This is a genomic window from Aquimarina litoralis, assembly GCF_039523995.1.
Classification (GTDB): domain Bacteria; phylum Bacteroidota; class Bacteroidia; order Flavobacteriales; family Flavobacteriaceae; genus Aquimarina; species Aquimarina litoralis.
In genome coordinates, this window is sequence record NZ_BAAAGE010000001.1 from 115,344 (window position 1) to 173,014 (window position 57,671).

At 33.9% G+C, this 57,671-nt stretch carries 34 protein-coding genes and 1 tRNA gene (1 of these 35 only partly in view); 12 read left to right on the top strand and 23 right to left on the bottom strand.

The annotated features are described in order from the left end of the window. On the bottom strand, positions 1-872 hold the 5' portion of the coding sequence (locus tag ABD077_RS00365; protein ID WP_343911956.1) for a helix-turn-helix domain-containing protein. It extends 610 nt beyond the left edge of the window; 872 of the gene's 1,482 nt are visible here — the first part of the coding sequence; it begins with the start codon at positions 870-872; the stop codon falls past the left edge of the window. Between the two features lie 119 nt (positions 873-991). Here ABD077_RS00365 and aceB point away from each other — a divergent pair, with 119 nt between their 5' ends. Beyond that, complete coding sequence (gene aceB, locus ABD077_RS00370) at positions 992-2,590, top strand: malate synthase A (protein WP_343909388.1); 1,599 nt, start codon at positions 992-994, stop codon at positions 2,588-2,590. Between the two features lie 157 nt (positions 2,591-2,747). Here aceB and ABD077_RS00375 read toward each other — a convergent pair whose 3' ends face one another. From ABD077_RS00375 to ABD077_RS00410, 8 genes are all read right to left on the bottom strand, one after another. Continuing rightward, a complete protein-coding gene (locus ABD077_RS00375) occupies positions 2,748-3,506 on the bottom strand; it encodes a M15 family metallopeptidase (RefSeq protein ID WP_343909390.1) in 759 nt (252 codons plus the stop codon). Between the two features lie 232 nt (positions 3,507-3,738). Next, the gene (locus tag ABD077_RS00380) at positions 3,739-5,466 is read right to left on the bottom strand and encodes an efflux RND transporter periplasmic adaptor subunit (RefSeq protein ID WP_343909392.1); all 1,728 of its coding nucleotides are present in this window, start codon (positions 5,464-5,466) and stop codon (positions 3,739-3,741) included. Positions 5,467-5,468: 2 nt separating this feature from the next. After that, entirely contained in the window at positions 5,469-6,167 is a 699-nt protein-coding gene (locus tag ABD077_RS00385; RefSeq protein ID WP_343909394.1) for a PepSY domain-containing protein, read from the bottom strand. Between the two features lie 4 nt (positions 6,168-6,171). After that, complete coding sequence (locus tag ABD077_RS00390; RefSeq protein ID WP_343909396.1) at positions 6,172-6,882, bottom strand: heavy-metal-associated domain-containing protein; 711 nt, start codon at positions 6,880-6,882, stop codon at positions 6,172-6,174. 74 nt (positions 6,883-6,956) lie between these two features. Next, complete coding sequence (locus ABD077_RS00395) at positions 6,957-7,529, bottom strand: DUF3347 domain-containing protein (protein WP_343909398.1); 573 nt, start codon at positions 7,527-7,529, stop codon at positions 6,957-6,959. A gap of 27 nt (positions 7,530-7,556) precedes the next feature. Next, positions 7,557-8,822, bottom strand: a complete 1,266-nt coding sequence (locus ABD077_RS00400) for a TolC family protein (protein ID WP_343909400.1) — start codon at positions 8,820-8,822, stop codon at positions 7,557-7,559. Positions 8,823-8,832: 10 nt separating this feature from the next. Continuing rightward, positions 8,833-12,528: an efflux RND transporter permease subunit gene (locus ABD077_RS00405; protein WP_343909402.1), complete on the bottom strand. Its 3,696-nt coding sequence runs from the start codon at positions 12,526-12,528 to the stop codon at positions 8,833-8,835. A gap of 107 nt (positions 12,529-12,635) precedes the next feature. Next, entirely contained in the window at positions 12,636-13,052 is a 417-nt protein-coding gene (locus tag ABD077_RS00410) for an HYC_CC_PP family protein (RefSeq protein ID WP_343909404.1), read from the bottom strand. 140 nt (positions 13,053-13,192) lie between these two features. Between ABD077_RS00410 and ABD077_RS00415 the strand changes: the two genes are divergently transcribed. The 9 genes from ABD077_RS00415 (at position 13,193) to galE (ending at position 31,279) form a co-directional block, all read left to right on the top strand. Continuing rightward, the gene (locus ABD077_RS00415; protein WP_299605761.1) at positions 13,193-13,648 is read left to right on the top strand and encodes a GAF domain-containing protein; all 456 of its coding nucleotides are present in this window, start codon (positions 13,193-13,195) and stop codon (positions 13,646-13,648) included. A 166-nt stretch (positions 13,649-13,814) separates the two neighbouring features. Continuing rightward, positions 13,815-14,831 carry a GntR family transcriptional regulator gene (locus ABD077_RS00420; RefSeq protein WP_343909408.1) on the top strand — a complete coding sequence of 339 codons (1,017 nt, stop codon included), beginning with the start codon at positions 13,815-13,817 and terminating at the stop codon, positions 14,829-14,831. A 287-nt stretch (positions 14,832-15,118) separates the two neighbouring features. Next, positions 15,119-18,190 carry a SusC/RagA family TonB-linked outer membrane protein gene (locus ABD077_RS00425; RefSeq protein WP_343909410.1) on the top strand — a complete coding sequence of 1,024 codons (3,072 nt, stop codon included), beginning with the start codon at positions 15,119-15,121 and terminating at the stop codon, positions 18,188-18,190. 20 nt (positions 18,191-18,210) lie between these two features. Further along, entirely contained in the window at positions 18,211-19,800 is a 1,590-nt protein-coding gene (locus ABD077_RS00430) for a RagB/SusD family nutrient uptake outer membrane protein (RefSeq protein WP_343909412.1), read from the top strand. Positions 19,801-19,906: 106 nt separating this feature from the next. Next, positions 19,907-23,290 (top strand): VCBS repeat-containing protein, encoded by a 3,384-nt coding sequence (locus tag ABD077_RS00435; protein ID WP_343909414.1) that lies wholly within the window; start codon positions 19,907-19,909, stop codon positions 23,288-23,290. A 7-nt stretch (positions 23,291-23,297) separates the two neighbouring features. Next, positions 23,298-25,058 (top strand): glycoside hydrolase family 36 protein, encoded by a 1,761-nt coding sequence (locus tag ABD077_RS00440; RefSeq protein WP_343909416.1) that lies wholly within the window; start codon positions 23,298-23,300, stop codon positions 25,056-25,058. 230 nt (positions 25,059-25,288) lie between these two features. After that, positions 25,289-28,468 (top strand): glycerol kinase GlpK, encoded by a 3,180-nt coding sequence (gene glpK / locus ABD077_RS00445; RefSeq protein ID WP_343909418.1) that lies wholly within the window; start codon positions 25,289-25,291, stop codon positions 28,466-28,468. 51 nt (positions 28,469-28,519) lie between these two features. Continuing rightward, complete coding sequence (locus ABD077_RS00450) at positions 28,520-30,166, top strand: solute:sodium symporter family transporter (RefSeq protein ID WP_343909420.1); 1,647 nt, start codon at positions 28,520-28,522, stop codon at positions 30,164-30,166. Positions 30,167-30,262: 96 nt separating this feature from the next. After that, positions 30,263-31,279, top strand: coding sequence for a UDP-glucose 4-epimerase GalE (galE, locus tag ABD077_RS00455; protein WP_343909421.1), 1,017 nt, complete (start codon positions 30,263-30,265; stop codon positions 31,277-31,279). Between the two features lie 82 nt (positions 31,280-31,361). Here galE and ABD077_RS00460 read toward each other — a convergent pair whose 3' ends face one another. From ABD077_RS00460 to ABD077_RS00490, 7 genes are all read right to left on the bottom strand, one after another. Then, on the bottom strand, positions 31,362-33,434 hold the full coding sequence (locus ABD077_RS00460; protein ID WP_343909423.1) for a peptidylprolyl isomerase: 2,073 nt from the start codon (positions 33,432-33,434) through the stop codon (positions 31,362-31,364). A 277-nt stretch (positions 33,435-33,711) separates the two neighbouring features. Then, positions 33,712-34,980: a hemolysin family protein gene (locus ABD077_RS00465; protein WP_343909425.1), complete on the bottom strand. Its 1,269-nt coding sequence runs from the start codon at positions 34,978-34,980 to the stop codon at positions 33,712-33,714. Next, positions 34,980-35,180, bottom strand: coding sequence for a hypothetical protein (locus ABD077_RS00470; protein WP_343909427.1), 201 nt, complete (start codon positions 35,178-35,180; stop codon positions 34,980-34,982). The genes ABD077_RS00465 and ABD077_RS00470 overlap by 1 nt, the downstream gene beginning before the upstream one ends. Positions 35,181-35,189: 9 nt before the next feature. Further along, positions 35,190-35,747, bottom strand: a complete 558-nt coding sequence (gene lptC, locus ABD077_RS00475; RefSeq protein WP_343909429.1) for an LPS export ABC transporter periplasmic protein LptC — start codon at positions 35,745-35,747, stop codon at positions 35,190-35,192. Beyond that, a complete protein-coding gene (locus ABD077_RS00480; RefSeq protein WP_343909431.1) occupies positions 35,747-37,120 on the bottom strand; it encodes a tetratricopeptide repeat protein in 1,374 nt (457 codons plus the stop codon). The genes lptC and ABD077_RS00480 overlap by 1 nt, the downstream gene beginning before the upstream one ends. Before the next feature lie 16 nt (positions 37,121-37,136). Further along, a complete protein-coding gene (gene bamG / locus ABD077_RS00485) occupies positions 37,137-38,384 on the bottom strand; it encodes a BamG family beta-barrel-assembly machinery protein (RefSeq protein WP_343909433.1) in 1,248 nt (415 codons plus the stop codon). Further along, positions 38,381-39,112 carry a type III pantothenate kinase gene (locus ABD077_RS00490; RefSeq protein ID WP_343909435.1) on the bottom strand — a complete coding sequence of 244 codons (732 nt, stop codon included), beginning with the start codon at positions 39,110-39,112 and terminating at the stop codon, positions 38,381-38,383. The genes bamG and ABD077_RS00490 overlap by 4 nt, the downstream gene beginning before the upstream one ends. A 206-nt stretch (positions 39,113-39,318) precedes the next feature. Between ABD077_RS00490 and ABD077_RS00495 the strand changes: the two genes are divergently transcribed. Both ABD077_RS00495 and ABD077_RS00500 read left to right on the top strand, forming a co-directional pair. Next, positions 39,319-39,391: transfer RNA gene (locus tag ABD077_RS00495), tRNA-Phe, on the top strand. Between the two features lie 139 nt (positions 39,392-39,530). Then, positions 39,531-40,421, top strand: a complete 891-nt coding sequence (locus ABD077_RS00500; RefSeq protein WP_343909437.1) for a phosphatase PAP2 family protein — start codon at positions 39,531-39,533, stop codon at positions 40,419-40,421. A 44-nt stretch (positions 40,422-40,465) separates the two neighbouring features. Here the strand turns inward: ABD077_RS00500 and ABD077_RS00505 are convergent, their stop codons facing one another. The 7 genes from ABD077_RS00505 to ABD077_RS00535 all read right to left on the bottom strand — a co-directional run bounded on the left by ABD077_RS00505 (position 40,466) and on the right by ABD077_RS00535 (position 57,406). Then, positions 40,466-41,368 carry a GyrI-like domain-containing protein gene (locus ABD077_RS00505; protein WP_343909439.1) on the bottom strand — a complete coding sequence of 301 codons (903 nt, stop codon included), beginning with the start codon at positions 41,366-41,368 and terminating at the stop codon, positions 40,466-40,468. A gap of 1 nt (position 41,369) precedes the next feature. Further along, on the bottom strand, positions 41,370-42,767 hold the full coding sequence (locus ABD077_RS00510) for a vanadium-dependent haloperoxidase (protein WP_425545850.1): 1,398 nt from the start codon (positions 42,765-42,767) through the stop codon (positions 41,370-41,372). Continuing rightward, positions 42,754-46,017: a VCBS repeat-containing protein gene (locus tag ABD077_RS00515; RefSeq protein WP_343909441.1), complete on the bottom strand. Its 3,264-nt coding sequence runs from the start codon at positions 46,015-46,017 to the stop codon at positions 42,754-42,756. Before ABD077_RS00515 ends, ABD077_RS00510 begins: the two co-directional genes overlap by 14 nt. 22 nt (positions 46,018-46,039) lie before the next feature. Then, complete coding sequence (locus tag ABD077_RS00520; RefSeq protein ID WP_343909443.1) at positions 46,040-49,348, bottom strand: VCBS repeat-containing protein; 3,309 nt, start codon at positions 49,346-49,348, stop codon at positions 46,040-46,042. A gap of 1 nt (position 49,349) precedes the next feature. Further along, positions 49,350-52,568 (bottom strand): VCBS repeat-containing protein, encoded by a 3,219-nt coding sequence (locus tag ABD077_RS00525; RefSeq protein ID WP_343909445.1) that lies wholly within the window; start codon positions 52,566-52,568, stop codon positions 49,350-49,352. A 185-nt stretch (positions 52,569-52,753) separates the two neighbouring features. Continuing rightward, a complete protein-coding gene (locus ABD077_RS00530) occupies positions 52,754-54,292 on the bottom strand; it encodes a RagB/SusD family nutrient uptake outer membrane protein (RefSeq protein WP_343909446.1) in 1,539 nt (512 codons plus the stop codon). Between the two features lie 9 nt (positions 54,293-54,301). Continuing rightward, on the bottom strand, positions 54,302-57,406 hold the full coding sequence (locus tag ABD077_RS00535; RefSeq protein WP_343909447.1) for a SusC/RagA family TonB-linked outer membrane protein: 3,105 nt from the start codon (positions 57,404-57,406) through the stop codon (positions 54,302-54,304). Between the last annotated feature and the right edge of the window lie 265 nt (positions 57,407-57,671).

Genomic DNA, 57,671 nt, shown 5'->3' on the forward strand with positions numbered 1-57,671 from the left:
CCAAACAATTCCTTCAGATGCTCCTTGAGATGATTTCTCGGAATAATAAGTGCTCCAGCAAAATAAGATGCATAGAAATTATGTAACACCTCTTCGAAATTATCATAACGTATCCATGAGAAAGTGTAAGGTCTTTCGGTAATTTTCATATACTGATACCCCAATTCTTTTGCATAAATAAATGTTTTTTGAGGTTCATCTACTCTATCTGATAATAACAATGTTTTCGTTGTAGGCACAAATACCGATCTCAAGTTATCCAACTCTTCCTGTTTCGGTATTCCTTTTGTATTTATGGTATATCCATATTCTTCTATCAGGATTTCTTCTAATTCTGCTGCTCCAATGTTACCAGATAAATCCAACTGATATGAATTTGCAAAACGCACTGCTGTATCCTCTAGATCCTTGAAAAAGTTATTATGTGCTTCTTGATAAGATCTTAGAGAAGCTAGGTAAAACCCCTCTCTACTCATATTATAATGTTGTGCTATTTCTATAATAGTACTAATAAAAGCATTTACTTTTGAGGGTGCATTGGCGATAATATCGATAAGATCACTTTGCTGAATACCAAATAATTCAAGTGGTATTTCATCCAAAATTCCGGATTGCAAAATCTCTCCAATCGGCGCAAGATTTTTATCCAACTTTAGAGAAACCAAACTATCATAAGGCACCTCTAAAGTTTCGGCTAGTTTTATAATTTTATCCGTTTTCGGATATTTTTTTCCTTTTTCTATTTCATTCAAATACGATTTAGACAATCCACTTAATTTAGATAAACCAAAAAGTGACAAATCCTTATCTGTTCGTATCTGCTTGATTTTCAGACCAAAAATAAGTCTGATATATTCTTCTGCTATTGCCATAAAACCAAAAGTAGGAATTTCTGCGAAAATTTTCAAAAACAAAAAATTCACATTTAGCGAACGTTCGCTTGTTTTATAAAAAACTTTTTTTTAATATTGTTCACTCAAACGATATAGTTATGGAAACTCAAACAAACCTAAGTCAGAAAATTAGCTTTACGAAAGAGGTGAAAAATTATCATCCAGAAATTCTAACGGATGGTGCTTTAACTTTTCTAGAGGCTTTGCATAATCGTTTTGACGAAAGACGATTAGAACTTTTAAGAAACAGAGAACAGCAACAACAGTTGTTTGATTTAGAAACTTATCCAGCTTTTCCGGAGAACACGAAAGAGATCCGTAATAGCGAGTGGTGCGCTGCTCCTATTCCAGCTGATCTTCAGGATCGTAGGGTAGAAATTACTGGTCCAGTGGACAGAAAAATGGTCATCAATGCTTTAAACTCAGGTGCCAAAACATTTATGGCAGATTTTGAAGACAGTAATGCACCCTTATGGGAAAACTGCTTACAAGGTCAAAAAAACCTGAAGGACGCCGTCAACAAAACTATTTCGTTTTACAATCCTAAAAAAGACAAAACCTATCAACTTAATGAAGAGATTGCTACCTTAATTGTACGTCCACGAGGTTTACACCTTAATGAAAAACACTTGTTAATTGAAGGTAAAGAAATTAGTGCTTCTATATTCGACTTTGCTCTTTATGTATTTCATAATAATGAGCGATTAAAAGAAAATGGTACTGCGCCTTACTATTACATTCCAAAATTGGAACATTTTACAGAAGCAATTTGGTGGAATGATGTAATTGATTTCACAGAAGAATACTTAGGATTAGAGCATGCTACGATTAAAGTAACTGTGTTAGTAGAAACGATTACCGCAAGTTTTCAACTAGATGAAATTATTTATGCATTAAAAGAGCATATCGTAGGACTTAACTGCGGTAGATGGGATTATATATTCAGTTATATCAAAAAATTGAGAAATCATAAAGATTTTGTAGTTCCAGATAGAGCTCAGGTTACGATGACCAGTCCATTTATGGATGCATATAGCAAAAGAGTGATCCAAAGGTGTCACAAAAGAAATATACTAGCTATTGGTGGTATGGCGGCTCAAATTCCGATCAAAAATGACGAAGAGCGAAACAATCAGGCTTTTGCAAAAGTGAAAGTAGATAAAGAACGTGAAGTAAAGAATGGTCATGACGGAACTTGGGTAGCACATCCTGGACTAGTTCCTTTAGCTATGCAGGTTTTTGATATGCACATGCCTGAAGCTAATCAACTAGATGTAAAAAGAAATGATGTAATTGTTACCGAAGAGAACCTTTTAGAAATCCCACAAGGAACGATCACCGAGAGAGGAATCCGAGAAAATATCAATGTTGGTATTCATTATATCGCTACCTGGTTAGGAGGAAATGGTGCTGTAGCATTGTACGACTTAATGGAAGATGCTGCAACAGCAGAAATCAGTAGAACGCAGATCTGGCAATGGCTTAAAAATGAGGTGAAACTAGACAATGGTTTACGATTGAACTCCAACATGTTCCATATGCTTTTTGAAGATGAACTAAAAACTGTGGAGAAACAAGCTGGAACAGATCTTTTTAATGGTAAAAATTATCAAAATGCAGTTCAGATTTTTTATAAACTAGTAACTGATGAGAGATTTGAAGAATTCTTGACCACACAAGCCTATAGATACTTATAGATAGATGATATGTTTCTGACCGTAAACTAATTTCAACTATTATTTGAAAGAGTTGGCTAACAAACACAGAAACTGAACAATTCTAATTTTTTCCGATTTTATAATTGTGCTCGTATGACATCCGCTTTATGCGGATGTTGTTGTTAGCAGTTATGTCCTAACCACACTTCCATTTAAAATCAGCAATCTTAAACTTTTTGTTTTTAAAATTATAGTGCCACCATTCGGTTCGTATGGTAGAAAAACCATGCTTTTCCATAGTTTCTTTTAGCAACTTACGATTGGCAAGGATTTCATCTGACAAAGCTTTATAAGAATGATGTGCTTCTTTCCCAAAATGATCAAAATCAGTACCCATGTCTAATTGATTTCCTTGTAAATCCGTTAATGTAATATCTACCGCAGCTCCTTTATTATGAATTGATCCTCCTTTGGGGTCTGCCACATAACCTGGATTAGGAAATATTTCCCACATTTTCTTTTGTACACTATGAGGGCGATAGCAATCAAAAAGCTTGATTCTATATCCTTTTTCCATAAAATCCTTATTGGCATTAATCAATGCTTTTGCTACAACTCCTCTTACAAAACATTTAGCACAAGAATACACCGCCTTTTTAAGAAAGTTATCCTCTGTAGCATATTTCATATCCAATACAAAAAAGTTAGAAAGCTCTTCTATATTTACAAATTCATCATCTTTAAACTGTACTTTAGACTTCTCTGAACTTCCGAATCGATCCAAAGAATCTTGCCAAACTTTCATATGTTGTTCGACTCTCTCTGCTCGTAACTGAATAGCTTTAGATTTTTCCAGCAATGCTAGTGTACTCGCACTAGTCACTGTTTGTACAGGTGTTTCCTTACATGAAAATAGTAAGGATAAAAATGTAATAAAAAGTAGTTTTTTAATCATATTCCCAATCTTTTCTGATCACATTTATTTGCTTGAGTATCACATAAAAAATCATTGCACATTTAATGCTTTTTCTTTAAAAACATAATGCACAATTAGTAATAACTGTAATCTCTTAAAAAACGTAATCCAATATTTCCCTAATTTAAAGATACGTCGTTTTGCTTAACCATTAAAATAAAATTGTATTATTTTACAAATCAAAGCTTTAAACATAATAATTCTAAGTAAGCTACAAGCGCTCTAAAGTATTGATTACACTACCGCAAGCAAGCATTGCATCACCAAAATAAGGGTTTCTAACTTCCTTTTCTTTACTTAACCATATAGCTCCTTTATTATCATTAGCCATAGGACATTTTTGTATGTAGATTGTTTCAGAAGTGTTTCCGATTTTATGGATTAGCAGATTTAAATTTTTATTCAGATCTTTAAAATGAGCTCTTTGATTTATTAGCTCTTCTTTATCAGAAATACCTTGTAAATGCTTTTTAAGGTTTTGTAAATACGCTAACTCTTCCTGTGGTAATTCTGAAATATTTAGATTCTTTAATTGCGATAACATTTTCTCCGAAAAAGTAGCAGATAGATTCGCGTCACTAGCCACCAGCGCATCTTTGAGACTAAAATAAGACAACAATGCTTGATTGAACAATTTTCTGAAGTCAACAGATATTGCAACTTTTTCAAAATCTACATCTTTTGCAGAATCACTTTGATTGCCTCCTAATTTCATCATTGACTTTTTTCCTTGTAATTGTGCCGCAGCATCTACAGTAAAGGTTCCATTAGTAACTATTTCCTCTCCTTTCTGTAATCCAGACAAGATCTGGTAAGAATCACTATTCGAGTTCCCTAATACTACTTCTCTCATTTCAAAAACTGGTGTTATACCCTTCTTTTTTACATATACTAATGACCGCTTTCCGGTCCAAAGCACTGCACTTTTAGGCACTACTATATTCTCTTTTTCTAGGTCATTATCAGAGACTGAAATAACTCCCTCAATAAACATTCCTGGTTTAAACAAAGCATCTTTATTAGTTAATACAGCTCTAGCACTAACCGTTCTAGAAATTTTATTAAGAATTGGATCTATAAAGGAAATTTTCGCTTTTATCTTAGTATCCGGATATGCAGTGGTCATTATATTGATCTCTTGTCCTTTTTGTATTATAGAGATCTGATTTTCATACACGTCAAAATTTGCCCATACCGTATTCAAATTTGAAATCTTATATAATACTTGTCCTCTTTCTATATGATTGCCTTCCTCGACCATTTTTTCAGAAACTATCCCTGAAACTTGCGCATGCAAGGGGAACATTTCCATAATATTACCAGAAGATTCTATTTGATTAATCTGGTTCTCAGATAGTTTTCTAAGTTTTAATTTATTTCTTACTGCTTTATACAATTCAGGTTGCTGTTCTTTAAGCTTTGCCGCAGTTAATAATTCTTGCTGTGCAGCCACTAGTTCTGGAGAATAAATTAGAGCAATTCTTTGTCCTTTAGCTATTTTCTCTCCGATTGCGTTTACCAAAAGTTTTTCGATCCTACCCGTAAAATGAGTAACCTGCACTGTAGTCTCTTCTTCATTTTCTTCAATCTTACCAGATAGTCTTATCTCTTGGGAGTTCGTACTTCCATCTCCAACGATAGATGTTTGAATGTTAGCTAATGCCATAGCATTTTCTGTCATTCTAAATTGATTTATATCTAAATCAGCTGTCATATTTGTAGTAGGAATTAAATCCATTCCACATATTGGACAATCCCCAGACTCTGATTGTTTAATCTGGGGGTGCATAGAACACGTCCAAATTTGATCAACAACTTCAGTATTTTCATCATGAGCATGATCCGAGTTCGATTGGGAGGAGCTTCCAAAAAGTAGATATCCAATTCCAACACCAACAAATAATACTACTATCAAATAAATGGCACTTTTCTTCTCCATAATTACTTTTTTATCATTCTTCTAATCGTACTGGACGAGACATACCACAATACAAAGCCACTTATTACTGTGATAAGTCCTAATAGAGAAAAGATTCGTAATACCACTGTATTAAAATCATCTCTCCCTTCGTAATCCATGGTATGGGTCATCCATAAAAAATCAAACCATCTCCAAGATTGATGTCGTACTCGCTGAAATGACCCATCTAAAGCTGCAACATACGCTTTTACATTTTCGGGATGATCATAATTAATCACATAAGCTGGTAAAGACCTGCCTCTATATTCATGATGCTTATCGACTTCAGTTATATAATCGATCGAGATTACTTGTAAATCGTCTCGCATTTGCATTTCTGCAACTTTTAAGGCTTCTTCTTCAGAAATTTCTGGCTTTATAGATCCAGAGGATGCATCTACCAGAATACTATCATTAACCCAATAATATGGTTTATTAGCAATCGTTCTCAGTTCTAATGCAGAAACTTCCATTCTAGAAGTGATGATATCCAATCCTTTTAAATTGCTATGGACTATCTTTTCCTGCTCTTTTTTAAAATGATCTCCATGTATTTCATCAATATCCGTCCAACTGAAATACAATCCACTTATCGTCCACATCAAAAACTGGATTCCAAGAAACAATCCTAAATAACGATGTGCTTTTCTAATCCAAATTGCTGTTTTTCTTTTAACCATATACTTAACTATTAAAAAGCATTATAAATGCCATAACAAGCATGATAGCATTTTCTATAAATGTAGCTTTCGTCATTGGTAACTTTAATGCTGTTCCTAAACAGGCACATTGAATGCTTTTTTTATCCATCAATACTTTTGTTACTCCAAATGTGGTAATACCTAAAACTACTATCGTAACTAATAAAGCTATCGGGATATTAAATCGCATTAAGAACATCAGCCCTAAACCAATTTCGATAAAGGGATATATCCAAGCGTAAGAGGAAAGCTTATTTGCGAGCGGATCATACATCGCAAAAGATTTAGCAAACCCTGACAGATCCAATAGCTTAAAAAAGCTAAAAACAATGTAGAACAATCCCATGAAATCCATCATAAAATTATCGGTATCCCATTGTTTATAATTCAGTAATACTGATGCCATTGTTATATACCCCAGAATTAAGAAAAGAGGAAATAACTGTCTAGTTTTATTTTCAGTGGCGGCAACATGATAAGCATTTGACTTATCTTCTTTCTTTTCTGTTATGGTGTACTTTTTAGGCATCTCTTTTAATACTGCATCAATACCCAAAGGCTTATGCACAACTAAAGATGCTTCTTTTGTTTCAAGATTTACGCGGGCTTCTTTTACCTCAGCTATCGAATTCAGTATTTGTTCTACCTGAGTTCGACATCCGTTACAAGTCATCCCTTCTATGTGATACTTCACTTTCACACGTTTAAATTTTAGTAATCGTTTAAAAATCTATCCTCCTAACTCCGCAAAAAAGCATTGTATAGTTTTTACTGTATGGTTGTATCTACTTTACCACAAGTAAGCATCTCATTCCCGTAATAAGGATTACGAACCTCATCAGAATTAGACAACCAATACCCTCCATTTCCTTCGAAAGCCATCGGGCAAAACTGCTTATACACTTTTCCAGAGGTAATAGTCGCTCCATTTATTATTTTTTCAGTTTCTTCTGTTAACGTAACAAAAAAATCTCTCTGCTTTTTGATCTCTTTCGTAAGAGAAATAAGCTTTGTAGTTGCCTTCAATTGTTTATTTTCATCTGAATCGTCCAACAACTCTTCCAATTTTTTAGCTTCTTTTTGTACTAATTTTGCTTTAGAGTTGACTAATTGTTTTTTTACCAAAAGATATTGGTTATATAATTTGGTAATTTTTTCATCGCTAAAAACCACTTCGCTTTTTGATGATGTAAGATCCAGGTCTTTATCTTCTTTTTCACTTACTTCTTCGGTTACCGGAGTATCATCAATATTTTTTGTTGATTCCTTTTTATCTTTTGCACAGGACATCATTAGTCCGATTATTAGGAGCACTAATACTTTATACGTTATTCTATTCATGACTATATCTTTTATTATGGGTTTGTTTTATCTTAAGTAATTTAAAATTGCTGTTTGTTTAAAATATTGAGCTATTGCTTTTACTTTCTCATTTTCGAAATTTAATAGCATTTGCTGTACATCCAGTATTTCTTCAAAATCTAACTGGGTAGTTTCATAACCTGATACAATAATTTGCTCGGCTTGTTTTGCTTGTTCGATATTTTTTTGCTGAGTATCATAATTAATTCGAGCTGTAATTCTATTATTTATTGCTTTTTCCATCATATTTTCTAAACTATTTTGCGAAGCTTCTCTTTTTTGATACACCTCTTCTTTTTGAAGTTCGTATTGTTTAGATCTAGAAGAATGTTTTTTGGAAAAAATAGGTATCGAGAGTGATAAAGAAGGCATTACTATATCTTTCCCATTATCCGAAAAATCAATATTTGGTCTTTCTTCAACTATAACATAATCCAAACCAACACCAATTGATGGTAAGGCTTCTTTCGTATTCACATCTTCTTTTTTATCTAACAAATCGTTCAAAAAATCGTAGGTCATTAATTCTGGATGAAATGTAATATCATCTAACATCATGGTTGGTTCTTCATCCGGAATAAACAGATTGTCAGGCACAATCAGCGGATCAAAACCATCTCTATGCAAAAGTTGATTCATAACGGTTTCCGAAGTAAGAATTTCACCCTTTAAAATTTCCTTTTCGTTTTGAAGATTATTTTTTGCAATATTTAGTTTTAATACATCTACGGTTGAAGCTCTATTGTTTTCAACTTCCTTAAGCGCAATCTTTATGTAGGTATCCAGCAATTCTTCTTGTTTAGTCAATACATTTTGTCTTGCTTTTAGTTCATATAAATTGTAATACGCTTGTTCTACTTGTAAGGTAATTTTTCTAATCGCAATTTCTAGTTCATTTTTAGAAACCTCACTCTCTAAAGATGCTGTTTCTTTTCTTGCCTTGATAGTACCAAACCAAGGTAAGCGTTGTTGTGCACTAAACTTTGCTTTTTGTGCACCTGTTCTAGTTTCTGGCTCACTAACAAAATACCCTGTTCCGATAGTTGTATTTGGTAGTCCTCCTACCTCATTGACTCTTTCTTCACTAACTTTTAAGGCATTCCGAAAGGCTTTTAACTCGGGATTATTTTCTTTTGCTTCTTTTATATAATCTTGTAGCGTTTGCGATTTTACCCCTTGAAAGAATAAAAACAACAAACCACAACTTATAAGTGTTTTGAGAGTTATCCAAGGAATCATATTTTGAAAAAAAGTTATCTTTCTTAAATTCATTTTATTCTTTTTATGCGTCTTTCTCAATTCTATTTTCTTTTTTTAATACAAATTCTTGTTGCCAACTGAATAAGATCGGAACTACAAACAAAGTAATCAAAGCGATAAACATTCCACCAAAACTTGGAATCGCCATTGGTATCATAATATCACTTCCTCTTCCTGTTGATGTTAGTATTGGAAGCAACGCCAAAATGGTAGTTGCTGTAGTCATTAAACAAGGTCGTATTCGTTTTTCACCAGCCTGTATTACAGACTCATGAATTGCTTTGATAGTTACAGGGTGATTTTTCTTAAAAGTCTGTGTTAGATATGTTGCCATAATAACTCCGTCATCGGTAGCAATTCCAAACAATGCAATAAAACCAACCCATACAGCTACACTTAGGTTTATCTTCTGTATTTGAAACAAAGATCTTAGATTATCACCAAATATATCAATATCCAAAAACCAACCTTGACCATATAACCAAATCATTAAAAAACCTCCTGCAAAAGATACGATCACCCCCATAAACACCATCAGAGAAGTTGTTATAGACCTAAACTGAAAATACAAGATCAAGAAAATACTAAGTAAGGTTAAAGGAACAATAATAGAAAGTGATTTTTCCGAACGTAGTTGATTTTCATAAGTTCCAGTAAACTTATAATTGATTCCTTTTGATTTTATTAATTCACCACTATTTATCTTCTCTTGTAACACTTTTTTTGCATTTTGTATGACATCTATTTCTGCATACTCAGCTACTTTATCAAACAACACATAACTGACTAAAAAAGTATCTTCACTTTTGATAGCCTCAGGGCCTTTTCCGTATCTAATTGTTACTAGTTCGCTTAAAGGAACTGAAGTGCCTTGCCGAATAGGAATATATATATTCTTTAAATCCTCTGGATTAGCTCGTAGTTCTCTAGGGTATCTAACTCTAATATCATATCGTTCTCTACCTTCTACTGTTTGTGAGACTTTTTTACCTCCTAAAGCAACTTCCAGCTCTTTTTGAACCTTTTCTACAGATATTCCATACTTTGCTATACGATTTCTATCGAGCTCTATCAAAAGATAAGGTTTACCAACTACTCTATCAGCAAAAACTGTCTCCGTTTTAATTCCCTTTACCTCTTTTAAAACAGTTTCTAATTGCAATCCAAAACTCTCTATTAATTTTTGATCTTGCCCTTGTATTTTTATTCCCATCGGTGATCGCATTCCTGTTTGAAGCATCACTAACCTGGTTTCTATAGGCTGTAATTTTGGAGCAGAAGTAACTCCTGGTAATTTGGTCACTTTGGTGATCTCTTCCCAAATATCATCGGGGGATTTTATATGGACTCTCCAATTTCTATAAAATGCTCCATCCTTATCAGGAATTAGTTGTTCTTTTGTTGCATTGGGACTAGCAACAAAACTTCCATTTTTTAATTCGAAAAGTCCGTCATTATTTATTTTAAACCTTTGTGGTTTTCCTTCTGCATTTATAGCAAACTCAGGTTTATAGATGATAACATTCTCATACATCGATAAGGGAGCTGGATCAAGTGCAGAGTTTACTCTTCCTGCCTTACCAACTACTGTTGCTATCTCCGGAATGTTTGCTACTGCCATATCTAATTGTTGCAGCACTCTTTTATTTTCATCGGCTCCAGCATGCGGCAATGAAGTAGGCATTAATAGAAACGTTCCTTCATTAAGCGAAGGCATGAACTCTTTACCTAAAGATTGAAAAATAATAACTCCACAAATTACAATCGTTATCGGCAGCGACATAAATAATAACTTATTACGAAGTGCCCAGTTCAACATACGAACATAATACTTCTGAAACAGAAAGAAACTCCCTATTAGACCTGCACATAGGAACACAACAAAAATCAAATTCCAAAAAACACTTTTATCAATTCCAAGAGGTCTCCAATGTATAGCTAACAGAAAAGCAACCGTTATCCCAGAAACAATGATATAGATGTTATTTGTTGTTTTTTTAGAAATCTTATCTGTGGTGTAAAGTATTTGAACAAGGCCAAAGACAATAAGTACTATACCCAAATACAAATTATTAAAAACACTTATTAAACCTAGTATAATAAGAACAAATTGAATTAGATAATTTATTCCTTTTGTTATGGAACGTTTTTTAAACAAAAACGCTGCAAAAGGAGGTATTAAGAACAATGCAATTACAATCGAAGCAATTAGCGCCATGGTTTTGGTAAAAGCCAATGGTCTGAAAAGTTTTCCTTCTGCCCCTATCAACATAAAAACAGGCACAAAGCTTATAATCGTTGTTAATACAGCTGTTAAAATTGCACTTGACACCTCTGTAGTGGCATTATAAACAACTGTATTAATGGGTAATTCGTCCTTATTCCTCTTAATATGTCTAATAATATTTTCTGAAAGTATGACTCCAACGTCAACCATAGTACCAATTGCAATTGCTATACCTGATAGGGCTACAATATTAGCATCTATCTTACAAATTTTCATCATGATAAAAACTATTAAAACTGCCACAGGTAATAAGGTCGAAATCAAAATGGAGGCACGTAAGTTCATTAGCATCATCAACACTACGAGTATCGTAATAAGTACCTCCAGCGTTAAGGCATCTTTTAATGTCCATAACGTCTCTTTTATCAATTCAGATCTGTCATAAAAAGGCACAAGGGTTAACTGAGAGGTTCTCCCATCTTTTAGTGTTTTTGACGGTAATCCAGAACTTAGTTCTTGTATTTTGTTCTTTACATTACTTATTACTTCCATTGGATTAGCACCATATCTTGCTACTACCACACCTCCAACAACCTCTGCTCCTTCCTTATCTAAAATACCGCGTCTTGAAGCTGGTCCAAGTGAAATCTTTGCAATGTCTTTTATACGGATAGACACATAATCTTTAGAACGCACTACCGCATTTTCTAAATCATTTATTGACTTAATATATCCTAAGCCTCGGACAAAATATTCTGCTTGATTAATTTCCAACGTTTGTGCTCCTATATCACGATTGCTTTCTTTAACCGCGTTCACAACCTCTTGTAATTCTATGGAATATTGTTTTAGCAATTCAGGATTTACATCAATTTGATATTCCTGCACATACCCACCTATGGAAGCTACTTCTGCAACGCCAGAAGACGAGGATAAAGCATATTTAACATAATAGTCCTGAATACTTCTTAATTCCTGCAGATCCCAACCACCTGTTACGTTACCGTCTGCATCTCTTCCTTCTAACGTATACCAAAATATCTGCCCTAAACCTGTAGCATCAGGCCCCAAAGAAGGTTGAACTCCAAAAGGTAACAAGCCATTAGGTAAAGAGTTTAGTTTTTCCAAAATGCGACTACGACTCCAATAAAACTCCACATCCTCTTCAAAAATGATATATACATAAGATACTCCAAACATAGAAGAGCTACGAATGGTTTTAACACCAGGAACTCCTAATAAAGCACTTGTTAAAGGGTATGTTATTTGATCCTCTATATCTTGTGGGGATCTTCCTTTCCATTCTGTAAAAACGATTTGTTGATTCTCCCCTATATCAGGAATTGCGTCTACCGAAATGGGATCGCTTGGTAAAACGCCTAAATCCGAAGAAAAAGGAGAATATACCAACCCAAAGCCTACAAAAATAAATAGGAGTAATAACGCTATAAATTTATTTTCTATAAAAAACTTAATGCATTTGTTAAGCATACATATAAAATTTAGTCTATTATCAGTTTTATTTGCTTGCTATAAAACAACCAAAGATTCGTATCAAACAAAACCTAGTTTTGTCCAACAAACAACAATAGCCTAAATCAAATTAAAAAAGTCTCGAATAAGATTTGTACATCCTTATACCTTTCGGGAGGAGAATACTCTTTTGGAATATATGCTTTTTCCTTATGCAAAAGGAAAAGATCTGCAAAAGAATAAAAGAAAGAAGTTATAAATAATTGATCAGAAAACTCTAATTGATCAAATGATACTTTGAGTTCATCCTGACCTTCTAAAACTACAATTTCATCTTTACAACATGATTTTTTTTTCACATGATCACCCGGTGAATCTTCATGGTCCATCATATCCATACCACAATCTTTAGCTTTTGAATATACCGCTACGTCCACTAAGAAACGACCACAATAGTGTTTCTCTACAATAAAAGAAAATGTAGAAATAAGCACTAAAGATGCTAATAAAAGAGATGATATTTCCTGAAAAAATTGTTTCATTGATAAAACAAAAATACATAATATTTAAAGAATTGCTGTTTTTTTACATTTCCCTTAGAAACTTTTAACAAAACAATACCATTCTAAAAATCTGTCAATCTTAAATATTTTAAATATTTTAGCCGGAAAAATTGTAAGGAATGCCATTTGAAAAATTAAAGCCAGAAGTTGTTAATATACTTGATAATTCAGAAAAAAATGTAACCGATCGCCTTCATGAAGTTTGTAAATTACTGAATGATCATATTGATTATTATGATTGGGTTGGTTTCTATTTTAGAAATGGTGATAAGGAGGAATTAAAGCTTCGCACCTATGTTGGTGAGCCAACAGATCATGAAATAATACCTTTTGGAAAAGGAATCTGTGGACAAGTAGCAGTATCGAATGAGAATTTTGTTGTCCCCGATGTTCAAGCTCAAGATAATTATATTGCTTGTAGCTTTACAGTGAAATCGGAGATCGTAATTCCGTTGTTTAAGGATGGTGAAAATATTGGTCAAATAGATATCGATTCGGAAACTCCAGATCCATTTACAGAAAAAGATGAAAGATTTCTTGAGTTTGTAAATCAAGAGGTTGCTAAAATTTTATAATAGTAGTTTTTACTTTCTAGATACATAAACTTCAATAGTCAATTCTTCTTGCAAGTCAGAAGTGATGAAGCTTAGATGCCTATAACGAAAACTAATCCATTAAGTAAAATTTTTGGAATCTATGAATTAAGTTTAATTTTATACGTATCAGAAGCTTACTATAATTATGTCTCCATTACTTCAAAAAATATACGACCTACAAGATATCAATAGCCTATCAAAACACGAGCAAATCGTTAACGGTATTATAGACGCAATTGATGCTGGGGTATTGAAAGTAGGAGATAAACTTCCTTCTATTAATGAAATGGTTTCAGAAGTAGGATATGCACGAAAAACTTTTGTGAAAGCCTATACTGAGCTAAAGGAAAGAGGGCTTGTAGAATCCAAAAATCTAAAAGGTTATTATATTATTAGTGAAGAAACGAATGTTACCTTAAAAGTAGCATTGATTTTATTTGCATTTCATAGTTTTCAAGAAGATTTTTACAATACCTTTAGAAAAGAACTTGGTAAGAAATACCATATTGATGTCTTCTTTCATCATAATAATCTTAGTTTATTTAAAACAATCTTAGACAATATATCTCGTAAATACGGAATGTATGTAATCGCCCCGATACAAGAAGAAGAAGTTCCTGCCATGCTAAAGCAGATTCCACCAGATCGATTATTAATTGTGGATCGTTACTTAAAAATGCCTAAAGACTATTCTTATGTTTCGCAGGAATTTGAAGATATTACCTATCAAAAATTAGAAGAACTTACTCCACAGATAAAAAAGTACGACAGATTTGTGTTATTCTTCAAAAAAAATTCTGACTTCCCTCCAGAGATTTTAGCAGCTTTTAATAGATATGTTGATAATTATCAAATCAATGGAATTGTATTAGATAGTTATGAACCGAATACACTTAAGAAAAGTACTGCCTACTTTTCTATCAGTGATACTCAACTCTGGAAGGTTTTAAAAGATGCTCGAAAAATGGAGTATCGAATTGGAGCAGATATTGGTATTCTGGCTCATGATGATAATATTGTGAAAGAAATTGCCTTTGGAGGTATCACTACGATCTCCACCGATTTTACGTTAATGGCCAAAAAAGCTGCTCATTTTGTAAAAGAAGGTAATCCTATCAAAGAAATTACACCGACCTATTTAAGACAAAGAAACTCTTTATAGATACATAATCTATTTTGGTTTTACCTTCCTTTTCGAACCATACTACAAAGGGAATATACCTCTCTTTTAAATTTAGCATATCTTATTAAACACCAACTTAAACTATTTCATATATCTAATTTTTCACATGTTTAATTGCGAATAATTCAAAATATAGCGCAATAAAATTTTGATATAAAAATAAATATCCTACTTTTGTATAGTAGCATAGAGTATCATAGCATAATATATTCTTTACTCAAATTTTGTCGAAAAGACAGAAAATCATTAACAAACACACAAATCATATGAGGCAAAAAATATGTAATCGTATAATGATGTTGCTGCTTGGATTAAGTACTACCTTAATATATGCGCAACAAACTGTTTCTGGAACAGTAACAGAACCTAACGGTCCTTTGCCGGGAGCAAATATCTTGGTAAAAGGAACCACCAATGGAACAACTTCAGATTTTGACGGAAAATACACTTTAGACAATGTAGCTCCTGATGCTATACTTATCTTCAGCTATGTTGGTTTTATCGCTCGGGAAATTCCTGTAAATGGTCAAACCACAATAGATGCTCTATTACAAGAAGATGCTGCGGCATTGGATGAAGTAGTTATTGTTGGATACGGGTCACAATCCAAAAGAGATGTTACAGGAGCAATATCTCAGATTAAATCAGAAGACATTAACCAAGTAGTAACAGCGAACCCAACTGCCGCTTTGCAGGGAAAACTTGCGGGAGTGCAGGTTGAAACTGCCGGTGGTGCTCCTGGTAGTCCAGCCAATGTATTTGTTAGAGGTGTAAGCTCATTAACCAATTCTTTTCCGCTCTATGTTGTTGATGGTACTATTACAGACAATATCAACTATCTAAACTCTAAGGATATTGTCAATCTTCAAGTATTAAAAGACGCAACTTCTGCAGCAATCTATGGATCCAGAGCTGCTAATGGAGTTATTATCGTAACTACCAATAGAGGGAAACAAAATGCCAGCCCAACAGTAAACATAGATGTAAGAAGTGGTGTTAACACGCAATCTAAAAGATTAGACCTACTAAATGGCCCAGAATATATTGCTTTTCTAAATCAACGAAGAATTAACGATGGTCAACCAGGTGACATCGCGGATCCAGGTATCAATACAGATTTTCAAGATCTAACCATCAATATGGGAACCATTCAAGATTTTGGTTTCAATATCTCTGGAGGCGGTGAGAATTCTAAGTACTTTTTTAGTGCCAATTATTATGATGAAGAAGGACTTCTTATAAGCGAGGAGTTTAATCGAAAGAACGCTCGCTTAAATAGTGAATTCAAATTAGGTCAACTAAAAATCCAAGAATCATTTGGTTTTTCTGAAAACCGATTCACCCGAAATAATGCCTTCGGAAATCAAGGAGGAACAGTTCCTATAATTCGTCCTTTTGCTCCAGAAAACGATGGAGGTTTTGAAGCGATTAGTGATCCTGTATTTGGAATTGGAGGAACTAATAAATTTGCCAATGCTCAATTAGTTAACGATCAAAATATAGAACGCAATTTCTTAGGTAACATAAATATTTCCTATGAAATCATAGAAGGACTTACTGCAAAACTTAATTTCGGTACTGAGTATACAAGTTTTTATCGAAACACTTTCCAACCTACATTTTTTCAGAGTAATATAGATAGTGAAGTTAATGCAAATCCCCTCAATGACCTTACCGAAGTGCGAGGAGAACGCTATGCCACTAACGTAGAACCAACACTGAATTACAAAAAAAGTATTGGTGATCATAACTTTGACCTTCTTGCTGGAGGTGCTCGCCAAGATATTACAACAAACACACTGGCAATTTATGCAGAAGGACTACCAAGTAACAATATCACCAATATCGCACAGTTTACTGATAATATTATAAATTCAGGTGGTGGGCGTTTTGATAATAAATTGTTCTCCGTTTTTGGACGTGTTAACTACAATTACAAACAAAAGTATTTACTTACGGCTATCGTAAGACGTGATGAAACTTCTTTATTTGCAGATGGTTTTAATACTGGAACCTTCCCTTCCTTCTCTGCAGGATGGGTGGTAAGTGATGAAAATTTCTTTAATCAAGAAGGGCTGTTTAATTACCTAAAAGTAAGAGCTGGATATGGAGAATTAGGGTCTCAAAATGTTGATCCTTTTTCTAATCAATCCGTAGTAGAACCCAATTCTCCTATTACAGTTGGTGGCGCTGCAGGACAAATTCCAGGATTTGCTATTACTAGTTTGGTCGATCCTACACTAAGTTTTGAAACTTCAACTACTATCAATTTCGGTATTGATACCTCATTATTAAACAATGCTTTAAAATTAAGTTTAGATTACTTCAATAGGGATAATGAAGATGTTATACAAGCAGTGGCTATTCCTGACTCCAACGGATCCGTGAATCCTGTATTCCAGAACGCATCTTCTATTAATAATAAAGGTTTCGAATTCGAAGCTGCGTATAATTATGACACCGGAGGTGATTTAACTTTTAATGTAGGCTTTAATATTTCTGCTATTGATAATGAGTTAACTGATTCTCCAAACCCTATTGTTGGACCATCCTATAATGAAGAAGGATTAAGAGCAAACCGTTTCGAAGTTGGACAACCTTTAGGATTTTTCTTTGGGTTTAGAACCGATGGTATCTATAATAGCCAAGCAGAGATTGACAATGATCCTTTTCTTGCAAACGATCCTGATCGTAGAGCATTACTACAACCTGGAGATTTTAGAAGAGTTGATATTAACAACGATGGAATTATAAATGATGAAGATCAAACATATTTAGGAGATCCAACTCCGGACTTTGCTTATGGTATTAATCTTTCTGTAAATTATAAAAATTGGGATCTTGGTGCTTTCTTTAATGGTGTTCAGGGAAATGAAATTTATAATGTTACCAAATTCTTTGGATACTTCTTCCTAGATGATAATAAACTAGGAATTGTAAGGGATGCTTATACTCCAGAAAATCCTAACACCAATCTTCCAAGAGTAACCACACAGGATACTGCAGGGAATCAGCTTCCTTCGGATTTCTTTGTCGAAGACGGTTCCTTTTTTCGTCTTAAAACCTTAGAAATAGGGTACAATTTAACCGATCTTATTGGAAAGAAATGGGTTTCTAATGCTAGAGCATTCGTAAACGTTCAAAACTTATTCACAATTACCAATTACTCAGGTTACGATCCTGAAATTGGTTCTAACAATAGCGGATTAGGAACCAATAGAGGATTCTTTGGTTTTACACCTTTAACGAGTGCTGACTCTGTTTTTGACAGAGGATTAGACGTAAGAGCACAGCCTAGACCACGTACTTTTACTTTTGGTTTACAAATGTCTTTTTAAAAAAATAAAAAAATATACTAATGAAAACGATTAAAAAAATACTACCTCTTATAATGTTGCTACTTTTTGTCGCATTCTATTATAGTTGTGATGAAGAAGATCTTAATATTTCGAATCCAAATAACGTAGCAGAACCAGAGTTTTTCCAAACGGAAAATGATTTTAGGTTAGCTGTTAACGGAATGTACCACCCTATTACTGCAGTTTTATTCTGGGGCCGTGTAATTCATACAGGTGCTATGCTTCGATCAGATGCTTATAATGTTATTCCGTTTCAACAAAATACCACTATGTCTACTTTAGAAGGACAACCGGGTATCTCGAGATGGGCAGTGGATTTATATCCACAGTTATATCAATCTATTGCAAGAGCGAATAAAATTATTGAAGAAGATGCCAGTAATAACGTGTTGTCGGGTGATGTACAAAATGAAATATTAGGACAAGCACATTTTCAACGTGCATTTTGCAATTGGTATTTACTAAACCTATTTGGAACAGCTCCACTGGTTATGAAAACTCCGGATCCTCAAAATCCAGAAGAATTCTTCCCATCGAATGCTACACCTGCTATGTTCAATGATGCAATCATTGCAGACCTAACCGAAGCTATTAACAGACTGCCTCAGTCTTGGGGAGAAAACGACATAGGACGACCCACCAGAGGATCGGCACTGGCTTTGCGCGGTAAAACATATTTATATTTAGAAAATTGGACAAATGCTATTGCAGATTTCACAGAAGTAACCACTTTAGGGTACTCTCTACTTCCATCTGATAATTATGGGGATAACTTTTCATCAAACCCAACGTTAGAAAACAATTTAGAATCTGTATATGAGCTTCAGTATGTGGCGCAAGATAATTTTGTATGGGGAGCAGACGCGCCACTTACTGGATCTCAGTCTAACTGGCACATTGATTATTCTCCTCCACACGTAAGTTTAGATCAGGGACATGTAATCAACCCACATATACTTCAAGTTTTCGAAGACAATGGTGATGTAATAAGACGAAATAGAACAATTGCCTTTGACTATCCCGGAGCCACTGGATATGGTGGAGCCCCTTTTACAGAGGACTTTGCACCAAGTATAGAAGTAGCACAAAATCTTGGAGTTCCTGCACTATTCTCAAGAAAATATGCAGGTTTGGACGAAGGCTTGTCTAGTGCTGAAATTCCTGGCTTTGGACATACTTTGGGGACCAATTGGAGAATTATTCGCTACGCTGATGTGTTATTAATGCTCGCTGAAGCGCTAAACGAAAATGGAGCTACACCAGATGCTATTCCCTTTATTAATCAAGTTAGAGAACGTGCACAAATCTCTTTATTACCTAATACCCTATCTAAAGAAGAAGTAGAACAAGCCATTATTGATGAACGTATCATGGAATTAACTGGTGAAGGACATCGATTTTTTGATTTAGTTCGTTGGGAATTGGCTGATGATATTTTAGGACCAGGTTCTACAGTTGCTGAAGGACGTCATCCAAAATCATTAGCTGGACCTGCTGCCGTATTTACAACAGGACAGGATGAGCTTTTATGGATCCCACTATCCGAAATACAAGCTAATCCTAATTTAAACCAAAACGATGGATACTAAACGCAATACGTAAACCACAGTTTGATTGTAATATTTAATTGTTTTAGTTAACCAAGCAAACCTTAACCACAAGTTTGCTTGGTTTTTAAAAATTCAGAAAGATTCCTTGAAAAAAATCCTCATACATATCTGCATTATCGTTTTGTTTTTTAGTTGTAAAAATAAAACCAATCAGGATTATTTATTTACACAACTACCTGCATCAAAAACAGGCATCCAGTTTCAAAATACTATCACCGAAGATGATAAGATCAACGCCATAGATTTTCAGTATTGCTATAATGGTGGTGGTGTAGGTATTGGAGACTTTAATAATGATGGATTACCTGATATCATTTTTACAGGAAATCAAGTATCTAGTAAAATTTATCTTAATCTTGGAAATATGAAATTCCAAGATATTTCGGAAGCATCTAATTTTTCTACCTCTTCCTGGATAACTGGTATTAGTATTGTGGATATCAATGCTGATGGATGGGATGATATTTATTTGAACGCAGGAGGCTCAGATTGCAATAATAACTGTAACAACCTTCTTTATATTAACAAAGGCGTAAATCAAAAAGGCATTCCAAGTTTTGAAGAACAAGCTAAAATTTTTGGCTTAGATGATGGCAACTATAGTCAACAAACTATTTTCTTTGATTATGATTATGATGGAGATTTAGATGCTTACATAGTACATAATGGTAATACGAAAAGGGATAGAAACACACCTATACCCAAAAAATATCTACCCGATCATTTGTCTGATTATCTTTTAGAGAACACAACAGATCCAAATACCAATCAAATCTATTTCCACAATATCTCTGATAGTCTAGGAATTACTCATAAAGGATTCGGCCTTGGCGTGGCTATCAATGATTTTAACAATGATCATTGGCCAGACATATATGTGAGTAATGATTTTATAACTAATGATCTACTCTACTTAAATAAAGGTGTTAATGAGCAAGGAATACACCTCGGGTTTCATGAAACAAACCAACAAGTACTATCTAAGCAAACGTATAATGCCATGGGAGTAGATGTAGGAGATATTAATAATGACGCTTTACCCGATATATTGGTATTAGACATGCTTCCGAATGATTACGAAAGGCAGAAAAAAATGTTGGCAGCTAACAATTATGATAAATACCTCCTTTCTCAAAGGAATGGATATACACCGCAATACGTCCATAACACACTACAACTTCACAATGGAACCGTTTCGAATAAAATATTACCAACCTCCGAAATTGGTTTTGCCTCTGGAATAGCAAGTACCGATTGGAGCTGGGCTCCGCTAATAGCAGATTATAATAATGATGGAGATAAAGATATCTACATCACTAACGGTTATGTAAAAGATATCACGGATTTAGACTTTATCAACTACTCCGAAAACAATAATATTTTTGGAACACCAAACGCACGCAAGGAAAAATTTAAAACTCTAGTGGATCAATTACCTGGGATTCACCTTTCGAACGTATTTTATCAAAATAATGGGAATACGAAATTTACAGATGTATCTTTACAATGGACAGAAAGTATAAAAACCTATTCTAATGGTTCTGCTTATGCGGATTTAGATCTAGATGGAGACTTGGATTTAATCGTTAACAATATTAATAGTCCCGCATCTATACTAGAAAACCACACTTCAGAAAAGAATAAAAAGTTCCTTAGAATACAACTTAAAGGAACTTCTAAAAACAAGCATGGCATTGGATCCAAAATTATATTATGGGAAAAAGGACAGGAACAGACACAGTATCAATCGGTAGTTAAAGGGTATTTGTCATCTGTAGAACCTATCCTCCATTTTGGGATTTCTTCAGAAAAAATAGATTCGATACAAGTGATTTGGCCAGATCAAAGTTCCCAAACAATCAAAGATATACAAGCTAATCGAACCTTATCTATCAACTATGAAAAAAGCTCATATAAGCAACCTATTAAAGAAGAATTTTTAAGCTTTAAAAAGGATCTTACTGTCTTTCCTTATTTACATGAAGAAAACTTCCTAAATGATTATCTACAACAATCATTACTAAGTCATCAATTTAATTCATTCGGCCCTTGTTTAAGTTCAGCAAATATAGATACTCAAAAAGGTGATGAGATTTTTATTGGTGGGAGCAAAGGAAAACCAGGTGTTCTGTTTAAGGAAAATCAAAATGGAATATACCAACCTATTCAACAATTTGAAACGGATTATGAAGATACAGCCTCGATATTTATAGATATAGATCAAGATGGAGATAATGATTTATATATAGGTAGTGGAGGTAGTGATGCTGGAAATAGCACAAAACTCCTTAAGGATCGAATATACCTAAATAATGGAAGTGGTTCATTTTCAGAAAAACAATATAACGTGCTTTCAGAAATACAAACCAACACTAGCTGCATTGCCTCTAATAATGTGACAAATGGATTACAACATATTTTTATTGGTGGAGGTGTGCAACCAGGAAAATATCCGCTCTCTACCCCTAGTTTTTTAGTAACAAACAAGAATGGTACTTTAACAAAAGGCCACAGTACAGCATTTTCAAATACTGGAATTGTTACTGATGCGATATGGGCAGATATAAATAATAATAAAAACAAGGAATTAATTGTAGTAGGACAATGGATGCCTATTATGATGTATCATATCCAAGACGAGAAAGTAGAAGAAATCCCTGTACAATGGGAAAATAAGGATGGAGAAGTTATAAAGTTATCAGGATGGTGGAATGCTATAGCTCTAGAAGATTTTGATAACGACGGTGATCTGGACATACTTGCTGGAAATCAAGGGATGAATAGCTTCATACAACCTACTTTTGATCAACCATTGTATGTCTACAAAAGAGATTTTGATCAAAATGGAAGCATTGACCCTCTGTTAGCCCAATACTTTGAAACTACTGAAGGTATTTCTCTTAAACCTGTTCATACCAGAGATGACATTATGAAACAGATTGTTAGCCTGAAAAAGAAATATCCTACTTACCATGATTTTGCAAAAACAAGCTTTCAAGAATTATTAAGTATAGAGAGCCTAAAAGAAGAAACGTTCCACGCCAACATATTTCAATCTATTTATGCGGAAAACATAGGGAATAATACTTTTAGAGTTTCTTACTTACCGAATGTCTGCCAGCAATCTCCTATAAACGATTTTCTGGTAGATGATTTTGATAAAGATGGCTACAAAGATGTTCTCATTGTGGGAAACAACTACTCGGCAGAGGCTAATTACGGAAGACACGATGCTATCATTGGCATATACCTAAAAGGCACTAACAACGGATTCATTCCTATACATAATACTAAAAGTGGATTTGTAGTGGCCAAACAGTCTAATCATATTATTTCTGTACAAAATAAAAATGAGGAGAAACTAATTATAGCTACCCAGAACAATGATAGCGTCGTAGTACACCGCTTAAACAATCAAAAGATGAACTCTCTGGCAATTAAACAACCACACTTGGATATCAACGAATAGAGGAAAGATGAAAGAAGTAATTACTACTCATACTATAGAAATACAACAAAAATCTAAGGATTTTAAGGTCAGTATTCATTTACTTGAAGAACAAAATAACGTTACCATTTACAATATTAATTTTTCTTCAACATCTGAATTTCAACCTCAAGAAGTAACACTTAAATGGAAAATTCCTGCGGTAAATGTAAAAGGAGTATGGAAACCTACTACTGATTTTGCCAAAAGAATTATGGATGACTGGGAATTAGATCATATGGAATCGAGAATTTCCGTAGACTCACCAGTCATTTCATTATTTGGGCACGATGATAGCAATATTATTACTTTTGCTTGTTCGGATGCCATAAACAAAAAAAAACTAAATGCATTATATCGAGAAGAGGATAATTGTATGTATTGTCATATCTCATTCTTTACGGAGAGACATCATAAAATTACCGATTATAATGCACAGCTAAGAATTGATCAAAGTCAACAACATTTTTCAGAATCTCTAAAAAGTGTAGGGAAATGGTGGGAAGGTTTTCAAAATCTCATCCCAGCAAATGTTCCAGAATTAGCTAAAGTACCTGTCTATTCCACCTGGTATCAATATCATCAAAAATTAGACACTACAGATCTTATCGAGGAATGTAAAATAGCCACCACATTAGGATATGAATTAATAATTCTGGATGATGGATGGCAAACGAAAGATGAAAATCGAGGGTATGACTATACGGGTGATTGGCTTCCAGAACGAATTCCTGAAATGGAAAAATTCATACAAGACATTCATAAAACAGGTATGAAATTAGCATTATGGTACTCTGTTCCATTTTGTGGTAAAAAATCAAAAGCTTATCAAAAGTTTAAAGGTAAGTTTTTAACCGAAGAACATCGTTGGGCTCCTGTTTTTGACCCTAGATATCCAGAGGTAAGAGCATATCTCATTAGTTTATATGTAAATGCTTTAGTAGCTTGGAAAATTGATGGTTTCAAACTTGACTTTATAGACGAATTCAAAGTGTATCCGAGTACAAAACTCACTAAAGAAAATGGACGTGATTATTCATCGGTAAATCTTGCCGTAGATAGGCTTATGACCGATATTATTAGTTCTCTTCATGCTATAAATCCGGAAGTTGTCATCGAATTTCGACAGAAATATACAGGTCCTGCAATGCGTAAATATGGGAACATGTTTAGAGCATTCGATTGTCCAGGAGACTCTGTTATGAATAGAGTACGAATTACAGATATCAAAATGTTATGTGGAGATACTGCGGTACATAGTGATATGTTTACCTATCACAAGGAAGAACCTTTGGAGATAAAGGCTTTGCAACTAGTAAACACTTTATTTGGAGTTCCGCAACTATCTATTTTACTTAAAGATGCGTCCCCTGAAGAACTTTCTATGATACGCTTTTACACACACTACTGGAGAAATCATAAGGAGATTTTCTTAAATGGCAGATTTACTCCTCAAAGACCTTTGGCTAATTATCCAATACTAAAATCAGCTTCTGAAACACATACTATTATTGGAGTATTTGACAATTATACTATTGATTTTTCAGAAAACACTGATAAAGTAGATATTATTAATGGCCAGTTCGAAACTAAAATAGTCTTAAGTAGCGAACAAAATTACGGTGCTTATAATTGCATCATTTATGATTGTACCGGTAAAAAAATTAGCGAAAGTACATTAATGATATTAATCGGAGTCATACAGATAAAAGTTCCAGTTTGCGGATTAATCAGATTAGAAAAAGTCTAGAACCATAAGGAATTAGCCAAAAAAAACGAATAAAAGAGAAAAAATGATGTATAAAACATAATACAAACGATTACATTTTTTTTTAATTGATGATTCTCTTTCCAATTGATATAATAATTCAGATATTTATAATCAACCGATTCATCTTCTGTAAAATTATCAGTTTTTAAGATGATTATCTAATAATCAACTAAAACAAAACAGGTATAAATAAAGCTAACTATTGCCTAATGGATAAGAAATATATCATAGCCTTTGACCAAGGAACCACTAGCACACGAGCAATTATTTTTGACACAAAAGGTACTATTTGTGGCATCTCTCAGAAAGAACTAACGCAATATTATCCACAATCAGGATGGGTAGAGCATGATCCACAAGAAATTTTTAGGCATCAAAAAGAAGTATTCGAAGATGTATTATCTGAATCTAAAATACCAGTAGACCAAATTGCAGGAATTGGTATCACAAATCAAAGAGAAACCACAGTAGTATGGGATAAAAACACTGGTGAGCCTATCCATAAAGCTATTGTATGGTTAGACAAAAGAACTTCTAATATCTGTAAAAACCTAAAAGAAAAAGGTTTAGAAGAATATGTCTCCAAAAACACGGGTTTAGTAATTGACTCCTATTTCTCAGGCACAAAATTAAAATGGATATTAGACCATGTAGAAGGTGCTAGGGAAAAAGCGTCAAAAGGAGATTTATTATTCGGAACTATTGACACCTGGCTTATTTGGAAATTTACCAATGGCAAAAGACATGTTACGGATCATTCTAATGCATCTAGAACGATGCTATATAATATTTTGAACTTGGAATGGGATTCAAAAATGCTCTTTGAATTAAATATTCCAAATTCGATGCTTCCAGAGGTATTACATTCCTCATCAGATTTTGGCAGTATCAATTATCAAGGAAAAGAAATTCCAATATACGGAGTAGCTGGTGATCAGCAGGCTTCTCTTTTTGGGCAGGGAGGTTACAAATCTGGTATCGCCAAAAACACCTATGGAACCGGTTGTTTTTTACTACTAAATACCGGAAAAAAACCTTATCAATCTAAAAATGGGTTACTTACTACCTTATGTTGCAGTCTTCCTGGAGATAATATAAAATACGCTTTAGAAGGAAGTGTATTTGTAGGAGGAGCTTCTGTACAATGGTTACGAGATAAATTACAAGTAATAGAAAAAGCATCGGAAACAGAGGAGATTTGTAAATCTACTCCAACAGCGAAGGATCTATATGTAGTACCTGCATTGGCCGGTTTAGGAGCGCCTCATTGGGATATGAATGCCAAAGGAGCAATTTATGGTCTCACATTAGATTCTGGTAAAAACGAAATCATAAAAGCTACTGTAGAAGCCTTAGCATACCAAACTCGCGATGTATTGGATGCTATGGTAGAAGATAGTGGCAAATTAATGAGAGAACTTAAGGTAGACGGAGGTGCGTCTGCCAATAATTATTTAATGCAATTTCAGTCGGATATTCTTAATGTAGATGTGGATCGTCCGGCAATGTTAGAAGTAACTGCACTCGGCGCGGCATTCCTGGCAGGAATAAAAGCTGGGGTTTGGACAAAAAAAGATATATCAAAAATTAGAATTGTAGATACTAAGTTCAAACCCCAGATTTCTGAACATGAAAGAAATCGGAAGTATACTGGTTGGAAAGATGCTGTAGAACGCACAAAATCTGCAAATGCCAAAATGCTTGCTGCCAAAGAACAAGGAGCCATACGTTTTTCAATTCTGGACAGAAACAGACAATTATTACAAGCTCAAACTACAAAATATGATTTAATTATTATTGGCGGTGGAGTTACTGGAGCAGGAATAGCATTAGATGCTTCCTCCAGAGGTCTAAAAGTATGTTTGGTAGAGAAAAATGATTTTGCTTCGGGAACCAGCAACAAATCTACTAAACTCATTCATGGGGGATTACGATACCTAAAACAAATGGAAATTGCTTTAGTAAAAGAATCAGGAAGCGAACGAGCTACCGTTCATAAATTGGCGCCGCATCTGGTTGTTCCTGAAAAAATGTTACTTCCCCTAATAGAAGGTGGAACTTACGGTAAAATGATGACTGCTATTGGACTAAAAGTCTATGATTTTTTAGCCAATGTAGAAGGAGATGATAAACGAAAGATGTTGAGTATAGAAGAAACAATAGCCAAAGAACCTTTACTAAATAAAAATGGACTTACTGGAGGCGGGTATTATGCAGAATACAGAACCGATGATGCTAGACTAACTATTGAGCTTCTAAAAAAGGCAGCATCCTATGGTGCGAATATCATCAATTATTGTGAGATGACAACCTTTAACTATAATGACGAAGGCAAAATTAAAAGTCTGCAATGCTTAGATCATAATTCCGGAAAAAGTTTTACGATAAAATCCAGAAACTACGTCTCTGCCGCTGGACCTTGGGTTGACCTGTTAAGAGAAAAAGATGATTCCATGAATAATAAACATCTACATCTTACCAAAGGAGTGCATATAGTTTTTTCCCGAGAGAAGTTCCCACTTACACAATCAATCTATTTTGATGTACCTGATGGAAGAATGATTTTTGCAATTCCACGTGGTAGAGCTACCTATGTAGGTACCACAGATACTAATTATAGTGCTAATTTAAATCGTGTTGTAGCTACAAAAGAAGACGCTCAGTATCTACTAGATGCCGTAAACAATATGTTCTCAACGCTACATCTAACCATAGAGGATATTGAATCTAATTGGGCTGGACTAAGACCTTTAATTCACGAGGATGGAAAAGATCCTTCAGAACTATCCAGAAAGGATGAAATTTTTATTTCTAAAACAGGGTTAATCTCTATTGCAGGAGGAAAACTTACAGGATATCGTAAAATGGCGCAACGGGTCATTGATGCAGTGCTAAAAACTATGAGTAGTAAAAGAAGAGAGCAATTTTCTAAATCCTACACCCAGAATATTCAACTAACAAGCGACCCGTTAGAGGACACTGCTGAAGTTAACCAATATCTAGAAGAAATTAACCAACAGTTAAAAGATAAAGGTTTGAATGATGAGCACTATGGTTGGTATCTAGCTACCACCTATGGTAAACAGGCAACTATCATTATAAATAAGATCTCTTACTTCTTGAACGATGCTATTGAAGAAAAATTAATACGATCAGAAGTCTGGTATGGAGTGCATCATGAGATGGTAAATGGCCTGGCCGACTTTTTTGTTCGTAGAACAGGAAGACTATATTTTGATATTGGCAGTGTACATCAATACAGATCCGTAGTACAAGAAGATCTAGTAAAATATCTTGGTTGGGACGAAGAACGTCTTGAACAAGAAAATCAGTATTTAGATCTCTTATTACTAGATGCATCTACCTATTACGAATATGAAATTGTATAGATTTAAATAAAGAGCTCACTTGGATTTCTAAACTCTCTAAAAACAAAACATATGGGAATACTTTCATTTATTGGATTTACATTATTAGTAGCAGTATATGCCTGGTGGAAAACAAGAAGTACAGATGAAAAATCTGCAGATGGATATTATCTTGGAGGAAGAAGCCTTGGTGCAATTACAATTGCCGGTTCTTTATTACTTACAAATCTATCTGCGGAACAAATCGTCGGATTAAACGGACAAGCTTTTTCTGAAGGTATTCTTGTTATGGCATGGGAAACACTGGCAGCTATTGCTATGGTGCTTACCGCTATATGGTTACTACCAAAATACATGAAAGGTGGTATCACTACAATTCCAGAATTTATAGAAAAACGTTTCGATGAAAATACCAAAGCTATATTATCCGTTTTATTTCTAATCGCTTTTAGTATTGTATTATTACCCACCATCCTTTACTCAGGATCATTAGCCTTTAGTACCATGTTTGACTTACCATCTTTATTAGGTTGGTCTCAATCTGCTTCAATTTGGCTTTGTGTTTGGAGTATAGGCTTAATAGGTATCATTTATGCCATTTTTGGAGGTTTAAAAGCTGTTGCAGTATCAGATCTTATAAATGCAATTGGATTATTAATCGGAGGGCTGCTCATCCCTTATTTTGGTTTAAAGCTGATTGGAGATGGCAGCATGATGGACGGTATGCATACCTTGTGGACCGAAAACCAGGATAAATTTAACGTTACCGGAGGTGTTACTTCCTCTATTCCGGTAGGAACTATATTTACAGGAATGATGATTGCTCAGATGTATTATTGGGGTACGAATCAATCCATACTACAACGTGTTTTTGGTGCCAAAAGTTTAAAAGAAGGGCAAAAAGGCATGATGCTCGCAGCATTTGTAAAATTTCTAATACCTGTAATCGTTGTACTCCCTGGAATTATTGCATGGAACGTATTTAATGGAGAACTTAGTTCGGCGGATCGAGCATATCCAGAACTAGTTCGTAAAGTGCTTCCACCTGCATTACTTGGTTTTTTTGCAGCAGTATTATTTGGAGCGGTATTAAGCTCTTTTAATAGTCTACTAAATAGTAGTGCTACACTTTTTGGATTTGACTTGTATAAGAAATTTTTTAATCGAAATGCAAGCGAACTCCAAACGGTAAAAGCTGGTAAATTATTTGGCTTTATTGTAGCCATGATTTCTATGACGATTGCTCCTTTTATCGCCAATGCTCCAGCAGGTCTATTTTCTTATATCCAACAAGCATTAGGAAGCTTAAGCGTACCTATTCTGGCTGTGGTTATCATTGGAATTTTGACGAAAAAAGTGCCTGCAATTGGTGCTAAAATAGTGTTAATCGGTGGTGTACTAATGTATTTAATAAGCTTACTTATTTTGGGACCTCATTTCACAAATAAAGCGTTATTAGAAGCTACTACTAATGGTATTACAGATCCTGATCAATTAGCTATTATAAAAGCTGAAGCCTATCCACACTTCTTGCATGTCATGGGTATTTTGTTTGTCATTAATGTTGCTATCATGCTAATTGTAGGAATGTGGAAACCTAAAAAAGATATCTATACACCTATAACTACAGAAGTTATTGATACCACACCCTGGAAATATGCTTTTGCCATTGGAGGACTTATTACACTGCTAGTATTGAGTACTTATTTAATATTCTAACCATTACATAAACTTATTTGTCATCTGCTTTCGGTTATAAAGTGTATTGTATTAACTTTACAACTCGTTCTAATAAAAACTCTTGAAAACAAAAAAATGAAAATATTAGTAACCGGTGGATTAGGGTTTATCGGATCGCATACAGCGGTAGAACTACAAAATGAAGGGTATGAAGTTGTTATTATAGACAACTGTTCTAATTCCTCTCCAGATGTTTTAAAAGGTGTTGAAGCAATTACCGGAAAACAACCAATTTTTGAAAACTTTGATCTGAGAGAAAAAGACAAAGTACAGGACTTTTTTAAACGTCATCATGATATTGAAGGAGTTATTCATTTTGCAGCATCAAAAGCAGTGGGAGAAAGTGTAGAAAAACCTCTGTTATACTACGAAAACAATATTAGTGTTCTTGTGTATATTCTCCAAGAATTACAGAAAAAAGACAAAACTAGTTTCATTTTTAGCTCATCATGTACGGTATACGGGCAAGCTGATGAGTTACCTATAACCGAAAATGCACCTGTAAAGGTTGCAGAATCTCCCTATGGTAATACCAAGCAAATAGGAGAAGAAATCATAAGAGATACCTGCAAGGTACAACCCAATCTAAACGCTATTGCATTGCGCTATTTTAATCCTATTGGCGCACATCCATCCGCAGAAATAGGAGAATTACCTATAGGAGTTCCACAAAATCTGGTTCCATTTATTACACAAACTGCTATCGGATTGAGAGAGCAGCTTTCTGTTTTTGGTGATGACTATCCTACAGAAGATGGTACTTGTATTAGAGACTATATCCATGTTGTTGATCTTGCAAAAGCACACGTAGTAGCATTACAGCGTTTACTTAAAAACAATAATGTTTTTAATTATGAGGTGTTTAATGTAGGGACAGGTACTGGTAGTTCGGTATTAGAGGTGATTCAATCTTTTGAAAAGGTTTCTGATCAAAAACTAAATTATCAAGTGGTAGACCGAAGAGAAGGTGATATTACATCTGCTTATGCGAACACCGACAAAGCTAATAATGAGTTAGGCTGGAAAGCTAAAAGCAGCTTAGATGAAGCCTTATCATCTGCCTGGAAATGGGAACAAAAGGTTAGAGCATAAAAACCTTTTTCTATATCTTATAAACAAAAAAAAATCCTGAAGCATGCTTCAGGATTTTTTTATTATCTGTTGTAAACTACGACTAATAGAAGTTTGCTCTTTTATCTTCGATATCTGCTGCTTCTTTCAACGCATTAAAAACTCTCGTATTCACAGCGTTTGCCTGTGTTTTAGATTCTTGTGCAGCATAACTCATATAGGTATCTAAACCGCTAGCAGGTGTCTTTTTTGTAACTTCTACAACGTATACTCCATTATTACCAACAACTGGTTCAGAAACTTGACCACTTTCTAATGCGAAAGCTGCTCCTACTACTTTCGGTTCAGTACCGGCACCACTAATTGTTGGAGTCTTCATATTAAGAGCAGAAGCCGTTTTAACTACTTGTGATTGACTTTTAGCGATCTCGTCTAAATTAGTACCAGAAATCTTATTCTTCAACATTTCCGCTTTTTTCTCCTTTATAAGTATTGGCTTTACAGAAGCACTCGCATCTTCTACCTTTTGAAGTCCTTTAGATGCTTTTCCTGTTAATTGAACAACCGCATATCCATCAGTTACATCAAAACGCTTTACATCTCCAACTTTTGTCTCTTCATTAAATGCCCATTGTACTATAGATCTCTGTGCACCAAGTCCAGCAATATTTTCTGCTAATTCACTTATCTTATTTACAGGGCGAACATTGTACTCACTTTCTTTTGCTTTCTCAGCAAAATCTCCATCCTTGGTAGCTATCTGAAACTTTGTAGTTTCCGTAAATATATCATTAATCGTTTTCTCACTAGCTTCGATTTCTCTTGCAATCGTTCCAACTTTTACAGCTTTCTGCTCATTTTTCTTGTCCTCAATAGTAATAATATGATATCCAAACTGTGTTTCTACAACTCCCATATCACCTACATTGTTATCAACGATATAATCATTGAACGCTGGCACCATTCTACCCGGAGCAAAATATCCTAAATCTCCACCTTTATCCTTATTGGAATTATCCGCAGAAAAATCTTTAGCTAAAGCTAAAAACTTCGCTTTGTCAGTTTTTACAACGGCTAACAAACTATCTGCTAACGTTTTTGCTTCTTCTTTAGTACGTTCGGTATCACCAGCCGTACCTAGACCTTTCCAAGAAATTAAAATATGACTTGCTTTCAGTGAATCATGCAATTGCTTGTTTGCTATTACCTTAGATATCTTAATGTACTTACCATCTTTATATGGTCCATAAACTTCTCCAACCGGAACATTATACAAGGTATCTGCAACTGTTGAAGGTAAATCTTTTTTAAACAAGAAACGATCATTATATTTCAGAGCAGAACTTTGATCAACGTTAATAAACTCCTCAATATTCTCCGCTTTTTTAAGTCCTCCGATTTGTTCGGCAACTTCTGCTATCAGACGCTCTTCATCTTCTTTGCTTGGTTCTTCTTTAAAGAACACATATCTCATATTTCGAGATGCTTCTGCTTGATACAAATCAGGATGTTTATCTATATACGACTGAATTTCTGCATCAGATACTGTTACGTCTGTATCAGGAATACTTGTAAAAGGCAATTGAACATATTTAATATCCACTACATCATTTTCCATTTTGTATGCCAACTCACCTTCTTTAAGAGTAGCTCCTACTCCAGCCTTAATCATATTAAGGTATGTCTGTTCTAAAGCTCCTTTTCCTAAAGATCGCTTATAATCTATCCACTGTTGATATGCAACAGGATTGGCTTTGATACTTGCAACATATTCTTGCATTTTGGCCTTATCGAAAACTCCAGCTTCATTTTGAAAAGTAGGATTATTAGCTAATCCTTCTTCTAATAATTGATTCACTTCATCAGCACCAGCTCTAATACCAAGCTCTTCGAACTGGCCATCAAAAACGATTTGCCTTACTTCTTGGTTCCAAACATAGTTTACAGTTTGTAAGTTAGATCCACCACCAAAATTTCTAGAAGCTGCTTCTACCTTCTGTGCAAAATCAGTTCTATCAATTTCTTTCCCATTTATGGTAGCAATAGTATTTGCTGCTTTTTGAGAAATAGCTCCTCCATTTCGAATCAAATCCGCTAATACAAATGAGAAAAGCGCTAATGCGATAATCACAATTAAGAAAACGGAACGTTGTCTGATTTTATTTAAAACTGCCATTTTAAGTTTAATTTATTGAAATATAGTGGGCGAAAATACCATTTTCTTAGAATATTACCAATTAAAGACAGAAAGTCTTTACAACTTTTTTTGCATTTTATTTTTCATGATATTTTACCGTAAAAAAATACAGATTAATCCCACAATAAACACAATACAATTACCTGATTTTAAGAAGTATAATAAAAAAAACAGAACATTAACTGAAACAAACTTTCCAAATAAACAAAGAAAGGTTATCTGATTTTTATATCAGAAGAATTTTGACAAACAGAAATTAGTCTTCTTCCTTAACCTTTAATTCCACGATTTCTATTTTGGTGTTGGAAGTTTCTATAATATTAACCGTCACTGCATTGATATTTACAACATCACCTTGTTCAGGAATTTCTTCTGTATGGTTTACAATCATTCCTCCTAATGTTTCGTAATATTCACTTTCGGGCAAATTTAATTTATAGGTTTCATTGATATAATCTACTTCCATTCTTGCCGAGAAACGATAATGATTTTCTGCCAATTTATCTTCTATTAAATCAACAGAATCGTGCTCGTCTTCAATTTCTCCAAAAAGTTCTTCTACAATATCTTCCACTGTTATAATTCCACTAGTACCTCCATACTCATCTATAACCACAGCTACACTCTTATGCTTTTTAGTTAATAGATTCAATACATCTTTTACATACATGGTTTCAGGCACAAAAACTACTGGAAGTAAAATAGACCTGATTGATTTAGGATTTTTAAAAAGTTCGAATGAATGCATATATCCTATGATATCGTCTATAGTATTATTAAACACCAATATCTTAGATAATCCAGTATCTATAAAAAGCTGACTCACCTCTTCTAATGATCTTGATTTCTCGATTGCAATGATTTCGGTTCTAGGAATCATTACTTCTCGAGACTTTACATCAGAAAAATCGAGCGCGTTTTGAAAAATTTGAATTTCACTGTCTATTTCATCATGTTCCTCTACAGTTTCCATTTGCTCTGTAATATAATCTCCTAGCTCAGTTTTGGTAAATGCAAGTTGTACTTCATCACCATCAGTTTTTAAGAATTTCTTGAGCACTAAGTCAGAAATCCAGATAACAAAAGAAGAAATAAACCAAAAAAGTACATAAAAAAAATAGGCTGGTAACGCGAAAACTTTCAATAAAGTGTTGGCATAAATTTGAAAAAACACTTTCGGCAAAAACTCCGCAGTAACTAATATAACAAAAGTAGATATAATAGTTTGTAGCAATAAGTTAACACTTGCCGCCATATCCGGATAATATCCTTCTATGAATCCCATTAGCAACTCTCCCATGTAGAATCCATAAACTACCAATGCAATATTATTACCCACTAACATGGTAGCAATAAACTTGGAAGGTTTTTTTGTTAATCGAGATAAGATAGTAGCTAGAAAACCATCTTGTTTTTTTTCTATCTCGATATGAATTTTATTCGAAGACACATAAGCTATCTCCATCCCGGAAAAAAAGGCAGAGAGAATAACAGAGAATACAATTACAATGATTTGTAGCTCCATTATTTGTTATCCTGATTACTATTGGTATCAATTCTTTTTCGGAAATTTCTCTTAAAGAAGAACATAAAAACAGCTACTCCAGCAAAACAGAGATATAGAACACTTCTACCATCTTGTTTTCCCCATTCTTCATATGCTTGATAAAGAAAAAAACAAGTAATAGCTAGATAAGCAAATTCAAAAAATCTAAAAATTTTCATCATATTAATTTACTCTTCGATAAACATTACTCCTTCATTAATACGTGAATTCAAGATAGTAAAATCCTGATTAGCATCAAAACCATCTGCTTCGTTAACATTACCATCTGGGAGTATACTTTTATAAGGTTGATCTGTAAAAACCCAATTAATACTTTGATCCCAATATAACTGCTTAGCCATAAGATGTGTACTATCAGCAGTTTTGATATCTACATTACCTCTCATATCTATAAGACCTGTTTCCACATAAGAGATAGCATAATCTGATGTTACTACACTAATTTTCCCTTCATTATCAATGATATCTAAAACAATCCCTTCTGGAAACTCGCGATATCCAAATCCCTTATTTGTATAATCTTTTACTTTAGGAGTTCTGAGAACTGCTGTTAACCTACCTGAGTCTGTGTACTTAAGATTAACTTCAAAAGCTTCTGCAATTGGAGCATCATCATCAATGCGATATGAATTCGTTTGGGATGTTTTAGATTGACATGAAAAAAACAATGTCACAGCAAAAGCTGTGACAAAGTTTCCTAATATATATATAGTTCTCTTTTGCATTATAGTTTCGGTACCTTAACCGTTTCTCCAATCCAACATCCAATCTTTACAGATTTAATCTCAGGATTATTAAAGATATCTGTTTTCGAAGGCGCCTTTGCTCTATAATTTGCAGCTGTTCCTGCAGCAGTTTTCTTTAAACTAGCATCAACTTTACCTGCTTTTAGTGCATATCTCTCTGCTAACCAATATACCGCTCTTTTGCTAAATACATCGGTACCACAATCGTTAGCGCTCTTCGCAACCATATTTGCTATTTTCAAATACGCTTGTCCTAAAGAAGGCTTGTTAGCTAATGCCTTTTTATAATTAGCTCTTGCTTTACTGTAGCTACCTCTTTTTCTGTACACCTCAGCAATCTTGTAATATACTTTTGCTTTATCACTTGCTTTGGTTTCTAACTGAGCTGACTGATTATAATATTCTAACGCTTTAGAAGTATTTTTATCCTTAAGCGCAAGTATTCCTAGGTAAAGCGCTGACTTAGCAGATGGATCTGCTTTGTGTAATGCCTCCACCATTTTGAAAAACAATGGATCATCTGTACATTCTTTTGCGGACATTCTACTTGCGGCACTTTTTAACCAGTTAATATCGCTTTTCTTACTTTCAAATTGTCCATTATATAAAGGAATCAAGTTTTTACAATCTGCTAGTTCTCCAAGTTTCTGATTAACACCTGCTTTAACCTTACTGTAATTATTAAGGATTTTATCGTAAGTTTTTAATCTTTTCTTTTCTTTACTAGAAAGTGCAGCTCCAGATTCTTCTTTTTCTGTTAATTCAGAAACTATTTTTGCTTTTTTACTTTCTTCATCCTCAATTTTTTCGATTACTCCATCATATAAATCGAACACATCCTGAAGTTCTTTCTTTCCAGCAGCCTGAAGCTCTACTAATAAATAAAAGTAGGTATACACCTTTTTTGGACTAGAAAAATTCTTTTTATCTTCAGTCCAAGCTTTGTTAAACTCTGCAAACTGACTTTCTTTGGTCCCTATTTTATTATCATACATGATCTGACCAATATCAGAATGCATATCTCCTAATTTTACTTTTGCTGGGAAATATTGTTGACGCTCTTTCCACAAAGCAATCATTTCATTTGCAATAGTTGTTTTTGCAGTTCCAGCAGCTGCCTTTTTATATTTTGCTTCTAACAATTTTTTTCCAAATTGGAAAGTAGCAACACTGTGCGTAGGGCATTCTTTTCTTACTTTCCATAAAGGTGCTTCCGCTGCCTCCCAATTTTTTACTTTAGCATGCTCATAGGCTATAGAAGCCGTAGTAGCACAGTCTGTAGCCTGAGCACTTACACTAGAAGTACCTAAAACTAACCCTGCTGCTATTGTAAATAAAACTTTAGTATTCATAGCTGTATAATTGTAGTTAATTAAATTTCACTTTTCTAAACCATTTATCATTTAGTGATAAACTTAATGATAGATTAAAGAACTCTTCTTTTACTAGTCCTGCATCTGTTGTTCCGCGTGTTCCAAACTCAAAACCTATGTTCGCATTAGAGAACAAGTTCCCAACTGGTAATCCTACTCCAAAAGATATGCCAAACTCATTAATTGCCTGTCCATTTATATTCAATCCAGTCTCTTCATATCGCAATCCTGTTCGATAAACTATTCTATTCAAATAACTTGTAAGTGAATTATATTTTGGAATATAATATCCTCCTATTGTAAATTGGGATGCATTTTCATAAATAACATTATCTGCTGTAAAAGATCTATTATCAAAATCTTTGGCATTTAAATAAGTATACTCAGCTCCAAGGAACCATTTTTTAGGTTCTCCTATACCTGCACCAAACTTTAATTCTGCTGGGAGATCAAGATCTCTATTTTCTACTTCCAAGTCCTGACTTTCAATCACTAATTCTGATCCATTAGCTAATATCTGTATGGTAGCTAGTTCTATAGAGTTTTCTGAAGCTAATTTAAATGAAGGAGTAGAAACAAAAGAAGTTGTTAATTCCAGTTTCTCGGTAAGCATTTTTTTATAAGCCACCCCAAAAGATAAACTTACTCCCGAAAGATCAGAATTATCAATCTCTCTAGTATCAAATTGCACCTCCGAACGCCTCAGAATTGCCTTATTTTCAATGTTCCCAAAGTTATAATTAATATCTAAACCAACACTTAAATTCTCGTTAACTTTAAAACCAGCAGCGATGAACACTTTATTCAAGCCTCCAGTTCCAAAAAACTGATTTTCAGACCCGTCACTATCAAAAGAATTTGTTTGATAACCTACCGAACTTACCGGAAGTACTCCGAAACCAAAACCAAACCTTCCTGCTGGAATTCCAATTGCCAGATAATCCAAAGATGCATTATCCTTGTAAGAATCATCTCCTGCAGCATTATCTAAATTCAATCCATTGTAATTAGCTCCCAAGGTATAGGTAGTCAATCTCAACTCTCCATAAGCTGCGGGATTCTGAAGATTTAAGTGAATACTATCTGCAAGTATACCTAATCCTCCCATCGACCTATTTTCCACTGTTCCTTTGAACTTCTGCAACCCTATACCATAAAAAGAATAAGGAGACGATGTTCCTTCCTGAGCATTAGACACACCGGTAATTATTACCAAAACAACTACTAAAATCTTTTTTATCATTGACTATTATTAAAAGCTAAAATGTAATTTAGTCCCTCCAATAAAAAATTAGAGGTGGCAAATATGCTATTTTTTAATCTTTTAGACAAAAAATGTGCATCTCCACCGGTTAAAATAACTGTTAAATCAGGGTAAGTGTTGCAATATTCGGCAATTGTCCCTTCAATTTCATATAAAATACCGTTTACAACACCTGAATGAATTGACTGATTTGTACTATCTCCTATATGATTTTTTGGTGCTTCGAGATTTAATAACGGTAATTTGGAAGTATAATTATTAAGACTTGTATATCGCAACCTTATACCGGGTGCTATTGCTCCTCCAAGATAAAACTCTTCTTTATTTTTAAAATCGTAGGTAATACAGGTACCAGCATCTATAACTAAAGTATCTTTTTTGGGAAACTGACAAACGGCAGCTGCTACTAATGCCAAACGATCCACTCCTAATGTTCTTGGAGTGGCATATAAATTTTGAAAAGGCATTTTTAGCGTATGATCCAAAATAAGAGTTTTAAATTTACTTTTTAACAAGGTTATATCTTTTTCTTGAAAATTAGCCACAGAAGATAAAATAGCGCTATTTATAAATGAATAGTCCTGATGCAATTTCTCAATACGTTCCTGAAAATCCAATAATTTTAGATTTTCTTTGTGTATCAAGATATCTTTTTGAAAAACACCTATTTTTATAGATGTATTACCCACATCAATAACTAAATTCATGTATTTACTTTTTTACACTATAACGTAATCGGACATTTTTATTGGGTGCCAAATATTTTTTAAAAGAAGAATCTTTAACCACATCTTCTAGATTACAGCGGATTACGTGTTTATTTTTTAAGTTTGCAAAAATACGAAACGATTTTTTTAAATTTTTCTTTTGAGTATTAAAAAAAGCGTTTTATATTTGCATCCGCTTACAGCAAGGTGCCTTAGCTCAGTTGGTAGAGCAAAGGACTGAAAATCCTTGTGTCCCTGGTTCGATTCCTGGAGGCACCACCTTGAAAGCCCAAACTTACCGTTTGGGCTTTTTTTTTATTCTATTTTTAATATCCTAAAAGATTATAACCTAGCAATTCTGAATATTTAGCTCTTCTTTACTAATAAGTTATTATTTTTGTTTATCAAACCTCATACTATGTATCGTTTCTACCATCTATACCTTTGTATATTCGCATTAATATTTTCCTCGAATACTTTCTCGCAAGAACAATTACAAACTTCTAAAGAAAAAGATTCCATTTCGTCTACCACTGAAGCATCTTCCTATGAAATGACTCGTTGGCAAATGCTTAAATACGATGGAGTATCTGCAGTTGGAGGATTGGCTAATGCTTACACACAGCCTTTAAGATGGAAAGGAAAAGATTGGGCTACATTTGGGGGCATTGTTGCAGGATCAGCACTTATATATCTAATTGATGAACCTGCGAACGATTTTTTCTCTGATCAGGAAGAAGACATTCCTGGATTTGTGAAAGAAGCTGGATTTCGTTTTGGAAAACCCATTGTAAATTACGGATTAACTACTGGAATATATGCTTTTGGGCTTATTACGAAAAATGAAAAGGTTAGAAAAACAGGTGTATTATTAATAGCCTCTGCTACTGCAGGAGGAATTATACAAACCGTAAGCAAAACACTTGCTGGTCGAGCCAGACCTTATACTGGAAAAGGTAAAGATGCATTCAAATTTTATAGTAGTGAAGCAGACTATCATTCCTTCCCTTCTGGGCACGCTATATTGTCCTTTACCACAGCATATGCGATAGGAAAACAATTTGAAAATCCTTATGTCAGAGGAGGTATTTATGCTCTTGGACTCGTTTCTCCAGTTTCTAGATTATGGGCAGGAGCACATTGGTTAACTGATGTCACTCTTGGCATTGTTCTTAGCGTTGTTATAGTAGATGGTATCGATAATTATCTCAGCAGGAAACAACGTTATGCTTATAATAATAAAAAAAATAAGATTCAATGGGATTTAGCTATTGGACCAGGGCAATTAGGAGTGATTGGAAGGTTCTAAAGCATTTGCGACTTCATATTAATATTGCCATCCTATTTTGATTATTATTGTAAAGGCACAAAAATTTCAGCTTTCCATTTAGATGCATCCCCATCTTGCATGGGATTGTTATAGAATATCTCTAAAGGTTTCTTTTCTATAGGAATATTTCTTCTTCTTGCATATTCTATAAGCGCAAACCATGCTTGATCACTATGTCTATAATTACCATAAAATATTGCTTTTAACGCAAGTTTGGAAAATGATTTACTATATTTTATAGATGAATTTGTTGCCAACGAATCTGTTGGTTTTATTGGAAATCCAAAATCAAATTGAATTTTATCACCTACCATATCCCAATCCTTTATTTTTACAAAAGGAGCTCCATTTAATTCTACATTATTCCTTTTTATTTTAGGAAAAAAATCAGAGTTCAATTGTAACATCATCCCTGCTTTGCCTGATCGATTGGCCTCAGAAGAAACATAAAGGTATTCCAGAGACGGTAATTCAGAATCACCTTCAATTTTTATTCTAAAAGTTTTAGCAAAACTATTTAAACCTTTCCCAAACCTCTGGAACTTTGTTTTTAAAGATTTTGTAAAAGGAGTCTGGCCAGTTAGTATCATCAATCTATTCATCAATGAGTGATCTCCAGAGAACACACCTATCTTTATCTTTGATATAGAATCATTAACACTCACTATACTCCAATCTAGATTGAGAACGGTGTCTTTCAACTTTACCTTTTGCTTTACTTCTTTAAACAAAATGGTATCTATAGTATATATGTTTTTTATTTTTACATCTTTACCCCAAGAGTCCCATCCAATGATTTGATGATAAATACTCCCGGGAGCTCCTTTAGCCGTAAACGTTACTTGATAATCGTATTTTTTAATAAACAAATACCAAATAGCAATAGCTGATAGTATCAAGAGAAAGAACGCAACAATTTTCTTCATTCTAATTTGCACTTACAACTTCTGAAGTTAAAATATTCATTTTTAATTTCCCTACTACAAAATCACCTAAAGATCTGCCCTGATCCAATCCTAAATCAATAGCCGCTCTATAATGAATTCCTCCATATAATCTGCTAATTGCTGCTTCATCAGCTGCCTGGTTAAAAGAAGCAAAAGAACGCACTGGCAGTCCATATTGCAGTTCGGTATCATCCTCAAAATCAAAATTATCTCCAAAAATATTAGTTAATACGGTAGATGCAGCACCAGACACTACAGAATGACCACTTGTATATTCGGGAAATGGAGGTGTCTGTAAAACAGGAGTCCAGTTCTCATCGATATGTTGGTTGATCAATGTTTCTGGACGAATTAGATTACTTCTATATTTCTCATCCCAGCAGCTTATAAAAGCATCTGCAATAGCAATGGATGTTTTAGTATAAGCAAAAACAGTTTTCGCAAAATCAGAGTTTGTTTTTTTGCAAGCAATTTTACATATTCCTATCCAATGAGCTCCAGGTGTGATTTTTTTAGTGGCAAACATTAAATGCCCTTTATGTGTTGATACGTAAGGATTACAATCCCAAAACTGCGCTATTTCTAATTTTTCAGATTTTTCACCTTCTTCTTTAATCAAATTTCCTACTTCATAAGTTTCCATTAATTCTTTATAAAATGGTGTATCCTTTTCCAATGAAAAATCAGGATATCTTGCTGGCTTAAACTGAGAAGATGAATCTATAATTGAAGGTCTTATTTTTCTCCAGTGTGGTTCTATCCCGTCCATATAATCTGGCGGAGTGGGTTGCCATCTCGACGGATCCTCGGTATTTACAGAAAATTTTGGCATTGTCCTGGTTTGTGCATAATTATCAGTAGCATACCAAGTTTTTATATGTTCTGCAACCTTTAATCCATACTCCTTAGAATCATTGAACATTTTTTCATTTTGAAGTTGCCATGAGTTATATAAACTATCTCTATACACTTCAACTCGATCCTCCGAAAAAAGTAATGATTTCCCAACTTCTAAATACGCCACTAAGGCTGCTAATTTATGGTTGACACTTTTAGTAGTGTCGATAGCCGGAATTGATCTTAATTCATGCAATTGGTTAGACAATGTTTTATAATCTTCTCCTTCTTGACTGATTACTTCATAGGCAGCAATATTCGAATAGTTATATATCCTACTGGCTACCGGTGGCGAGAAAATATCATGCACCATAACTTCTGTAATCTTATCTACTGCTTTATGATAATCATCTGCAGTAATTTGAATTTCTTTTTCTTCTTTTTGACAAGAGCTCAAAAGCATTATGAAAGAAACGAACGCAAATACTTTCATACTTTTTAATAGATTACCAATTCCTATAGATTGATCAAAGTATCTCATAAACCTCTGCTTTTCCATTATTTAGTGTGATGAGCAAATAATCCTTATTTGCAAAATTAATAATATTTAGTCCCCTTACAGACTTTTGACTCAAATTAATCCCCAATTCTGAAGCACTTACCACAGTATTATCTTCTTGTAACAAAGCCCCGGCAAATCCATCAAATCTACCATGATATGGTATTACCCCAAAATAATTTCCTGCCAATAAAACTTCTTGTTTTCCATCTTTATCAAAATCAAATTTTAGCATTGACATTACAGGAGCTAATTGAAGTTCATTTTCGAAAGGCACAAAAGAAAACTTACCGTTATCATTTCTAAGATATCCTGATGCAAGTTGATGCACATAAAATGATTTAGCATTTTCTAAAGCATCCTCTCCAAAAATCTCTTCTACCGTTTTTCCTGCGAAACTATTATATGTTGTGAATTTTTTCTTCAGAAAATTTAATTGACTTGATAATTCATCCAAACCTAATGCTGTATAATATTTTCCATCCTTAGGTAATGCTAAAATGGTTTCTGTGGTGCTGTTATTATCAAAATCAGCATAATACATTTTTAAAGGGTTTTCTGATGATGCATTTAGTTTTGTATTTAATCCAAAATTTCCTAGTACATAATCCCTATCACCATCATAATCTACATCAAAATCGATAATGGATTGCCATAAACCATTTAGCTTTTGTTGATACATACTGTTTGTTACATCTACCAAATCACCATTCGTATTCTTAAAAAAATGTGGTGACATCCATTCCCCAACAATTATTAAATCTTTTATACCATCATTATCAAAGTCACTCCAAACAGCATCAGTTACCATTCCTATTTCTCGTAAACTGTTGTTTGGTTTTATACTGAAATTTCCTTGTTCGTTTATAAGCAAATAAGAATTTGGTATTTTTCCAAAGTCATTAGAAACCGAATACCCTCCAATAAAAACATCTAAATCACCATCTCCATCGACATCATTTGCTTTTATTACCGATTCATGGTCAAATAATTCGGGAAAAATCATTTTTGACAATCCTGTATCCGAATTCAGATATAATCGATCTAGTAACTCTGTGGAGTTTCCATAAAACTCGCCTCCTGCAGAAGAAACGAGAAGATCATTTTTAGCATCTCCGTTTACATCGGCAATAATTGCAACTACATCTTCTTTCTTTTTATCTTTTTCTAAAACTTCTGATTGTTGCTCTTCAAAACCTGTATCGTTTTGCAAGTATATTTTTGAAGGTTCCAACTTAGAACTACCAAAGAAAATATCATCTTTTCCATCTCCATTTATGTCTCCTACTGCCGTTGCTGGTCCTCGATCGGAAATCTTGTAAGGAATCAGTTTTTGACGATTAAAATCCGTGTAATTATTTTCTTTATGCTCATAATTTAACCCAGAAACTGAATCAATTTTTCGGAACCATTTTTTAGTCTTTGGAAATAAATTCTCATAATCAACCCCATTTCTTTTGTATACCAATCTAATGGTCAGACTTTGGTTAGCAGTTATATTTTCTGCGATCTGAATTGTGTTATCCGGCCATATAATTTTCAACGAATCTATGGTCGCTATGGTATCGTATCCAAAATGAACGATAGGCTCTGAAGAAGACTGAAACCCCTTAGAGGTAAATAATTGTTTATATTGTGCAATACCGTTGTGATAGGATATTACTTTAGTTCCAATTCCAAATTTATTGTTGTCTTTAAAATTGAATTTAAGTTTTAAAAAATTAGATTTTTGATCCGTTGTATTTTTGTAGAAAGAAACCGGCGCATTAATATTATTAGTGACAATATCCAAGTCTCCATCATTATCAAAATCTGCATAGGCACTTCCTGTAGAAGCCGTATTTTCTTTTGGTAACCAACTGGAAGATGCATTGGTAAAAGTAATTCCCTTATCTCCCCGAAACATATAATTTGGCACCTCACCTGACGGCATAACATTCAAGGCCTCATGATCTACCAGTTTATTACTATTTAGCTTCTCCTGAATCTTCTCGTTAGAAATGTATTTAATATAATCTAGATCATTTGGTCTTTTGGGAATCCCATTGGATATAAAAATGTCTTGCTCTCCATCTTGATCATAATCTGCAAACAAGGCTGACCAACTCCAATCTGTAGCAGCGACTCCACTAAGTAAAGCAGTTTCTTCAAAATGATCTCCTCTATTAACCTGAAGCATATTTCTAGCATACTGATAATGGTATCCGAGTCTATTAATTCGCATCTGAAGCATATCTACCGTTTCGTCTCCTGCTGAAGCTTTTAACACTGTTTCATCTTCTGGTGTCATATCTAAGGTTATGATATCGGTAAATCCATCATGATTGATATCTGCTACATCGCTACCCATTGAGAATCGGCTTGTATGGCCGAAGTTTTCCTTTAATGACTCGGTAAAAGTTCCATTTCCATTATTGAGATAATAATAATCATCTTCATGAAAATCGTTGCTTACATAAATATCTGTATACCCATCATTATTAAAATCAGCAGTAGCTACTCCAAGTCCATACCCATTTCCCCCTCCAAAAATACCTGCCTCTTCACTAACATCTGTAAACACTTCCCCATCATTGCGCAATAACTTATCTCCACTCTCATTACTCCTTTTATTTCTGAGCTTTGCACTACCAAAAGAATTCTGCGTATGCACTGCATGATTAAGCAAATACATATCTAAATCTCCATCATTATCATAATCGAGAAAAGCTACAGATGTAGTGTAATTTTCAAAATCCAATTTATACGAAGCTGCTTTTTCGGTAAATGTATTATCACCATTGTTAATGAACAGTTCGTTTTTTCCTTTTAACCCTTGTAAACCGGCAACAGCACAGACATATATATCTAAATATCCATCACCATTAATGTCTGCCATTACGGTTCCTGTATTCCAATCAGAATTTCCTGATACTCCTGCAACATCCGTTATATCCTCGAACTGAAAATTCCCTTTATTTAAATACAATTTGTTCTTTCCTTGATTAGCAGTAAAAAAAACATCTGGTAAATCATCTTTATTTATATCTCCAACGGCTACACCAGCCCCATTGTAGTAATAAAGATAATCTAAGATATTAAGCTCGTCGGTTGGATTTAATGTATTCTGAAATGTAACATTTGTAGTTTCTGAAGTTATTTTTTCAAATAAACTACTGGGCGCTATCTCTTTTTTTTGACATGCGAACAAAGACAATAATCCGAATGATACTATGATTGTTTTTTTGATCATCTCTTGAATTCGAATCTAGAACTTACTTTGTATTCATTTTAAAAATCTTTGGTGTTTGATTATTAACACCTACTAGCAGATACTTTTCTCCGGATTTATTCTTCATCCATCGCATCACTCTTACTTCATCCTCTACCAAAAATCCAGTATTTTGTTGATTGTTAAAACCTCCATTTTTGTTTCCTAATAAAACATTTCCCCGGCTTGCATCTAATCTTGAAAACTGAGGTTTAAAATTGTAATTGTTACCTGCTAAAATAAGATCTAAAATACCATCATTGTTAACATCTTCTGTTTCTATATCACAAACACAGGATAATTGTACTTCTTTTGGTAATTCTTTAATTTTAAAAGACAAATCTCCCTCATTATAAGCGATCAAACTTGAAAAATTGTTTGCCATTTTTACTGTTGAACTTTCTAAAACCTCTTTTGAAAAAAGTTCATCAATAGCCTTAGTTGCATATTCTGAAAATTTCAGATTTTGTTTTTTCAGCACATTTATTTGTCCTGTAATCTCCTTTTTCAAATGAATCGGAATATCCTTTCCATCAATTGTTTGAGTGACAATTTGTTCTACTGTTCCATTATTATCAAAATCATTTATATACATCTTAGTTGGCCTTTCTTCGTTACTTTGATAGATAGAGTTTAAACCTCTATTGCCCAATACAAGATCTATATCTCCATCTTTATCTACGTCCGTTGCTTCAACAGTATTAAACCAACCAGAAATTTTATCTAAATCAGTAGCAAATAAGGTTAATTTCTGACCATCATTTATCAGTATCTTAGGAGACATCCATTCACCCACCAAAATCAAATCTTTTTTACCATCTTTATTGATATCTTGCCAGCTTGCATCTGTTACCATTCCGACAGATTTAATATCAATAGCTTTAGATCCTGTGACATCCACAAAATTTCCGTTTCCATCATTTTCCAAAAGGTAGCTTTCTGGAGAAACACCATATACTCCAATAACACTATGACTTCCTGCAAAAATATCTATATCTCCATCCTGATCGAAATCATATGCTTTTAAAACAGAAATATTAGTATTTGTTGGTTTTATAACATTTCCTCTAGAGAAATTTCCATTTCCATCATTTATATAACTTCTGACTCCAGTTCTGGCTCCTTTAAAATTACCTCCCGATCCTATCACCAAATCCAGATCCTTATCTCCGTCAATATCCTCAAAAATAGCGGTAACATCCTCAAAAAACTCCTCAGTTTCGAATTGAGTTTCTTTTAGTTTTCCAGAAGTGTCTTGAGTATATAACTTTCCTTTTTGACCATAAGCACCTCCAACAAACACATCTTCATTCCCATCATTATTTATATCTGCGATGGCTAAAGCAGGACCTTCTCTAGATTGCATTTTATAGATCAACCCTTCGTAATCAAAATCTACATATGGATCTTCTTTATGCGCATTAAGATTATGTGATATTTCAGTAAAATAAGGAATCTCTTTTTTAGAACTGTATTGAAATTGCTGATCAGCATCCTTATAATTCAGGTTAATTTGTTTATTCAAGGCTACTTGATTCAATAATTGCGATTTCCCATCTGGATAAATTACTCGTAATGAATCTATTTTATCACTCTCTCCAATTCCAATGGTCATTATATAATCTATCGAAGATTGAAAACCTCGGGTAGGTATTAACTCCTGTCTAATCAACTGATTATTGAAATACGCTTCTACAACACTACCAATAGCAAAGGTGTTTTTCTCACTTCCAGAGACTTTAATTTTCAAATAATTTTTCCCTTTTTCTTGGCTATTATTTTCATAGATACCAACAGGCATATTTAGATTATTAACTACTAGATCTAGATCTCCGTCATTATCCAAATCTCCGTAAGCAGAACCATTGGAAAAAGTTGGTTCATCAAAACCCCATTTTTCTGTAACATCAGTAAAACTTAAATCTCCATTATTTTTAAATGAATAATTAGGTATTGGTGTAGATGGCATTTTATTAATGATTGAGTCTACTTCTTCTTTTTTACCTGTTAACGTCATCTTTTGTATGATATCATTCGCAAAAAAGTTCATAAAATCTTGATCTATAAGATCGTGATAAATCCCATTACTTACATATATGTCTCGATAACCATCATTATCCATATCGAATAACAAAGCTCCCCAACTCCAATCTGTCTTAGCTACTCCGCTATAAAATGCTATCTCAGAAAAAGTATTATCTCCGTTATTAAGCTGAAGAGAATTCTGCATATATTGATTATAGAAGTCTCTACTTTTCTTTAACTTATAGACATCATAACTTTCAAAAGAGCTGGTTTCTTTTAACCGTTTATCATCTTCAGGTAGCATATCGGTTACAAAAATTTCGGGATATCCATCATTATTAATATCAGCCATATCAGCTCCCATAGATGAGATACTAAGGTGTTTTACCCAATCCTTAATTTCTTCTGAAAATGTACCATCCCCTTGATTTATGTACAAATAATCTCTCTCATAAAAATCATTCGACACATAAATATCAGGAAGTAGATCTTTGTTAACATCTCCTATAGTAACTCCTAATCCAAATCCGATAAGACTCCCAAATATACCTGCATCTTCACTTACATCTGTAAACACTCCATCATCATTTCTTAATAGTTTATCTCCTCCACCTTTTAGAATTTCGGGAATATCCCAATCTTGTGCTCTTAAATTTCTTTTATTTACATATCCCAAACTACTTACTGGAATAAAACTATTATTTAGAATATACACATCTAAATCTCCATCTTTATCATAATCAAAGAAAGCCGCATGGGTAGTAAAACCACTATCAGCAAGGTTGTAATCTTCAGCTTTTTCTGAAAATGTTAAATCCCCATTATTAATAAAAAGTTCATTCTTTTGATCATCTCCTTCTACATTCCCCGCATTACACACATAAATATCCAACAAACCATCTGCATTAATATCTACCATCACTACTCCTGTAGACCAAGCGTTTTTCCCCATTGTACCGGAAGATTTCGAGATATCTTCGAAAACAAAATTGCCTTTATTCAGATACAATTTATTCTCTTTCTTATTAGCAGTAAGATAGATATCTGGTAAACCATCATTATTGATATCTCCAATGGCTACACCACCTCCGTTATAAAAGTTTCTATAAGTTAGAATATTTAAATTCTTCTCATTATCCACCTGATTAACAAAATCGATATTTGTGTTTTGTGGTGTAAGTTTGGTAAACAAAGTCTGTTGTTTGTCGGGCACATGATCCTCCTCCTCTTTTTCTTTGCAAGAAAACAACAGTAATATTAATAGCGTACTATATAAAAATTTATTCATGTTACCTTTTTATATTTTTTACAATCCGAATACTATCGTTATTGATCCCAAACAACAGGTATTCTTTATCTTTTATTTTGATTGATTTAATTGATCTTACTGCTCCATTAATCTTCAACCCTGAATTTTCATAACATTTAAAATCACCGTTTTTATTATTTATAAGTACAGTGCCATAAGAGCCATCTAATCTACTTAATTGGGTACTGATCTCATAACTATTACCTCCTAGAATTAGATCTGGATACTGATCATTATTTACATCTTTTATCAAAATATCATGAACTGATGAAATTTGAGTTTCCCAAGGCAGTTTTTGTGCCTGAAAGTTAAGATCGCCTTTATTTTCGAAATAGGTTGTTTCAAGTGTAAAAACTTGCTTTATTTCAGCGTTTTCAATTTTTCCTTTTGGAAAATAGTCTTCAAAATTTGCTTCTGCAAAAGCTTGATAGGACAAGAACTTTTTATTTAGCTGAGGAATTTGTTTCGCAAGCTCATCTTTAGTCGCAATTGGAGTTTCCTTGCCTTGATAAAAATAGGTAACTATAGGATCTATTTTTTGATTATCGTCAAAATCAGCTAAGTACAATTGCAATGGTTCATTTTCTGACGCTTTTAATCTACTATTTAACCCCCAATTACCTGCTATAATGTCCATATCACCATCATTATCCATATCTTCTATTGCAATACAATTCCACCATCCATTTGTTTTTTGTAATGAATGATTTTCATCCTTTACTAAGTTTCCTTTTTTATCATTTAGAAAAATAGTAATTGGCATGTAGTGACCTAGAACAACCAAATCTGAATAATCATCCTGATTGATATCAACAAATTTAGCATCAAAAACTTGACCTATGGTTTCTAAATCTTTAGATAGTTTGGATGTATTATCTACAAAATTACCTTTGCCATCATTTAAAAACAAATAGTTCTTTGGTGTCTTACCATAATATCCAGGAACACTATTGCTTCCAATAAAAACATCTTTATCACCATCTTTATCAATATCTGCAGTTATTACCACTGAAGCATTTATTTTAATATTTTGAAAAGAATTCTGATTTACCTTAAACATTCCTTTATCATTCAAGAACAATACCGGACCTGACTCATATCCTTCATAATTTTCATTCCCTCCAAATATTGTTATTAGGTCTAAATCTCCATCTGCATCTGCATCAAAAAAGTGTTGATTAACATCTTCGAACTTTTTATACAAATCAAAATCCACTTGCTCAGTTTTATAAAACTCTCCCTTTGTATTTTGCGTGAGCAATGATCCTGATCTAAACTTCCCACCCGGAATAAAAATATCCTCTAACTGATCATTATTTACATCTATAACTGATATATGCGGTCCTTCATTAGATATAGCATATGGAGCTAAAGGCTCGATACTAAAATCTTTAGTCTCATAATCCTGATGTTTGAATTTTATATTAGAAGTGTAGTTTTCAAAAATATTAGAGTTTTTAAAAACTATTCCTGAAGAACTATTAGAATCATTATACTCGATATAATTGATTGCATTAATCTGCATATTTTTATGCACGGATAAATTTCCATTAGGCCATCTTATCTGAACTGAATCAATTTTTGTACGATTTTCTAGACCAAAATGTAATACATCCGAAACGGATGACAAATAGCCTCTTGTAGGATTTATATTAGCCACCTGTATTTCATTATCTGTAAAGACCATAACTTTTGCACCAATTGCATTTAAGTTCTTCTCAGTTCCTTTTAATTTCAGCTTTACATAGTTATGCTTTACTTGATTCTCCGAACAATTTTTATAGAGAAAAGCGACATTATCAATATTATTAGTTACAATATCCAGATCTCCATCATTATCCAAATCAGCATATACTGATCCATTACTATATGATGGCTTATTTTCGGACCACTGGCTAGAAACATCTTTAAAAGTTAAATCCTTATTATTGATATAAAAATAGTTCGTTGTTTTTTTATTGGGAAGCTCATCGACTAACGCCAGATCTTCCTTTGTCATTCCTTCTTCTATACGTTTCTGAATATTTTCATTAGCAATAAAGCTAATAAAGTCCATATCATTTGTAGCTCCTTTGATACCATTAGAAATAAAGATATCTTTATAACCATCATTATTTAAATCTACCATTAGAGGCGCCCAACTCCATTCGGTTGCAGCAATACCCGAAAAAAAAGCTATCTCACTAAAAGAATCATCACCTCTATTAAGTTGTAAAGCATTTTGCATATACTGAGGTTGGTATCCATTTTTAAGATATTGATTGTAAATCGTAAAGCCATATTCGGTACCAGATGATTTATATGTAGGTAAATCTTCAGGTAGCATATCTAATGATAAAATATCACCCAAACCGTCATTATTAATATCGGCGATATCGGTACCCATGGTAAAATGAGATGTATGCTTTATTGTATTATTTTCTTCACTAATTACTTCTTTAAAAGTCCCATTTTTTTGATTAATATACAGATAGTCATTTTCAAAAAAATCATTCCCTACATAAATATCAGGATATCCATCATTGTTAACATCACTTGTAACTATTCCTAATCCATATCCTATAGCCCCTTGAAAAATACCTGCTTCTGAAGAGACATCGTAGTATGTACCATTATCATTTCTATACAACCTATCGCCAGATAGCGAATCAAGTTGTTTTCTCTTAGAACCTCTTCCGTACGCTCGATTAGGATGTACAGAATGATTTAAAAGATACATATCCAAATCCCCATCTAAATCATAATCGAAAAAACTTGCTTGCGTTGAAAAACCCGAAACATCAAGATTATATCTTGCCGCTTCTTCTATAAAGATAGGTATACTATCTTTTCCTAAACCTTGATTTACAAATAACTTATTTTTTCCAGTTATACCTCGATAGCTGCCTACTTTACATACATAAATATCTTGTAAACCATCATTATTTATATCTACTACAGTAACTCCAGTGGACCAACCATCTTTATCTTTTAAAAGCTCTGAAGTAGCTTTCTTAAATCGAAACTTCTTTTGATTAAGATAGAGCTCATTTTCATCCTGATTAGAAACAAAATATAGATCTTCCCATCCATCATTATTAAAATCACCTACTGCCACACCGGCTCCATTATAGAAATAAAGATATCTAAGGATATTAAGTTCTGGTGTGTTTCTCAAAGTATTCTGAAAAGTAATACCAGTTTCTTTTTCTGATATCAACTCAAAAAAATATGTTTCTTTTTTTTCCTTTTTACAAGAAATCAAAAGAACTATGACTATTATACTTAGTATTATATTTCTCGGAAAATTAATCAATGAATAGAAGTTAATTAAAATATATGAATTAGTAGAGCCCTTCAAATGTTGAAGGGCTCTACTCTAACAAATCTTAGCAATTTAATATGTTAGTAACCAGGGTTTTGTGTTAAATTAGGATTTGAAATAAGTGCAGTTGCCGGAATTGGAAACAAAGCTCTGAACTCATCTGTACTGCTTTTAAGCCCCCAAGTATCAGCAAATTTTCCAAAACGGATTAGATCATTACGTCTCCAAAATTCTTTATACAACTCTCTTCCTCTTTCATCTAGAATATCCTGCTCTGCAAGATCTGTAAAAGGAGTAGCATTTCTAATCGTTCTTAATTCATTGATTAAAGTTAATGCATCACCAGTATTCCCACTTCTAAATAATGCTTCAGCTTTCATCAAATGAGCATCTGCATATCTGAATACTATCTCGTGACTATCTTGAAAATCCGGGTGATACTTAATAGTTCTAATACCTTTGTTCTCATCATTACCTACAATCCCAGCAAAATCTCTAGTAAAAATTAATGGATTCCCTGGTCTATCACTTAACGGATTTCCACTTCCATCAAATTGTTGTCCTAATAAAAATCCGAAACCTATTCCTTGGTTAGAACCATCTGTAGGTACAAAACCTCTTCTTTCTTCTTGTCCGCTGCCAGGTACATTGGTATTAGGATCCCCTTCAAAAAGATCATAAAACTCCGCTAATGTAGACCATCCATTCCATCCTCCACCAGGATTACTAGTAGCAGTTTGGTTATAGTGTAACCCATTCCATATTCTATTACCTGTATTTGCATTTACAAACATTACTGTTTCGGTATCCGCATCGGGTCTAAAAATATCAAAATAACCAGCTTGTAGTGCATGACCATCTGCGGCAATTGCATCTACTGCATTGATTACAGCTGTCATATCCGCAGGATCGGGCACTCCTGTTCCATTATATATATGCTTATTTAATAGAACTTTCGCTAACAAATAATTACCTGCAGCTCTTGATGCAATATCAATATTTGGAGGATCATCCGGTGTAATATTCTGTACTAATGGTAAATCAGGTAACGCTTCCGTGAGATCAGTAATTACAAAATCTAGTGCTTCTGTTCTGGTTAGTACAGATGGGTCTTGATCTAAAGGATCCTTTGGATCTCTAAATGGTACTTGACCATACATATCCATTACCCACCACATATTAAACGCTCTTAAAAATTTAGCTTGTGCCAATTCTGCATCCGTAGCACCACTTAAAGGATCAATTGCTGTGGTTGCTGAAAAAACATTCGAATTTAGATTGTTCCAAGTAGTCAAAACAAATTGGTTTAAGGAACCCCAATTATGCTGGTGAAGTACTCTCCATTGACCATTATCTGACCAGTCTGTTCCTCTGGTAGGCACCAATAACTCATCGGATGTAACCTCATTCAAAGCATATAAATTTGCTTGATCCCCTATTTGATTTGTGAGATTACCAATTATCTGATTGATTGCCGATGATGGATTCACCCCAGTAAACTCTCCAGTTTGATTGACTATCACAGAATCCGTTCCTTCTATCTCCAAATCAGTACAGGAGACTATTAACACCACAGAGAGTAGTGTTAAAAACTTAAATTTCATTTTCTTTTCTTTCATAATCTTTTTTTAAAACGTTACATTAAAACCAAAATTATACACTCTCGGTCTTGGGAATGAAGTGTAATCAATTCCCGCAGATGGAATTCCATTTGCAGATGCAGAAACATCTACCTCTGGATCTAACCCACTGTAATCAGTTATCACAAATAAATTTTGTCCTGTTACAAATAAACGAAGACTTTTAAATAGTCCTTCTCCAGATAAAGGCCAGTTATATCCTATACTTGCATTTTGAAGTCTTAAGAAATCACCTTTTTCTAAGAATTGAGTAGAAGGCTCTGGCGCATTAGACCTATCTTCTCCATTTCCAATTACATCGGCTGTTACATTACGACCTGCACCTAATGAACCTGCAGTAAAGAAAGCATTTCTGGTGGCATTATAGATATAGTGACCAAACTGACCTGCAAAAAATACAGAAGCATCGAAATTTTTATATCTAAAGGAAGTATTAATACCGACATTATAATCTGGCAAAGCACTTTTACCAACAAAATCTCTAAAATCTACTCCGTTGGTATATACTCCCTGTCCATTTTCGTCAAATCCTTCGAAAATTCTTAGGAAATAAGAAAATAGTGGCTGATCTGTTTGTAAACGCTGTACATTAACACCGGTAAGCCCTTGTCCATTTAATGCACCCGTTGGAATCGCCCCAGAAAAGTTCTGAACTTCATTTTTATTATAAGCTATGTTAAATCCGAAATCCCAACTTACATCTTCTTGTTCAATAATTGCATAGTTAATTGAAAATTCAACACCTTGATTGATGATATTAGCGTCAAGATTTGTAAATGTAAAAGGTGTAGGACTTGGCTGAGCTGTTTGAGCCTGTAATAACAAATCCTCTGTATCTTTATGATACACATCTATGGTACCTGTTAATCTATCCTGCATAAAACCAAAATCAATACCTACATTGGTTTGGGTCGTTGACTCCCATTTTAACTCCGTATTAGGAAAGGAAACAGCTGTAGCACCGTTTCTATTTATATTTCCATTTTGTTGGATTCCATTACCACCAAATCTTTGTCTAAAGGTAAAGTTTCCAAATCCAAGCCCGTCTTGATTACCAGTTATACCATATCCAACTCTAAGTTTAAGTGTAGAAAAAGCATCTCCCACAAAATCCTCTTGGTCCAGCTTCCATGCAAAAGCTGCAGAAGGGAAATATCCATACTTGTTATCTGGTCCGAATCTCGAAGATCCATCTGCACGAACCGTACCTGTTAAGATATACTTATCCGCAATAGTGTAGGTACCCCTTACAAAGTAAGATTGTAATTCATCAGTAAAATCAAAAGTATCACCAAAAATAGCCGCTGGTGCGATGTTTGAAAATAAAGCACCGTTTAAACTCTCCGTAACAATATCTGGAAAAAGTCTGTTTACAAATGCATCATTTGGAGCAACGGCATATTGCTGAAAAGATCCTTCTATACTATCTTCAATAATATTAGCAGCATCTTCTAATTGGTCGCCTATTTGTTGTAAGTTAGTACTTGTAAAACCAAATCCTTGAATACTTCTTCCTTTTCTTCTAAAATCCTGGAAAGAATATCCTCCTAAGAGTTCTAGACTAGAGTTGTCAAAATCTTTTTTGTAAGTTAATGTCCCTTCAAGCAATCTATTTTCGACCTCTATATCGTTGACCGTTGCTCTACCGTTTCCTGAAGTTCCTCCATTAGTAAGGTTTCTTGCTTCTCTAGATATTACTCCTATAGCAGTAGATTCGGAGTTGTCATATCCCAAACTTACCTTAGCACTAAGTCCGTCTATAATTTCGTACTCTGCAGAAAAATTCACTAAATATCGATCAGTACCAGTTTCATTTAGTGTATTTGATAATAAATTAAGCGGATTGATTACAGAACCACCTATATCAAAATTAGGAGTAGCTGGCCATGTTGGGTTAGCACTATAAGCTGCTCCAAGCAAATCTCCCTGAAAACCAGCATTATTACTAATTGGTGGAGCTTCATCGTTAACTCTTGATAAAGTACCTTGTAAATCTAACTTTAATCTTTCATTAAAAAACCTATGCGTGGCATTTAATCTACCCGTAATTCTTTCTAGCGAACTTTTCTTAACAATACCTACTTGATTTCCGTATCCAAAAGAAGCACGAACATTTCCATTCTTATAATTATTGGAATATGATAAACTATTAATAGTAGACTCCGCTTGTCTTAAAATCTCGTCTTGCCAATCTGTATCTGCTCCAAAATCTAAATCAGCTGGAGTATTTCCAATATCTGCACTTGCATTTAAGAACTGATCTCTATTTAGTAGATCAAGTTTTTTTCTCGTTTTAGCAACACTTAATGTACTAGAAAATTCCCAAACACCACCTCTAGCACCTCTACCTGCTTTTGTGGTGATAATCACAACTCCATTTGCACCCCGAGATCCATATATTGCAGTAGCAGAAGCATCTTTAAGAATACTTACACTTTCAATATCATTAGGATTCAAGAAATTAAGCGGATTTCTTGCAGAACTTGTACCTAAACCAAGATCACTTCCTCCGGCAGCCGTATCATCACCTGCTAGTGGAACACCATCCACTACAAATAGGGGATTGTTATTAGATCGTACAGAAGTTGTACCTCTAATTCTTAGTGCTACACCCGCTCCTGGTTCTCCACTTGCCTGAGTAATCTGCACCCCTGCTGTTTTACCCTGAATAAGTTGTTCTGGAGAGACGATTGCTCCCTGATTAAAATCTTCAGAACTTACTACTGCCACGGCACCGGTTGCATCCTTTATAGATTGGGTTCCGTAACCAATAACAACAACAGCTTCTAATTCTGCGGCATTTTCTTCCATAGTTACGTTAATGGTAGTTCTACCGTTAACTTCAATCGCCTTAGTCTGGAAGCCGACATAACTGAAAATCAATGTAGCATCCTCGGGCACATTGCTAATTGTATAGTTTCCATCGAAATCAGAAACTGCCCCATTTGAAGTCCCTCTAACGAGGACATTTACCCCTGGAACCGGACCATTTGCATCTGAAATCACCCCCGTAACCGTGATTTGTGCAAACATCATATTCCCAGAGACAAATACTAAAAGAAACATGAGTTTTTTAAGTATCATACTTTTCATAATTTAGAGTTTGATTAAATTTAAATATTTAGTTGTTAATTATTACTACTTTTATCGTTAAAAAAATTCGTTTTATTCAATTTTTTAAGTAACAGGGGCGTCTTAGTCTTACTAGAACAATCGACATAGTAACTAGAAATAATATTTAAATAAAAGTTACAATTTTAAAACGCCCCTAATGTTACCTCTTATGAAGAAGTCGCTATCAGATAAACTCCTTCGCTAACAAACAAAAACTAATTTCACTTTCTACTTTATTCATATT

Bases quoted from the DNA above. Each gene is read 5' to 3' on its own strand.
- aceB (WP_343909388.1), top strand. From the start codon at position 992: ATGGAAACTCAAACAAACCTAAGTCAGAAAATTAGCTTTACGAAAGAG.
- ABD077_RS00490 (WP_343909435.1), bottom strand. From the start codon at position 39,112: ATGAATTTAGTTATTGATGTGGGTAATACATCTATAAAAATAGGTGTT.
- ABD077_RS00375 (WP_343909390.1), bottom strand. From the start codon at position 3,506: ATGATTAAAAAACTACTTTTTATTACATTTTTATCCTTACTATTTTCA.
- ABD077_RS00425 (WP_343909410.1), top strand. From the start codon at position 15,119: ATGAGGCAAAAAATATGTAATCGTATAATGATGTTGCTGCTTGGATTA.
- ABD077_RS00460 (WP_343909423.1), bottom strand. From the start codon at position 33,434: ATGGCAGTTTTAAATAAAATCAGACAACGTTCCGTTTTCTTAATTGTG.
- ABD077_RS00500 (WP_343909437.1), top strand. From the start codon at position 39,531: ATGTATCGTTTCTACCATCTATACCTTTGTATATTCGCATTAATATTT.
- bamG (WP_343909433.1), bottom strand. From the start codon at position 38,384: ATGATAAAAAAGATTTTAGTAGTTGTTTTGGTAATAATTACCGGTGTG.
- ABD077_RS00480 (WP_343909431.1), bottom strand. From the start codon at position 37,120: ATGAATACTAAAGTTTTATTTACAATAGCAGCAGGGTTAGTTTTAGGT.
- ABD077_RS00385 (WP_343909394.1), bottom strand. From the start codon at position 6,167: ATGGTTAAAAGAAAAACAGCAATTTGGATTAGAAAAGCACATCGTTAT.
- ABD077_RS00515 (WP_343909441.1), bottom strand. From the start codon at position 46,017: ATGATCAAAAAAACAATCATAGTATCATTCGGATTATTGTCTTTGTTC.
- ABD077_RS00510 (WP_425545850.1), bottom strand. From the start codon at position 42,767: ATGAGATACTTTGATCAATCTATAGGAATTGGTAATCTATTAAAAAGT.
- ABD077_RS00405 (WP_343909402.1), bottom strand. From the start codon at position 12,528: ATGCTTAACAAATGCATTAAGTTTTTTATAGAAAATAAATTTATAGCG.
- ABD077_RS00400 (WP_343909400.1), bottom strand. From the start codon at position 8,822: ATGAATTTAAGAAAGATAACTTTTTTTCAAAATATGATTCCTTGGATA.
- glpK (WP_343909418.1), top strand. From the start codon at position 25,289: ATGGATAAGAAATATATCATAGCCTTTGACCAAGGAACCACTAGCACA.
- ABD077_RS00415 (WP_299605761.1), top strand. From the start codon at position 13,193: ATGCCATTTGAAAAATTAAAGCCAGAAGTTGTTAATATACTTGATAAT.
- ABD077_RS00420 (WP_343909408.1), top strand. From the start codon at position 13,815: ATGTCTCCATTACTTCAAAAAATATACGACCTACAAGATATCAATAGC.
- ABD077_RS00395 (WP_343909398.1), bottom strand. From the start codon at position 7,529: ATGAATAGAATAACGTATAAAGTATTAGTGCTCCTAATAATCGGACTA.
- ABD077_RS00535 (WP_343909447.1), bottom strand. From the start codon at position 57,406: ATGAAAAGTATGATACTTAAAAAACTCATGTTTCTTTTAGTATTTGTC.
- ABD077_RS00410 (WP_343909404.1), bottom strand. From the start codon at position 13,052: ATGAAACAATTTTTTCAGGAAATATCATCTCTTTTATTAGCATCTTTA.
- ABD077_RS00505 (WP_343909439.1), bottom strand. From the start codon at position 41,368: ATGAAGAAAATTGTTGCGTTCTTTCTCTTGATACTATCAGCTATTGCT.
- ABD077_RS00440 (WP_343909416.1), top strand. From the start codon at position 23,298: ATGAAAGAAGTAATTACTACTCATACTATAGAAATACAACAAAAATCT.
- ABD077_RS00530 (WP_343909446.1), bottom strand. From the start codon at position 54,292: ATGAAAGAAAAGAAAATGAAATTTAAGTTTTTAACACTACTCTCTGTG.
- ABD077_RS00520 (WP_343909443.1), bottom strand. From the start codon at position 49,348: ATGAATAAATTTTTATATAGTACGCTATTAATATTACTGTTGTTTTCT.
- ABD077_RS00430 (WP_343909412.1), top strand. From the start codon at position 18,211: ATGAAAACGATTAAAAAAATACTACCTCTTATAATGTTGCTACTTTTT.
- ABD077_RS00465 (WP_343909425.1), bottom strand. From the start codon at position 34,980: ATGGAGCTACAAATCATTGTAATTGTATTCTCTGTTATTCTCTCTGCC.
- ABD077_RS00450 (WP_343909420.1), top strand. From the start codon at position 28,520: ATGGGAATACTTTCATTTATTGGATTTACATTATTAGTAGCAGTATAT.
- ABD077_RS00470 (WP_343909427.1), bottom strand. From the start codon at position 35,180: ATGAAAATTTTTAGATTTTTTGAATTTGCTTATCTAGCTATTACTTGT.
- galE (WP_343909421.1), top strand. From the start codon at position 30,263: ATGAAAATATTAGTAACCGGTGGATTAGGGTTTATCGGATCGCATACA.
- lptC (WP_343909429.1), bottom strand. From the start codon at position 35,747: ATGCAAAAGAGAACTATATATATATTAGGAAACTTTGTCACAGCTTTT.
- ABD077_RS00380 (WP_343909392.1), bottom strand. From the start codon at position 5,466: ATGGAGAAGAAAAGTGCCATTTATTTGATAGTAGTATTATTTGTTGGT.